General features: G+C 60.5%; 44 protein-coding genes, 2 tRNA genes and 1 pseudogene (1 of these 47 only partly in view). 34 read left to right on the forward strand and 13 right to left on the reverse strand.

The annotated features are described in order from the left end of the window. Positions 1-565: pseudogene (locus tag K5E37_RS24250) on the reverse strand (antitoxin); the annotation flags it as partial. 2 nt (positions 566-567) lie between these two features. Further along, entirely contained in the window at positions 568-1,665 is a 1,098-nt protein-coding gene (locus tag K5E37_RS24255; protein ID WP_085608481.1) for a type IV toxin-antitoxin system AbiEi family antitoxin, read from the reverse strand. Positions 1,666-1,885: 220 nt separating this feature from the next. Between K5E37_RS24255 and K5E37_RS24260 the strand changes: the two genes are divergently transcribed. The 6 genes from K5E37_RS24260 to K5E37_RS24285 all read left to right on the forward strand — a co-directional run bounded on the left by K5E37_RS24260 (position 1,886) and on the right by K5E37_RS24285 (position 9,114). Continuing rightward, positions 1,886-2,494: a YqiA/YcfP family alpha/beta fold hydrolase gene (locus K5E37_RS24260; RefSeq protein WP_085608482.1), complete on the forward strand. Its 609-nt coding sequence runs from the start codon at positions 1,886-1,888 to the stop codon at positions 2,492-2,494. 42 nt (positions 2,495-2,536) lie between these two features. Continuing rightward, positions 2,537-4,444: a DNA topoisomerase IV subunit B gene (gene parE, locus K5E37_RS24265; RefSeq protein WP_221535366.1), complete on the forward strand. Its 1,908-nt coding sequence runs from the start codon at positions 2,537-2,539 to the stop codon at positions 4,442-4,444. Continuing rightward, positions 4,444-5,433 carry an esterase-like activity of phytase family protein gene (locus K5E37_RS24270; protein WP_085608484.1) on the forward strand — a complete coding sequence of 330 codons (990 nt, stop codon included), beginning with the start codon at positions 4,444-4,446 and terminating at the stop codon, positions 5,431-5,433. Before parE ends, K5E37_RS24270 begins: the two co-directional genes overlap by 1 nt. After that, positions 5,430-5,954 (forward strand): TIGR02281 family clan AA aspartic protease, encoded by a 525-nt coding sequence (locus tag K5E37_RS24275; RefSeq protein WP_085608485.1) that lies wholly within the window; start codon positions 5,430-5,432, stop codon positions 5,952-5,954. Before K5E37_RS24270 ends, K5E37_RS24275 begins: the two co-directional genes overlap by 4 nt. A 7-nt stretch (positions 5,955-5,961) precedes the next feature. Beyond that, a complete protein-coding gene (gene parC, locus K5E37_RS24280) occupies positions 5,962-8,226 on the forward strand; it encodes a DNA topoisomerase IV subunit A (protein WP_085608486.1) in 2,265 nt (754 codons plus the stop codon). A gap of 177 nt (positions 8,227-8,403) precedes the next feature. Next, a complete protein-coding gene (locus K5E37_RS24285; protein ID WP_007952202.1) occupies positions 8,404-9,114 on the forward strand; it encodes a membrane integrity-associated transporter subunit PqiC in 711 nt (236 codons plus the stop codon). A gap of 380 nt (positions 9,115-9,494) precedes the next feature. Here the strand turns inward: K5E37_RS24285 and K5E37_RS24290 are convergent, their stop codons facing one another. Then, positions 9,495-11,003: an AhpA/YtjB family protein gene (locus tag K5E37_RS24290; protein ID WP_085608487.1), complete on the reverse strand. Its 1,509-nt coding sequence runs from the start codon at positions 11,001-11,003 to the stop codon at positions 9,495-9,497. A 134-nt stretch (positions 11,004-11,137) separates the two neighbouring features. Here K5E37_RS24290 and serB point away from each other — a divergent pair, with 134 nt between their 5' ends. Continuing rightward, the gene (serB, locus tag K5E37_RS24295; RefSeq protein WP_007952163.1) at positions 11,138-12,352 is read left to right on the forward strand and encodes a phosphoserine phosphatase SerB; all 1,215 of its coding nucleotides are present in this window, start codon (positions 11,138-11,140) and stop codon (positions 12,350-12,352) included. A gap of 118 nt (positions 12,353-12,470) precedes the next feature. Here the strand turns inward: serB and K5E37_RS24300 are convergent, their stop codons facing one another. After that, complete coding sequence (locus K5E37_RS24300) at positions 12,471-14,225, reverse strand: molecular chaperone (protein WP_221535367.1); 1,755 nt, start codon at positions 14,223-14,225, stop codon at positions 12,471-12,473. A 221-nt stretch (positions 14,226-14,446) separates the two neighbouring features. Here K5E37_RS24300 and K5E37_RS24305 point away from each other — a divergent pair, with 221 nt between their 5' ends. Continuing rightward, a complete protein-coding gene (locus K5E37_RS24305; RefSeq protein WP_011332171.1) occupies positions 14,447-14,848 on the forward strand; it encodes a hypothetical protein in 402 nt (133 codons plus the stop codon). Positions 14,849-14,908: 60 nt separating this feature from the next. Here K5E37_RS24305 and asd read toward each other — a convergent pair whose 3' ends face one another. The 3 genes from asd to K5E37_RS24320 are packed head-to-tail and all read right to left on the reverse strand — an operon-like array spanning position 14,909 to position 18,181. Then, positions 14,909-15,769, reverse strand: coding sequence for an archaetidylserine decarboxylase (gene asd / locus K5E37_RS24310; protein WP_221535368.1), 861 nt, complete (start codon positions 15,767-15,769; stop codon positions 14,909-14,911). Between the two features lie 18 nt (positions 15,770-15,787). Next, positions 15,788-16,603, reverse strand: a complete 816-nt coding sequence (locus tag K5E37_RS24315; protein ID WP_064379082.1) for a rhodanese-like domain-containing protein — start codon at positions 16,601-16,603, stop codon at positions 15,788-15,790. Positions 16,604-16,642: 39 nt separating this feature from the next. Continuing rightward, complete coding sequence (locus K5E37_RS24320) at positions 16,643-18,181, reverse strand: HDOD domain-containing protein (RefSeq protein ID WP_221535369.1); 1,539 nt, start codon at positions 18,179-18,181, stop codon at positions 16,643-16,645. Positions 18,182-18,347: 166 nt separating this feature from the next. On the opposite strand from K5E37_RS24320, the gene motA reads away from it, so the two are divergent. Together motA and motB are read left to right on the forward strand one after the other, a co-directional pair. Next, a complete protein-coding gene (gene motA, locus K5E37_RS24325) occupies positions 18,348-19,199 on the forward strand; it encodes a flagellar motor stator protein MotA (RefSeq protein ID WP_007952169.1) in 852 nt (283 codons plus the stop codon). Positions 19,200-19,202: 3 nt separating this feature from the next. After that, positions 19,203-20,270 carry a flagellar motor protein MotB gene (gene motB, locus K5E37_RS24330; RefSeq protein ID WP_085608491.1) on the forward strand — a complete coding sequence of 356 codons (1,068 nt, stop codon included), beginning with the start codon at positions 19,203-19,205 and terminating at the stop codon, positions 20,268-20,270. A gap of 56 nt (positions 20,271-20,326) precedes the next feature. Here the strand turns inward: motB and rsgA are convergent, their stop codons facing one another. Next, positions 20,327-21,358 (reverse strand): small ribosomal subunit biogenesis GTPase RsgA, encoded by a 1,032-nt coding sequence (gene rsgA, locus K5E37_RS24335; RefSeq protein ID WP_007950741.1) that lies wholly within the window; start codon positions 21,356-21,358, stop codon positions 20,327-20,329. Positions 21,359-21,465: 107 nt separating this feature from the next. Between rsgA and orn the strand changes: the two genes are divergently transcribed. The 5 genes from orn (at position 21,466) to K5E37_RS24360 (ending at position 30,846) form a co-directional block, all read left to right on the forward strand. Continuing rightward, complete coding sequence (orn, locus tag K5E37_RS24340; RefSeq protein ID WP_065258764.1) at positions 21,466-22,008, forward strand: oligoribonuclease; 543 nt, start codon at positions 21,466-21,468, stop codon at positions 22,006-22,008. 83 nt (positions 22,009-22,091) lie between these two features. Then, a complete protein-coding gene (locus tag K5E37_RS24345) occupies positions 22,092-22,703 on the forward strand; it encodes a trimeric intracellular cation channel family protein (protein ID WP_064593093.1) in 612 nt (203 codons plus the stop codon). A gap of 298 nt (positions 22,704-23,001) precedes the next feature. Further along, the gene (locus K5E37_RS24350; protein ID WP_221535370.1) at positions 23,002-24,012 is read left to right on the forward strand and encodes a hypothetical protein; all 1,011 of its coding nucleotides are present in this window, start codon (positions 23,002-23,004) and stop codon (positions 24,010-24,012) included. Between the two features lie 241 nt (positions 24,013-24,253). Beyond that, entirely contained in the window at positions 24,254-29,017 is a 4,764-nt protein-coding gene (locus K5E37_RS24355) for an RHS repeat-associated core domain-containing protein (protein ID WP_260404473.1), read from the forward strand. A 338-nt stretch (positions 29,018-29,355) separates the two neighbouring features. Then, positions 29,356-30,846: a leucine-rich repeat domain-containing protein gene (locus K5E37_RS24360; RefSeq protein WP_221535371.1), complete on the forward strand. Its 1,491-nt coding sequence runs from the start codon at positions 29,356-29,358 to the stop codon at positions 30,844-30,846. A gap of 9 nt (positions 30,847-30,855) precedes the next feature. Here the strand turns inward: K5E37_RS24360 and queG are convergent, their stop codons facing one another. Beyond that, positions 30,856-31,926 carry a tRNA epoxyqueuosine(34) reductase QueG gene (gene queG, locus K5E37_RS24365; protein ID WP_221535372.1) on the reverse strand — a complete coding sequence of 357 codons (1,071 nt, stop codon included), beginning with the start codon at positions 31,924-31,926 and terminating at the stop codon, positions 30,856-30,858. Between the two features lie 63 nt (positions 31,927-31,989). On the opposite strand from queG, the gene K5E37_RS24370 reads away from it, so the two are divergent. The 12 genes from K5E37_RS24370 (at position 31,990) to K5E37_RS24425 (ending at position 46,982) form a co-directional block, all read left to right on the forward strand. Then, entirely contained in the window at positions 31,990-33,489 is a 1,500-nt protein-coding gene (locus tag K5E37_RS24370; protein ID WP_221535373.1) for an NAD(P)H-hydrate dehydratase, read from the forward strand. Continuing rightward, entirely contained in the window at positions 33,477-33,947 is a 471-nt protein-coding gene (gene tsaE, locus K5E37_RS24375) for a tRNA (adenosine(37)-N6)-threonylcarbamoyltransferase complex ATPase subunit type 1 TsaE (protein ID WP_007950729.1), read from the forward strand. Before K5E37_RS24370 ends, tsaE begins: the two co-directional genes overlap by 13 nt. A gap of 51 nt (positions 33,948-33,998) precedes the next feature. Further along, positions 33,999-35,384 (forward strand): N-acetylmuramoyl-L-alanine amidase, encoded by a 1,386-nt coding sequence (locus K5E37_RS24380; RefSeq protein ID WP_371915873.1) that lies wholly within the window; start codon positions 33,999-34,001, stop codon positions 35,382-35,384. Continuing rightward, a complete protein-coding gene (gene mutL / locus K5E37_RS24385; protein ID WP_007950727.1) occupies positions 35,381-37,288 on the forward strand; it encodes a DNA mismatch repair endonuclease MutL in 1,908 nt (635 codons plus the stop codon). Before K5E37_RS24380 ends, mutL begins: the two co-directional genes overlap by 4 nt. Next, on the forward strand, positions 37,288-38,259 hold the full coding sequence (gene miaA, locus K5E37_RS24390) for a tRNA (adenosine(37)-N6)-dimethylallyltransferase MiaA (protein WP_007950726.1): 972 nt from the start codon (positions 37,288-37,290) through the stop codon (positions 38,257-38,259). The genes mutL and miaA overlap by 1 nt, the downstream gene beginning before the upstream one ends. Positions 38,260-38,352: 93 nt before the next feature. Continuing rightward, positions 38,353-38,613 carry an RNA chaperone Hfq gene (hfq, locus tag K5E37_RS24395; RefSeq protein ID WP_007902656.1) on the forward strand — a complete coding sequence of 87 codons (261 nt, stop codon included), beginning with the start codon at positions 38,353-38,355 and terminating at the stop codon, positions 38,611-38,613. 12 nt (positions 38,614-38,625) lie between these two features. Beyond that, complete coding sequence (hflX, locus tag K5E37_RS24400; protein WP_007950725.1) at positions 38,626-39,927, forward strand: ribosome rescue GTPase HflX; 1,302 nt, start codon at positions 38,626-38,628, stop codon at positions 39,925-39,927. Positions 39,928-40,023: 96 nt separating this feature from the next. After that, entirely contained in the window at positions 40,024-41,193 is a 1,170-nt protein-coding gene (hflK, locus tag K5E37_RS24405) for an FtsH protease activity modulator HflK (RefSeq protein WP_085608500.1), read from the forward strand. Then, positions 41,193-42,062 carry a protease modulator HflC gene (gene hflC, locus K5E37_RS24410; protein ID WP_007950723.1) on the forward strand — a complete coding sequence of 290 codons (870 nt, stop codon included), beginning with the start codon at positions 41,193-41,195 and terminating at the stop codon, positions 42,060-42,062. The genes hflK and hflC overlap by 1 nt, the downstream gene beginning before the upstream one ends. 313 nt (positions 42,063-42,375) lie before the next feature. Beyond that, entirely contained in the window at positions 42,376-43,563 is a 1,188-nt protein-coding gene (locus tag K5E37_RS24415; RefSeq protein WP_007950716.1) for an ATP phosphoribosyltransferase regulatory subunit, read from the forward strand. A gap of 54 nt (positions 43,564-43,617) precedes the next feature. Further along, positions 43,618-44,907: an adenylosuccinate synthase gene (locus K5E37_RS24420; protein WP_007950715.1), complete on the forward strand. Its 1,290-nt coding sequence runs from the start codon at positions 43,618-43,620 to the stop codon at positions 44,905-44,907. A gap of 140 nt (positions 44,908-45,047) precedes the next feature. Then, entirely contained in the window at positions 45,048-46,982 is a 1,935-nt protein-coding gene (locus K5E37_RS24425; protein ID WP_007950714.1) for a methyl-accepting chemotaxis protein, read from the forward strand. A gap of 41 nt (positions 46,983-47,023) precedes the next feature. Here K5E37_RS24425 and K5E37_RS24430 read toward each other — a convergent pair whose 3' ends face one another. From K5E37_RS24430 to K5E37_RS24445, 4 genes are all read right to left on the reverse strand, one after another. Then, the gene (locus K5E37_RS24430) at positions 47,024-48,589 is read right to left on the reverse strand and encodes an iron ABC transporter permease (protein WP_221535374.1); all 1,566 of its coding nucleotides are present in this window, start codon (positions 48,587-48,589) and stop codon (positions 47,024-47,026) included. After that, a complete protein-coding gene (locus K5E37_RS24435) occupies positions 48,589-49,599 on the reverse strand; it encodes an extracellular solute-binding protein (protein ID WP_085608502.1) in 1,011 nt (336 codons plus the stop codon). Before K5E37_RS24435 ends, K5E37_RS24430 begins: the two co-directional genes overlap by 1 nt. Positions 49,600-49,791: 192 nt before the next feature. Next, positions 49,792-49,878 (reverse strand) — tRNA-Leu (locus K5E37_RS24440). A gap of 182 nt (positions 49,879-50,060) precedes the next feature. Continuing rightward, positions 50,061-50,147: transfer RNA gene (locus K5E37_RS24445), tRNA-Leu, on the reverse strand. Positions 50,148-50,372: 225 nt separating this feature from the next. Here K5E37_RS24445 and rnr point away from each other — a divergent pair. The 7 genes from rnr to dnaB form a co-directional block, all read left to right on the forward strand. Next, positions 50,373-53,003, forward strand: a complete 2,631-nt coding sequence (gene rnr, locus K5E37_RS24450) for a ribonuclease R (RefSeq protein ID WP_221535375.1) — start codon at positions 50,373-50,375, stop codon at positions 53,001-53,003. Continuing rightward, a complete protein-coding gene (gene rlmB, locus K5E37_RS24455) occupies positions 53,000-53,767 on the forward strand; it encodes a 23S rRNA (guanosine(2251)-2'-O)-methyltransferase RlmB (protein ID WP_085608504.1) in 768 nt (255 codons plus the stop codon). The genes rnr and rlmB overlap by 4 nt, the downstream gene beginning before the upstream one ends. Positions 53,768-54,076: 309 nt before the next feature. Next, positions 54,077-54,505, forward strand: coding sequence for a 30S ribosomal protein S6 (gene rpsF, locus K5E37_RS24460; protein ID WP_007950702.1), 429 nt, complete (start codon positions 54,077-54,079; stop codon positions 54,503-54,505). Between the two features lie 28 nt (positions 54,506-54,533). Continuing rightward, positions 54,534-54,764 carry a 30S ribosomal protein S18 gene (gene rpsR, locus K5E37_RS24465; RefSeq protein ID WP_002551829.1) on the forward strand — a complete coding sequence of 77 codons (231 nt, stop codon included), beginning with the start codon at positions 54,534-54,536 and terminating at the stop codon, positions 54,762-54,764. Positions 54,765-54,800: 36 nt separating this feature from the next. Continuing rightward, positions 54,801-55,691, forward strand: a complete 891-nt coding sequence (locus K5E37_RS24470; RefSeq protein ID WP_221535376.1) for a hypothetical protein — start codon at positions 54,801-54,803, stop codon at positions 55,689-55,691. Positions 55,692-55,710: 19 nt separating this feature from the next. Next, complete coding sequence (gene rplI / locus K5E37_RS24475) at positions 55,711-56,157, forward strand: 50S ribosomal protein L9 (RefSeq protein ID WP_003186385.1); 447 nt, start codon at positions 55,711-55,713, stop codon at positions 56,155-56,157. A 120-nt stretch (positions 56,158-56,277) separates the two neighbouring features. Then, positions 56,278-57,671: the 5' portion of a replicative DNA helicase gene (gene dnaB, locus K5E37_RS24480; protein ID WP_221535377.1), read on the forward strand. Its footprint extends 4 nt past the window's final position; the window shows 1,394 of its 1,398 coding nt (coding positions 1-1,394); the start codon lies at positions 56,278-56,280; its stop codon lies off the right edge, out of view.

Here is a 57,671-nt window from a genome sequence, read left to right on the forward strand (position 1 = left end):
GGATGATGAACGCTACCAGATCCGCATACCGGACATCTTCAATCGCAATGCCTTTGCCATCCAGCAGCGTTGCGGTCACGCGTTTTTCTTCGAACCAGTCATGAGTGATTTCCGCATGCTCTATAGCGAGGGCGGAAACCTCTTCACCATCGATGGATATCGTCGAGAACGGTTTTTGCTCGATAGCGCCTCTGAGAAACTCGACGAGTACAACATGCCGGTCGGAAATACGCCGTTGCCAGCGCCAGGCGGATGCCCACCCATTGTCTTCCGTGAAGCGTTCAAAGCCCCGTTCGGCCAACTGCTGGGCCAATGATGCATAGCCTCCGCCCTCGGCGATCACTTGAAGGTTGAGGACCACGTCTACATCCGATGTGCCTGCATGTGGCGGAATGTTCGGAGGCGCTTCGGGCGTGAGGTAACGCGGGACGAGGCCGCCAACCAGTCGAATCGTTGCTTTAAGGGTTCCGAATGCGCCCAGCAGCGTGACGAGAACCTGCTCGCAAGCATTGGTATGGTCGCTGGAGTAGCCGTCAGCGGTTTTAGGCTTGGGGGCCACAGCCATCATCAGATCCTTAGAATGTCTGCACGAAACCGGGCGGCCAGTTCCTTGTTTCTTCCGCGACCATTCAGCAGGTCGATGTATTGAATAAAGGGGCTGGCAAACCATGTTCCCTCATGCTTTTGGCGGAACAGCATTTCTGCGCCGCTGCGCTCAATCAGTACGATGTTCGAGCCTTTCTCGGCGGGTTTCAGTGCCAAAGCTGCCACAAAATCGCTGACGGACTCCGAAGGGATTGCGATCTCGGCGACATCGACTCCGGTCAAAAGAGGTGATAGTGCGTTTGCAGCAGTCGCCCCCGTCACTGCCCAGTCGTCCGGGATGCCTGACTTCATCGCCGTCAGCGAGACTTGAGTGAGGAGATTTTCAGGGCTCGAGGAGAATAGATACCAGCGAGATTTCGTTTCTTTGGATTTCTGGCGGGCGGCAGCCCAGGCGTCGAGCAGCTTTCCCGGTTGGCTGAGTTTACGGCGCTGGTCCCGGCCGCGTCCGTCGGATGTAACCAGCCATTCGAGTTTTTCGAGCTCCTTGAGTACAACGGAGACCGAGTAGACGGATGTTTCAGATGCCTCAGCAAGCTGATAGCCGGTGAACCAGTCTCCCTTCAGGTGGAGAAGAGCGTGTATCACTTTCTCTCTGGAGCGGCTGAAGAGAGAGAAGGTGCCCACCTCTTTTTTGCCTGCGTAAGGGCGCTCGATGTGGATCAGCCACCGATCATGGCGTAGATGCATGGAGCCGCTTGAGTCGTAGTAACCGATGTTTCTTACTTTCAACTCTTCGCGGGCACCTTTGCTCAGGTGTTTCGCAATAACCATGGGTATCACGTTTTTTTCATGAGCATTTGCGCGAAGCCGGGCGCGATAACCCTCCAGTGTCCACGCCGCATCTCTAACATCGCGGGGATAGCCTTCGTTCAGAATCTCGATCGGGACATGCCACTGTTCTTCAGATGCAGTGGCTTCTACTACGGCATCCAGCACGCTTCCTTCGCTTTGAGCCTGCTCGCAGATGCGTATGACCGAAACACCGGTCGCTTCCTCAAGCGCCGAAACGAAACCGGCCAGCAGGCTCTTTTCGTGATGATCAGATACTTTGTTTTGCATGCTTGATCCCAATTTTTTCGGGGGTGATCAGCCAAGGTTATCGATGCAGAATAGGTTATCAGTACGGATAAACAACGAAAGTTCCTTATTTGTTATCAAATTTTGCTTTGTTATCTGATCAGCTAACAAGGCTATTTTTGATAACGAATGGACAGCTGGCCCAACCCACCAAGACTCCCTGTAAACTCCGCTATCTTCAGCCGACGCCCAGGGAGCTCAAATGTCCGGTTCGATTCTCTATATCCATGGTTTCAACAGTGCGCCGGCCTCGAAAAAGGCCTGTCAGCTGGTCGAGGTAATGGAGCGGCTGGGTTTGAGCGATCAACTGCGTGTGCCGGCGCTGCATCACCACCCGCGCCAAGCCATCGGTCAGCTGGAACAGGCAATCGCCGAACTCGGCCGGCCATTGCTGGTGGGAAGCTCGCTCGGCGGCTACTATGCGACTCACCTGGCCGAGCGCCATGGCCTGAAAGCCCTGCTGGTCAACCCGGCCGTCAGTCCGCACCGGATGTTCGACGGATACCTGGGCACCCAGAAAAACCTGTACACCGACGAAACCTGGGAGCTGACCCACGACCACGTGACGGCTCTGGCCGAGCTGGAAGTGCCGGCGCCGCAGGATCCGCAGCGTTATCAGGTATGGTTGCAGACCGGGGATGAAACGCTGGATTATCGCCTTGCCCAGCAGTATTACCGGGCCTGTGCCTTGCGCATCCAGGCCGGCGGCGATCACAGTTTCCAAGGATTTGTTACACAATTGCCGGCATTGCTCAGCTTTGCCGGGATTGGCGCCGATACCTATCAGGCAATCGATTTCACCGCACTGTGAAGTCTTGCCCCATTTTCATTGAATCACTGACGACGAGACCCTATGGCCACTCCCAGCGCTAGCTCCTATAACGCCGACGCCATCGAAGTCCTCTCGGGCCTCGACCCGGTGCGCAAACGCCCCGGCATGTACACCGACACCAGTCGGCCGAACCACCTTGCCCAGGAAGTCATCGACAACAGCGTCGACGAAGCCCTGGCCGGCCACGCCAAATCGATCCAGGTCATCCTCCACGCCGATCACTCGCTGGAAGTCTGCGACGACGGCCGTGGCATGCCGGTCGACATCCACCCGGAAGAGGGCGTTTCGGGCGTCGAACTGATCCTCACCAAGCTCCATGCGGGCGGCAAGTTTTCCAACAAGAACTACCAGTTCTCCGGCGGTCTGCACGGGGTGGGTATTTCGGTGGTCAACGCCTTGTCGACCCAGGTACGGGTGCGGGTCAAACGTGACGGCAACGAATACGAAATGACCTTCGCCGACGGCTTCAAGGCCACCGATCTGCAAGTGATCGGCACCGTCGGCAAGCGCAATACCGGGACCAGCGTGTATTTCGCGCCGGATCCGAAGTACTTCGATTCGCCGAAATTCTCCATCAGCCGCCTCAAGCACGTACTCAAGGCCAAAGCCGTTCTGTGCCCGGGGCTGTTGATCAGCTTCGAAGACAAAGGCACCGGCGAAAAGGTCGAGTGGCATTACGAAGATGGCCTGCGCTCCTACCTGGTAGACGCGGTGAGCGAATTCGAGCGCCTGCCGGACGCGCCGTTCTGCGGCAACCTGGCCGGCACCAAGGAAGCGGTCGAGTGGGCCCTGTTGTGGCTGCCGGAGGGCGGCACTTCGGTCACTGAAAGCTACGTCAACCTGATCCCGACGGAGCAGGGCGGCACCCACGTCAACGGTCTGCGTCAGGGCCTGCTCGATGCGATGCGCGAGTTCTGCGAATTCCGCAGTCTGCTGCCGCGTGGCGTGAAGCTGGCGCCGGAAGACGTTTGGGAGCGCATTGCTTTCGTCCTGTCGATGAAGATGCAGGAGCCGCAATTCTCCGGCCAGACCAAGGAGCGTCTGTCGTCTCGTGAAGCAGCGGCTTTCGTTTCCGGTGTGGTCAAGGACGCGTTCAGCCTGTGGCTCAACGCCAATCCTGAAACCGGTCTGGCGCTGGCCGAACTGGCAATCAGCAACGCCGGCCGTCGCCTGAAAGCGAGCAAAAAGGTCGAGCGCAAACGCATCACCCAGGGGCCGGCATTGCCGGGCAAGCTGGCCGATTGCGCCGGGCAGGATCCGATGCGTTCCGAGCTGTTCCTGGTGGAAGGTGATTCCGCCGGCGGTTCTGCCAAGCAGGCGCGGGACAAGGAATTCCAGGCGATCCTGCCGTTGCGCGGCAAGATCCTCAACACCTGGGAAGTCGACGGCAGCGAAGTGCTGGCCAGTCAGGAGGTGCACAACATTGCCGTGGCCATCGGTGTCGATCCGGGCGCCGAGGACATGAGCCAGCTGCGCTACGGCAAGATCTGCATCCTCGCCGACGCCGACTCCGACGGTCTGCACATCGCAACATTGTTGTGCGCCTTGTTCGTCCAGCATTTCCGCCCGCTGGTGGATGCCGGTCACGTCTACGTGGCGATGCCGCCGCTGTACCGCATCGACCTGGGCAAAGAGATTTTCTACGCCCTGGACGACGCCGAGCGCGACGGGATCCTTGACCGTCTGGTGGCCGAGAAGAAACGCGGCAGGCCGCAGGTCACCCGATTCAAAGGTCTGGGTGAAATGAACCCGCCGCAGCTGCGTGAAACCACCATGGACCCGAACACCCGCCGTCTGGTGCAGTTGACCCTCGGGGACGACTTCGCCGAGACCTCGGAAATGATGGACATGCTGCTGGCGAAGAAACGCGCCGGCGACCGCAAGACCTGGCTTGAATCCAAGGGCAACCTCGCCGAGGTTCTGGCCTGATGCGGTTTGGCTGGGCCTTGGCGGGTGCGTTGCTGCTGGGTTCGATGACGGTGTCGGCAGAGCCTGTGCAAGAGCTGCGCGTGCTCGCCGAACACCCGGTCGAAGGCATGCGCGGCGGCAACCTGTCGGGGCTGGCCTTGTGCGGCAATGACCTGTGGACGGTTTCGGACCGCGACGATGATCAGATCTACCGTCTCGATATCCGCGACCGGGTCTGGCAGGCCACGGCCGTGCGCATCGATCCGCCGAAAGTGCCGGACAGCGGCTTGCCGTGGGGCATCAGTTCGCGCACCTGGGCGGCGTCGTTCATTCGGGGCGGCGATCTGGATTTCGAAGGCATCAGCTGCGACAGCGCCGGCAACCGCTACATCGTCAGCGAAGCTCACGCGGCCGTGCTGCAAGTGCCGCCGCAGGGGCCGTCGTCGTGGCTGAAAATCTCGCCGATGATGGTTCGCGAGGCGCGGGCCAGCGGGATGCTGCTGCAATTCAACGCGATATTCGAAGGCCTGGCGATCAACCCGGCGGGCGATCAGATGTGGCTGGCTGCCGAGCGGCAAAGCCGTGGCTTGTTGCTGATCAAGCGCCAGCAGACAGTGTGGGATTGTGACGGTCGCTGCGTGCTGCTCAGCGAAGGCGGGATGGAAATGCAGCCGCCACAGTTCCCGAAAGCCCGTCCGGTCAATCGGGATTTTTCCGATATCTCCCTGTTCAACGGCAAGCTGTTTACCCTTGAGCGCAACGCGTACCAGATCTGTCGACGCGATGCGCAGACGGCCAAGGTCGAGCTCTGCTGGTCATATGCGGCCGAGCTGTTGCAGGCCAATCGTCGTTACGAGCAGAACTTCGGGCTGGAAGAGGCACTGGTGGTCGATGCTCAAGGTGCATGGATCGGCGTCGACAACAATTTTGGCCCGCGCGCCGATGGCGAGGTTCGCCCGATCATCTGGCGTTTCGCCGCGCCTGAGGGTGGCTGGAGCGCCAAGCCATGAGCCAGCAACCACCGGGCAAACGCACCGGTCGGGTGCTGATGATTCTGGCGTGGTGCGCGGCGCTGTTTCTGGCCACGCGGTTTTTCGGCCAGTGGGAAGAACGCCAGCGCAATCCCAATGTGGAAGTGGCTTCGCAGCAGGGCAATGGTTTTATCGAAGTGAAACTGATCGGCAACGCCCAGGGACATTTTGTCGCCAGCGGCCTGATCAACGGTCGGCCGGTGGAGTTCATGCTCGACACCGGCGCGACCGACGTGGCAATCCCGGCCGAGGTGGCGAAAAACCTCCGGCTGGAAGAAGGTTTCGGTGTGACCCTGAGCACGGCCAATGGCCTGAGCCAGGGCTATCGCACCCGTATCGACCGCCTGCAACTGGGCGACATCGTGCTGCGGGACGTCCGCGCACTGGTGGCGCCGGGGTTGCATGGCGATCAGGTGCTGCTCGGCATGAGCGCCCTGAACAAACTTGAATTTACTCAGCGCGGCGGCACCATGCTGCTGCGCCAGACAACGAACCGATGAGGCCCGCATGAGCGACAACCTTGCAGACAGCTTAGATGGCGTAGAACGCCGGTCGCTGGCTGACTTCACCGAAAATGCCTACCTCAACTACTCCATGTACGTGATCATGGACCGTGCCCTGCCGCATATCGGCGACGGTCTGAAACCGGTACAGCGGCGTATCGTCTACGCCATGAGCGAGCTGGGGCTGGATGCCGATTCCAAGCACAAGAAGTCGGCGCGTACCGTCGGCGACGTGCTCGGCAAGTTCCACCCGCACGGCGACTCGGCGTGCTACGAGGCGATGGTGCTGATGGCCCAGCCGTTCAGCTATCGCTACACGCTGGTGGACGGCCAGGGTAACTGGGGTGCGCCGGATGATCCCAAGTCCTTCGCCGCCATGCGTTACACCGAAGCGCGGCTGTCGCGTTATTCCGAAGTGCTGCTCAGCGAACTGGGCCAGGGCACCGCGGACTGGGGCCCGAACTTCGACGGCACCCTGCAGGAACCGCTGGTGTTGCCGGCACGTTTGCCGAACATCCTGCTTAACGGCACCACCGGTATTGCCGTGGGCATGGCCACCGACGTGCCGCCGCACAACCTGCGCGAAGTTGCCACTGCGTGCGTGCGCCTGCTCGACGAGCCGAAAGCCACGGTCGAACAGCTCTGCGAGCACATCCAGGGCCCGGACTACCCGACCGAAGCGGAAATCATCACCCCGCGCGCCGACCTGCTGAAAATGTACGAAACCGGCAAGGGCTCGGTGCGCATGCGCGCCGTGTACCACGTCGAGGACGGCGACATCATCGTTACCGCGCTTCCCCACCAGGTCTCCGGGGCCAAGGTGCTGGAGCAGATCGCCGCGCTGATGCAGGCCAAACCGTCGAAAGCGCCGCAGATCGCCGATCTTCGCGACGAATCCGACCACGAAAACCCGTGCCGCATCGTGATCATCCCGGTCAACAGCCGCGTCGATCACGAAGCGCTGATGCAGCACCTGTTCGCCAGCACCGAGCTGGAGTCGACCTACCGGGTCAACGTCAACATCATCGGTCTGGACGGCAAGCCGCAGCTGAAAAACCTCCGTGCGTTGCTGGTGGAGTGGCTGGAATTCCGCGTGCTGACCGTGCGTCGCCGCCTGCAATTCCGCCTCGACAAGGTCGAGCGTCGCCTGCACCTGTTGGACGGTTTGTTGATCGCTTACCTCAACCTGGATGAAGTGATCCACATCATCCGTACCGAGGAGCATCCGAAAGCCAGGCTGATCGAGCGTTTTGACCTCAGCGAAATCCAGGCTGACTACATCCTCGACACCCGTCTGCGTCAGTTGGCGCGACTGGAAGAGATGAAGCTGCGCGACGAGCAGGACGAACTGCTCAAGGAACAAGCCAAGCTGCAAGCCCTGTTGAGCAGCGAAGCCAAGCTGAAGAAGCTGGTTCGCAGCGAGCTGCTGAAAGATGCTGAAACCTACGGCGATGACCGTCGGTCGCCAATCGTCGAGCGCGCTGAAGCCAAGGCGCTGACCGAGCACGATCTGCTGCCGAACGAGAAAGTGACTGTTGTGCTGTCGGAAAAAGGCTGGATCCGTTCGGCCAAGGGCCACGAGATCGATGCGACCGGCCTGTCGTACAAGGCTGGCGACGGCTTCAAGACCTCGGCGGCGGGGCGTTCGAACCAGTCCGCTGTGGTCATCGACTCCACGGGTCGCAGTTATTCGCTGGCCACCCACACCCTGCCATCGGCACGGGGCCAGGGCGAGCCGTTGACCGGTCGCCTGACGCCGCCGCCGGGCGCCACGTTCGAATGCGTGCTGATGCCTGAAGAGGACTCGCTGTACGTGATCGCCTCCGATGCCGGCTACGGTTTTGTGGTGAAAGGCGAAGACCTGCAAGCCAAGAACAAGGCCGGCAAGGCCCTGTTGAGCCTGCCGAACAACGCCAAGGTGATCGCGCCGCGTCCGGTCGCCGACCGCGAGCACAACTGGCTGGCCTCGGTGACGACCGAGGGTCGCCTGCTGATCTTCAAGATCAGCGATCTGCCACAATTAGGGAAGGGCAAAGGCAACAAGATCATCGGTATTTCCGGTGAACGTGTGGCCAGTCGCGAAGAATATGTCACGGACATCGCCGTTCTTCCGGAAGGCGCCACCTTGGTGCTGCAGGCCGGAAAACGTACCTTGTCGCTGAAAGCCGACGACCTCGAACACTACAAAGGTGAACGTGGTCGCCGTGGTAACAAACTGCCACGTGGCTTCCAGAGGGTGGATGCGCTGCTCGTCGAAAACCTCAATTAGGCGTCCTAGAGCGCCGTATCTACGATTTAACCCGTAGATCGGCGCTTTGGCGCTGGAGTCGGAACGCATATTCACGGATGATATGGCCTTTCCAAGCGCCGGCGTGGCCGAGCGTTCTTCATATTTATTGAGTATTTTCACTGTGGTCAGCCTTGTGGCGGCCACCTGGACGGGATGATGACTTCTCTGCGCCCCCTTATTTTCCTGCTCGCCGGCGTTCTTGGCCTGGCGGGTTGCAGCGTTCACCAGCCGGTGTCGCTGTATCAGCTGGACAGCGGAAGTCCGGCTCAGCCTGCGCAAAGCTCAGGCATGGCAGTTTTGCTGGGCCCTGTGATCGTTGCCGATTACCTGCAACGTGAAACCCTGTTGCAGCGTCAACCGGACGGCAGCCTGCAAGCCTCGGTCGATGGCCGCTGGGCCGGCAGCCTGTCTTCGGACATCGATCAGTTGCTGTTGCGTCAGGTCGCCGGGCATCTGGACAGTCAGCGCGTCGTGCTGGCGCCGGCCACCGTGGGCTTCACCCCTGACGTGCAGGTGCTGTTGACCATTACGCGTCTGGACTCGGGTCAGTCGCAACCGGCGATCCTCGACGCGCAATGGCGTCTGATCGACCGCCGTGGTCAGGTGCGCGACAACCGCATCGTCCATCTGCAGGAACAGCATGCCGGCACTACCGCCGCGCAGGTGCAGGCGCAAGGCGTGTTGTTGCAGCGTCTGGCGGAGCAGCTGTCGGTAGCGCTCAAGCCGTTGGCCAATCAGCCACCGGTCGCCGAGGCGCCGCGCAAACCGGCACCGAAACCGGCAGCACCGGCGGCGGAAGCCGAAAAGCAGCCGAAGATACCGATGGCTTCGCCGATTCGTACGGATATGGAAGTGTTCCGCTTCTAGGACTGGATCGAGTCAGAACAGAGCCCGCCTTGTGCGGGCTTTGTTGTGTCTGGGATTCTGGGTAGAAGATCAAAAGCTCCCTCACCCCAGCCCTCTCCCGGAGGGAGAGGGAGCCGACCGAGGTGTCTGGCGTCATACATCGACCTGAAAGATCTTGGCGATAATGGATTTTGCGCAGTGCGGTATTACGATTATGGATTCGGCACAGCACGCTCAGGTCGGCGTAGATCCCGAGCATCCCCCGATCGGTCCCCTCTCCCTATGGGAGAGGGCTAGGGTGAGGGGGCTCTCAAGGCCAGGCGCGATCATGAAAACGCCACGCACAAAAAAGCCCGCAGGCAATCACTCGTCTGCGGGCTTCGTTGTAACTGGTCTAAGGCTTAAGCCCGACGCTCATGCATCCGCGCCAGCTGCCGCTCAAGCATCGACGGATAAGGCTCCATCAACCGCTCCACACAGCAAGCCCCCTCAGGGCTGGCAATCGGCCGGATTCGTGCACGCTGGCGGATCAGCGCGTCGTCACCGATCTTGCGTTCCACCAGCAGCAGGTTGCGGCTGTGTTGCGACAGGGCCAGGGCGTCCTGGGCGGAGTCGGTCAGCAACAAGTCGATCTGGCTCAGACCAAACAGCTCATCGCCGAGGGTCAGGCCCAGCTGCAATTGCAGGGTGATGCCGCTGTCGGCGACTTCGATCTGCAACTGGTGGCCCAGCGCCCGCAGCAGCTCGCCGCAGCAGATGGCGTTGGTCAGGTAATCGTCGCCGCTGTCTTCGGTGTGGAACAGCATCAGCGTACTGCCGTCGTTCAGGGTTTCGATTTCGCCCTGATACAGCGACGCGGCCTGTTCCAGGCAGTCGCGATAGCGATCCTGCAACTCTTCCAGACGTGCGCGCGGCAAACGGCGAAGTTGTTCCTGCGAACCCAGTTGCACCGCCAGCACCGCCGTATGTTGCGGCACGCTTGGGGTCGGTCGGCGCACTGCCGGTTGCGCTGCTTCGTCCAGCGACTCGTCACGCAGATCGGCGAACGGGTCTTCGTCATCGTCGTCTTCAACGGTGCTGACCACATGGCGTGGCGCAGGCTTCTGCGCGGCCATCGGGCGGCTCTCGTCGAAACTCGGATCACGCAGGTTGCGCACTTCGAATTCCGGCTCGTCGTCCTCGAACTCGGGTTCCGGCTCGGGCTCCGGTTCAGCCGGCTCCGGGGCATAGTTGGCGTGCAACTGGCGGGCAAGATCACCGATCTCGTCCTGACGCTCGATCCCCGGCGTGTATTCGTCGATCCGGCGCAGCCACACACGCAATTGCAGCAGCGGCGTGGAAATGTGCCGGCCCAGACGCAGGCTCAGGGCCAGGGACAGTGCCAGCAGGATCGCACTCAGGATGCCCATGCTTTGCAGGCTGATGGTCATCGGCTGCTGGAACTGATCCATGTCCAGGCTGATGCGCAGTTGCCCGGCGGTCACGTCCTGGAAGGTGATCTTGCTCTCGTACATGCCCTCGGCTTCGCCGAGCAGGCCGTGCTTGGGCCGCTGACCGGACTCGGCGAGGATGCGGTTGTCCACGCTGTAGATGGCGGCGTGGGCCACCAGCTTGTTCTTGGTCAGGTTGTTGAGCAGCACGTTGAGGCTGAGGATGTCGTTGGACACCAGCAGCTCGGTGGCGGAGGTGGCGGTCTGCGTGGTCAGGCTTTCGCCCAGCGCATCGGCCTGCTCGTGCATGGCCTGCTTGAACTGCAGGCCCATCACGCAGGCATAGATCACCAGGGCCAGGGCGACCAGGATCACGTTATGGCTGGCAATGCGCAATGCAATCGGTACACGGCGGTGGCGCAGTGCACGGAAGATCAGCAGGAAGAAGTTATCGGTTTTAACTGGCGTGGGCCGGTTCACTGAGCTCGGCTCTTTTGTCCGTGAAGTTGACGCGCAGTATAGCGACAGGCCCTAGACCGGCAAAGCGCTGGCGGTGCCCGATGGTCACTGAAAGTGGGTAGAATGCGGTTTTTTTCCAGTTGCGGGGGTGCGCGTTGCGCGAAATCGTCCTGATTAACATCACGGGAGTCGACCGTCCGGGTCTGACAGCGGCCATTACCGGTGTTCTGGCCCAGGGTGGTGTGAATATCCTCGACATCGGTCAGGCGGTGATCCACGACATGCTGTCGTTCGGCATCCTCGTGGAAATCCCCGACTCCGAGCAAGGCAAGTCGGTGCTCAAGGACATCCTGTTCAAGGGCTATGAGCTCGACCAGCAGGTGCGCTTCACCCCGGTGTCCGAAGAGGATTACCAGCAATGGGTGGGCAATCAGGGCAAGAAACGCCACATCGTTACCCTGCTGACCCGCAAGGTCACCGCCGGCCAGTTGCAGGCCGTGAGCTCGATCACCGCCAAATACGGCCTGAACATCGACCATATCGACCGTCTGTCGGGTCGCATGCCGCTGGACACCCCGGCTGACAAGGGTAAGGGCTGCATCGAGTTCTCCGTGCGTGGCGAAGCGGCCGACCCGCAGGCGCTGCGCGCCGAGTTCCTCAGCGTGGCTCAGGAACTGAACGTCGACATCGCCTTCCAGGAAGATTCGCTGTTCCGTCGCAACCGTCGTCTGGCGGTGTTCGACATGGACTCGACCCTGATCGAAGCCGAAGTCATCGACGAGCTGGCGAAAGCCGCCGGCGTCGGCGATCAGGTTTCGGAAATCACCGAGCGGGCAATGGCCGGCGAGCTGGATTTTCGCGCCAGCTTCAAAGAGCGTCTGGCGCTGCTCAAGGGGCTGGATGTCAGCGTGCTCGACTCGATCGGCGCCTCCCTGCGTCTGACCGAGGGTGCCGAAACCCTGTTCGCCGAACTCAAGCGTCTGGGCTACAAGACCGCGATCCTGTCGGGCGGCTTCACCTACTTCGCCAAACAGTTGCAGGCCAAACTCGGCATCGACTACGTGTTCGCCAACGAACTGGAAGTGGTCGACGGCAAGTGCACCGGCGTGGCGATCGAGCCGATCGTCGATGCCCAGCGCAAGGCCGATCTGCTGAAGCAGTTGGCTGAAAAAGAAGGTTTGCGTCTGGAGCAGACCATCGCCGTGGGCGACGGCGCCAATGACCTGCCGATGCTGGCGATTGCCGGTCTGGGCGTGGCGTTCCGCGCCAAGCCGCTGGTCAAGCAGTCGGCGAAGCAGGCGATCTCGACCCTCGGTCTGGATGGCGTGCTGTACCTGCTGGGCTTCCGGGATCGCGACGGGCAGCTCTGAAAGCTCTGCCGCCTGAGCTGCCCCCTTCGCGAGCAAGCCCGCTCCCACATTGGAATGCATTTCAAATGTGGGAGCGGGCTTGCTCGCGAAGGGGGCGCCCCGGATTATCAGACTCCACTCAAAGGGACTTCCACAACGAGTCGAAATCCTCCTCGCTCCCGCCATTCCTGGCCGCCTCCAGCGAGCGATAGGCAAACTGATTGAAACTGTGAGTGCTGGCCACCCGCCGATCCAGCCCGGCGCGGTGCTCTTCGCCCTGGGTGTTGATCAGCACTTTATTGCCTTCCTGAAACGGCAGCCGTGGCGCGAGTAATGTCGCCGGCAAATCGATCGCACTGATCTCCGGCAACAGCAAACCGCGCAGATACTGGCTGTGATCATCCCGCGAACGCACCAGTTGCAACCCGCACGGCCGGGCATGGGGCGCCACCAGTTCGATGCCCATTTGCGTGCCGGCGCCGCGCACCTGGCGGATCCAGCGCACCACGGCAATGCTCCAGCCCTGGTTGAGGCTGTCCTGAATCCCGACCATTTCCCCAGCCTGCAATTCGGCCGGTACGTCCTTTGGCCAAGCAAGGCAATAACCGCCGGGGCTGTGGTTGATCACCGGCAAGGCATAGGTCGGGTAATGCGGCGGACTGTCGGCGTCGCCTTCATCGTCGATCAGCGGTTCGTAGCGGATTTCCTCGTAGGGCAACAATTCATCGGACGTGCTCTGTGGTGCGGCATCGAACGCCTGGCTCCAGCTGTCCTTTTCGCCCTGAACCACCGCGCGGCTGAAATTCGCCGCACGGGCGCCGGGGTGCTTGAGCAGTTCGCTGAAGGTGCGTTCGCCGCCGAGGTAGAAGTGCAGGGCGCTCATGCCGACGCACACGGTCAGGTTGCCCTGGCCGACGGTGCGCTGGAAGCTGCGCTCGGCGGCTTCGCCCCAGGTCGCGTGCAGGTGTTGCAGGGTGTCGAGGGTCAGGCCGGCCGGCACGGGCAGCGGCGTCGTTGTGTCCTGATGCTGAAGGTGCGCCTCGATGGCATTCACCAGCGGTTGCGGATCAAAACCGAGCAACCCTGCCTGTTGCTCGCTGCGAAACTGCGAGCGGTAACGCGGGCCGGCGTCGATGTCTGCCGAGACAGCGAACAAGCCCGCGCCCGGATTGGCGGGCTGCAGTTTAAGCCACGCGCTCCACGGTTCCACTACTTGGGCCAGGCGCGCGATCTGATTCTGGCGCAACTGATTGCAGCGGGCGCTGCCCAGCAACAGGGCGGCGAGGTAGGTCTGCTCGACGCTCAGCTCTGCGGTCAGACTGGCGAGGTCGTCGCGCACCCGGCGATGTTGCAGTTGCAGCTCGCAGGCACAGCGAAACAATTGATGCAGTTCGAACCACAGCTGTTCCGGTGCGGCGCTGTACAGCTGCGTGGCGCGAACCAGTTGCCCTTTCAGCGCATGAGTCGCCCGTTGCAGCGCTTCGCTCACCAGCGCTGCGCGATCCCGGGAATACTTGGGCGCGATCCGCCCAATGATCTGTTTGTAACCGATGGCCAGCTGACTTTGCAGGGCCTGGCACAGGTTGCTGATCTTGCGTGAGCGCTCATCGAGCATGATTGCCTGATGCAGAAAGTGCCGTTCCAGATGCTGGCAGACGAAATAAACCTCAGGCCGCAGAAGCTCCAGCAGATGCAGGCGATTGTCGCTGGGGGTCAGCAGTTGATTGAGTTCGCCGAGGCCTTGATACAGCAGGCGCGCGGTTTCGCCGATGTTGGCCTTGGGCAGGCCGGCGATCCAGCGCTTGAGGTCGCGCGGGGTGGCTTCACAGAACGACAGGCGCAACTGCGTGGGTGTCGGGGCGCTCAGTTTTGGTTGGGATCGTGGCTCACTCATGCCGTGACCAGCTCCGGCGGCGAATAGGGCAATGCCAAAAACTCTAGCAGTTATGCTCTGTTTCGCAGGCGATTGTCAGGCTTTTTTACCGCTGGTCTGCTGGCCTGGTGCCATTTCGGCAGGCGCTACTAGGCTCTCAGGCGTGCGATCGGAAACGCACGGTTGCACGGCTTGCCGCAACGTCGGGCAGGTCTCTGAAAAACTTCAAGGAGATGAGGTTCATGTCTAAATACGCAGTGGCAAATCAATGGGGCGGTAGTTCGGCACCTTGGCATCCGGGTGGAACCTGGGTGTTGGGCGCGCGGGACAACCAGAACGTCGTCGCGATCGAGATCAAGTCCGGCGACGGTGGCAAAAGCTTCACCGGCACCATGACCTACGCCGGCGAAGGCCCTATTGGCTTCAAGGCTCAGCGCACTGGCCAGAACCAGTACAACGTTGAAAACCAGTGGGGTGGCAACGATGCCCCCTGGCATCCAGGTGGCAAGTGGGTGATCGGCGGGCGGGATAACCAGAACGTTATCGCGTTGAGCGTCACGTCCAGTGACGGAGGGAAAAACCTCAGCGGCACCAATACCTACGCCAACGAAGGGCCGATCGGCTTCCGTGGGCAGATAGAGTAACGGCGCCACTCAGGTCGTGTCCGCCCCTTCGCAGACGTGCGAAAGGGCGGATCAACAGGTTCAGGCGTTCGACTGTGCCAGGGCCTGACCCATCTGTACCGGCGAGCCGGCTTTCAATTCTTCAACCCATTTCACCTGATCCGGCCCGAACAGCACGATCGCGGTCGAACCCAGCTTGAAGCGACCCAGTTCCGCACCTTTTTCCAGATGAATCGGCGCACGGGCGGCTTCGTCGTAGCGGAAGGTTTTCAGTTCGCGCTTCGGTGGTGTGACCAGACCGGCCCACACGGTTTCGATCGATGCCACGATCATCGCGCCCACCAGCACCACGGCCATCGGCCCGCGCTCGGTGTCGAAGATGCACGCTACACGCTCGTTGCGGGCAAACAGCTCCGGAACGTTTTCCGCGGTGGTCTGGTTGACCGAGAAGATCCGGCCCGGGATGTAGACCATTTCGCGCAGGGTGCCGGCCAGCGGCATGTGCACGCGGTGGTAGTCCTTTGGCGACAGGTAAACAGTCGCGAATTCACCGCCCATGAACGGCGCCGCATTGGCCGCGTCGCCACCCAGCAGTTCCAGCACGCTGAAGCTGTGGCCCTTGGCCTGGAAGATGCGACCGTGTTCGATCGGGCCGAGCTGGCTGATCGCACCGTCGGCCGGGCTGAGGATCGCGCCCGGGGTCTGATCCAGCGGGCGTGCGCCGTCTTTCAGGGCGCGGGTGAAGAAGGCGTTGAAGTGCTCGTAAGCGGTGACGTCTTCAACCAGTGCCTGCGACATGTCCACCTGATAACGCTTGGCGAACCAGGTGGTGAAGGCATTCTTGAACCAGCGCACGCGGCACTCGGCGACGCAGCCGGCCAGGCGCGACAGCAGGTGATGAGGCAGCAGGTATTGGTTGATGATAAACAAACGCTCTTTCATGACTGTCCTTAAAAATCCTTAAAGCTCGACGGGGGTGTCGGGGTGGTTGCCCCATTCGCCCCAGGAACCGGCGTAGCCCTTGACCCGCGGATAACCGAGGGCCTTGGCCACCAGATAAGTGAAACCGGACCGGTGATGGGTCTGGCAGTGGGTAATGATTTCTTTGTCTTTGGTGATCCCGAGGTTTTCGAGGATCTGCGGCATGTCGGTACGGATGCGCAGCTGACGCGCCTGATCCATGCCCGCCGTCCATTCGAAATTGACCGCGCCGGGGATGTGCCCGCCCTTGGCCGCCAGGACTTTCTCGCCGGAATATTCCAGCGGTCCGCGAGCGTCCCAGATGGCCAGGTCAGCAGCGCCGAGACGGCTTTGCAGGTATTCGCGGGTGGCGGTCGGTTCCTCGTGCAGCGTCAGGGCAACCGGGCCGCCCGCCGCCGGAGGAATCTGGATCGACATCGGCGAGCCTTCCGCCAGCCACGCCGGCAGACCGCCGTCGAGGTAGTGGTATTTGTCATGGCCGATCACGTCGAGCAGCCAGATGAAGCGCCCGGCCCAGCCACCGCCTTCGTCGTCATAGACCACGTAGACCGCGTCTTTGCGATGGCCCAGCTCACCGAACAGTTCTTCGAGTTTTTCCTTGCTCGGCAACAGGCCCGGAGCCGGCGCCTGACCCAGCTGGGTGCGTTTCGGATCAACAAAACGTGCGCCGGGAATATGTCCCTCGGCGTAGCGGGCGGCACTGGTCAGATCCACCAGAATCAGATCGCGGGATTCGAGGCGCGGCAGCAGGTCGCTCGGCTCGATCACCAGGGCCAGGCCAGAGAAATCAGACATGTGAGGTCTCCAGAGCACAAAGGGGAAGGATTGTAGCTGTCATTGGCCGCGCTGGCTAAAACTGTGCAGGGCTTTCTCGATGCACTGCGCGGTTTTGCCGAAGGCCTGCACAGTGATGTCGGCGAACGGCCCGCCGCCCTGGTCGGCGACCACGATCATGATCACCCGGCCGTTGTTCACCAGCGAGCGCAGGAATAGATGTTCGCCACGAAACAGCGTGCGCAGCGAGGGTGGCAGCAGGGCGGAAAACTGGGCGTTGTTGTCCGGGGTGATCCGCACTTGCGCCTGCTGCGCGAGCAAGCGTTGCAGCACCGAACTCTGGCTGACGACGAAATTGAGCGCAGCGGCTTCCTTCGGCAATCCCGAGGTTTGATGGACGCGCAGATTGGCGTGGCTGCGGTCGGCCATCAGGATCATCACCCGGCGCATACCGCTGGCGACCAGCGCATCGCGGGCGGCGACGGTCAGGCTCATGGCATTGGTGAAGCGGCTTGGCACAGCCAGCAACTCGGCGCATTGCCGGCGCCACTGGGTCAGGTCTTCAGCGGAAGGCGCCGCAGCCGGGAGCATTCCGGCGGGCAGGCGACGGGTGCCCCACGGCCACAGCAGCGAAACCGCCGGGTGCCACAGGTCCGGCATGGAATGATGGCGAGCGCTGACGGCGGCCTGTTGGTGCAGCTGCTGTTGCACCTCGTCCATCGAGATTTGCAGGTAGAGGCTGGTCAGGAATTGCCAGCGCTCACTGTGCGGACTGTCCCAGGCCTGTTGCGCCGAGAGCGCCAGACCGTTGGCCAGCAGCACGGTGTTGGCCGGCTGGTTGAGCCAGCGGCGCAGGGTCGGGTCGTCGTCGAGGCGGTTTTGCTGGCGCAGCGGATGATCGACGTCGCGGGCAATGCGCAGGACTTTGACCAGTTCGCGCTGCTCGGTCAGCAGCAGGCGATAACCTTGCTGGACCCAGATCGGCAGACGCCAGGCTTCGACCAGCGCTTCGCCGATTTTCAGCAGGCGCACACCGAATAGCTGCTTTTCCACGACTCGCGCTGATTCGCCCTTGTGGATAACCCGCACTTCCCACTCTTCAAGCAATTTGGGAAAGGTCAGCGCCAGCGGCCACAGCGGCGACAGAAACAGCAGGCTGCCCCAATGAATGTCCTGCCACAGGCGCGCGAGACGGCTGGCGAAAAAACCGTTGGCCTGTTGCGTGGCGTGCTGGCTGATCATCTGCAACTGGCGCAGGGCCTGGGGGATCTGTGCGGCAGGTTCGGCGGGCAGGCGAGCGAGCAGTTCTTCGGTACGGCCAAGGCCGAGACGATTGATCGCCACTTCGAGGTTTTCCGCAGGCGCGGTCATGTTGCCGTGGGTGTGGCGGTTGGCTTCGCGGATGATGCTCAGGGCCAGCGCCGGACTGTCCTGCATCAGGTCGGCGATGTCGCGCAACGAGCTGCGGTCATCGCGAATCGCCCGGCAGACCCGGTCATGGGCGTCTTGCGGCACCGGCACGCGAACGCTGTCGAGCAGCTTCACCCAGCCATCGAGTGTGGTCGGTTTTACGTGTGGGACGTTCGTTTCATTAGCCATGTCTGGACGAGATCTTCACTGACTGTAGACGCGCCCGGCATGGGCTAAATTGGCTTTTCGCCTGAACTGGCTATAGTCTGGCGCAGTTTTGCCGATAAGTAGAAGAAGAGATTTTTTAACTTCCGAATATGACCTTGAACCCGACTTAAATAAGTACTTTCTACCTATGGCTAAAATTATCGGCATCATCGTCGTATTCGCGAGCGTGCTCGGCGGATACGTGCTCTCCCACGGCAAGATTGCCGCTCTGATCCAGCCCTTCGAGGTGATGATTATCGGCGGTGCTGCACTCGGTGCATTCCTGCAGGCCAACCCCGGCTACATGACGATGCACGTGCTCAAGAAATCCCTGAGCATGTTCAGTTCGCGTTTCAGCCACACGTTCTATCTGGAAGTGCTGGGCCTGATCTACGAGATCCTCAACAAGAGCCGCCGCGAAGGCATGATGGCCATCGAAGGCGACATCGAAGACGCCGCCGCGAGCCCGATCTTCGCCAAGTACCCGGCGGTACTGAAAGACGAACGCATGACCGCGTTCATCTGCGATTACCTGCGCATCATGTCCTCCGGCAACATGGCTCCCCACGAGCTGGAAGGTCTGTTCGACATGGAACTGTACAGCCTGAAGGAAGACCTCGAGCATCCGTCCCACGCGGTGAACGGCATTGCCGACGCCATGCCGGGTTTCGGTATCGTCGCGGCGGTACTGGGTATCGTGGTGACGATGGCCTCGCTGGGTGAGGGCGATCAGAAGTCCATCGGTCTGCACGTAGGTGCGGCACTGGTCGGTACCTTCTTCGGTATTCTCGCGGCGTACGGTTTCTTCGGCCCGCTGGCGCACTCCCTGGCGCACGATGCCAAGGAAGAGCTGAACGTCTACGAAGCCATCAAGGCCTCGCTGGTGGCTTCGGCTTCCGGCATGCCGCCATCGCTGGCTGTCGAGTTCGGTCGCAAGGTTCTGTACCCGGCTCACCGTCCAAGCTTTGCCGAGCTGGAACAAGCCGTTCGCGGTCGTTAAGTCATGGAAAATAACCAGCCGATAATCATCAAGCGCGTCAAGCGCATCGCCGGCGGGCATCACGGCGGAGCGTGGAAGATCGCCTTCGCCGACTTCGCGACGGCGATGATGGCGTTCTTCCTGGTGTTGTGGCTGCTGTCCACCGCGACCCCGGAACAGAAGATCGCCATCGCCGGTTACTTCAAGGACCCGGTCGGTTTCTCCGAGAGCGGCACGCCGTACATCATCGATCTGGGCGGTACGCCGACCCTCGCGCCGGAAAACACCCTCAACCCTGAAGTGAAGTCGCAGCCGCAGCCGGACAAGGTCACGGTCGACACCGAACAGGTTGAAGGCATGGCCGAGCAGGTCGAGAAGGAACGCCTGGAACTGCTGCTGCAAGAACTGCAGAACAAGGTCGACGAGAACCCGCAACTGCAGAAATTCAAGGACCAGATCCTGTTCGAGATCACGCCGAACGGCTTGCGCATCCAGATCATGGACGCCGAGAACCGGCCGATGTTCGACTCCGGTTCTGCACGCCTGAAACCGTACTTCGAAGACATCCTGCTGGCCATGGCCGACACCATCAAAGCGGTGCCGAACAAGATCAGCATCAGCGGTCACACCGATGCCAAGCCTTACGTGGGCAATGGCGACTTCGGCAACTGGGAGCTTTCGGCCAACCGTGCCAACGCCGCCCGGCGTGCACTGGTGGCAGGCAGTTATCCGGATGCTCAAGTGGCGCGGGTTGTTGGTTACGCCTCGTCGGCGCTGTTCGACAAGGAGAACCCGTTCAACCCGGTCAACCGCCGCATCGACATCGTGGTGCTGACCAAGAAGGCCCAGGCGGCCATCGAAGGTTCGCAAGGTGCCGACCCGTCGCAACCGGCAGATCAAGGCCAGAACGGCGCCGCGCCGGCCACCCCGGTCGACCCGAACGCCTTGCCGGCGGATCAGCAGCCGGTACCGGCCCACGAGTTGCGCGAACGGCTGAACCTGTTCGACGACCCGCTGCCGAAACCGACGGAACCGGGTGCAGCGGCACCAGCCCCGGCGCCTGCTGCACCGGCTCCCGCGCCGAAACAGTGACCCACAAAAAAGCCGCGAGATGATCGCGGCTTTTTTGTGTCTGGCTACTTAATGGTTCAGTAGCCGTTTTCCGGCAAACTGGCGATGATCGAGCGGTAGCTGTTCATTCGCTGCTGCTGCACGCGGCCGTCTTCCAGGGCCTTGAGCAGTGCGCATCCCGGTTCGCGGTCGTGTTTGCAGTCGCGGAAGCGGCAGGTGCCGAGCAAGTCGTTGAACTCGATGAAACCGGCTTCGACGTCGGCGCGGCTGACGTGGCCGAGGCCGAATTCACGGATGCCCGGGGAGTCGATCAGTTCGCCGCCGCCGGGGAAGTGGAACAGGCGTGCGGTGGTCGTGGTGTGCGTGCCCTGGCCGGACAGCTCGGACAGCGGGCCGACGCGGGTTTCGACTTCCGGCAGCAGGCTGTTGACCAGCGACGACTTGCCGACACCGGACTGGCCGACGAACACGCTGATGCGCCCGTCGAGCTGCTTCTGCAATTGCTCCATGCCGTTGCCGTGGTGCGCCGAGACTTCCAGCACCGGGTAACCCAGCGTGCGATAGACCGCCAGCAGGGCATTCAGCGCCGGGGCGTTCTGCTCGTCGATCAGGTCGAATTTGTTCAGCAGCAGCAACGGGCGGATGCCGGCGTGCTCTGCGGCGACCAGATAGCGGTCGATCAGGTTCGCATGGGGCTCGGGCAGCGGGGCGAAGACGATGACGATCATGTCGACGTTGGCGGCCACCGGTTTGAGCTGGCCACGGCTGTCCGGGCGGCAGAGTTCAGTAGTGCGCGGCAGTTGCGCGACGATCACGCCGATGCCCTGGTTGCCGGCGCGCCAGACCACTTGATCGCCGGTCACCAGCGCTGGCAGGTTGGCCCGCAAGTGGCAGCGGAAGACCTGGCCGGCCAGTTCGCCGTCAACGGCCTCGACCTCGACCTGCACGCCGAAGTGGGCGATCACCAGGCCGTGCTGTTCCGGGCCCAGATCGCCGCCTTCGAGCGCCTCGACAGCCGAGGACTCGCGTTTGGCGGCGCGGGCGGCGCGCTCGCCCTGAATCTTTTCGATGCGCCAGTTTTGACGACGATTGAGTTGGCGTTTGGCCATGGGTGTTCCGTCTGAAGAATGCAGCGATTAGGTAAAACGGCCGCGAGTTTAGCACGCCCGGCAGGCTGCCTAGGCTAAACTGCGCAGCATTGCTCAGGAGCCGAAATATGCAAAACCCGCAGAATCTGATCTGGATCGACCTCGAAATGACCGGTCTGGATCCGGAAAACGACGTGATCATCGAAATGGCCACCATCGTCACCGACAGTGACCTGAACACCCTGGCCGAAGGCCCGGTGATCGCCATTCACCACAGCGACGAAGTCCTCGCCCGCATGGACGAGTGGAACACCCGCACTCACGGCAACTCGGGCCTGACCCAGCGCGTGCGTGAAAGCCGCGTGAGCATGGCCGAGGCTGAAGCCGAAACCATCGCCTTCCTGGAGAAGTGGGTGCCGAAGGGCAAGTCGCCGATCTGTGGCAACAGCATCTGCCAGGATCGTCGCTTCCTTTATACCCACATGAAGTCGCTGGAAAGCTACTTCCACTACCGCAACCTCGACGTCTCCACACTCAAGGAACTGGCCGCGCGCTGGGCGCCGGACGTGCGTGACAGCTTCAAGAAGGGCAGCACTCACCTGGCGCTGGACGACATCCGCGAATCCATCGCCGAGCTGCAGCACTACCGCAAGCATTTCATCAAGTTCTGAGATCGGCACCCACGCCGAGGTGCCCTCTTTTGGTGCCTCGGCGAAGTGAGTAGACTGCGCGCCTTCCTGCCAGGATCGCCACCATGTTGCTGATGCTCTACCTCGTCGCCATTACTGCCGAAGCCATGACCGGCGCCCTGTCTGCGGGCCGTCGCGGCATGGACTGGTTCGGCGTGGTGCTGATCGCCTGCGTCACGGCTTTAGGCGGCGGTTCGGTGCGCGATGTGCTGCTCGGGCATTACCCGCTGACCTGGGTCAAACACCCGGAATACCTGGTGCTGACAACGGTCGCCGCGATGATCACCGTGTTCACCGCACGCTGGATGCGTCACCTGCGTTCGCTGTTTCTGGTGCTCGACGCGGTCGGTCTGGTGGCATTTACCCTGATCGGCTGCATGACTGCCCTTGAAATGGGCCACGGCATGCTGGTGGCCTCGGTCAGCGGCGTGATCACCGGGGTATTCGGCGGCATTCTGCGCGATATCTTCTGCAACGACATCCCGTTGATCTTCCGTCGCGAACTGTATGCCAGCGTCTCGTTCGCTGCGGCGTGGTGCTACATGCTCTGTCTGTTCCTGAACGTGCCGAGCGAGCAGGCGATTCTGATCACGCTGTTTGGTGGCTTCCTGTTGCGCCTGCTGGCGATTCGTTTTCATTGGGAAATGCCAAAGTTTGTCTATAACGACGAGCATTGAAACCTTGCGCAAATGAACCCATAGCTGGTCTGCCAGCAAATGACTTCTTTGCTATCTGGATTGTCCGGGGCGGCCGCGTTACGTTCTTCGAGAGCTTTTTTCTTTGGATTTACATTTTATGATGAATGTATCTCGAAGTTAATATGGCCGATTTTTTAGAATTGCCGATTCTGTATTGGTTTTAGCTACAGGTTCTTACACTTAACTTTTTGCCGGTTTGGGGTTGCATGTTATTCATGGCTTACTTCGTTTTTGCTTTGCGAGGTATGGAATGACATCAAGCACAAGGAGTAAAAGTATGAGTGAGCTTAACGAAGTATCAGGAAATCAGTTGGCCGGTCCTGGAAGACTGGACAGTATTGACTTGAAAGTGAAGTTGAATTCTTCCTCGTCCACGCGAAATAAAGTGCTGTACGGCAACGGCCGCATGCAAGTAAAGGTTCAGGTGCTGGTGTCAGGTTATGATGAAAACGGGGATCGCATTCTGGTTCCAGGAGACGTCATGAATACGGTTGAACTTATTCACTACAACACCGGGAGAGCCTTGCGCGACGGCTGGAGTGCCAGTATCGATCAAGGTCGATATACGCTGGAAGCGCCAGTGATTAAGGATGAGCCGGATAACGGTATCCATCCGCAAGTGCGCACATTCTGGGTATCGTCCTCGGGTAGCGGCTCGACGCAAATCGCGGCAAGCGTTTTTTTGAACGGAGTGACTATCCGAAGCAATGCAACCGGTCTTTCCGGTTTTCAGGACAGCAGTGTCACTCTGGACGCTCAGGTGCCGGTTACCTATTCGGTCGACCAGTTTCGCTGGACTTCGACCAGGCGCGGCAATGAGGAGCCGGGAAACCGGATCTGGAACTACTATCTCGGACTTGTTTATCAGGGACAGCAGATCAATCTGGTGGACTGGGTTGCTTCAAAAGGTACGGATGATGTCATGTTTGCCTATGGTAACTGGGTACATGCGTGGAAAACCAACTATCTGAAGGGAGTCATGGTAAGGCCGAACAAGACTGATATCACTGTGGCGCTACCTGTTAATGACAATACTTTTGTAAATTATACATTTCGAGATCACGCTCTGGATTCTTCGTCAAAGACCAAAGAGTATGTCGTGATAGTCAATGATCGTCACGGCGAGTTGACCGTCGTGCAGGCGCTTTCCGAGTTTGCGTACACTGCGGCAGATTCCAGCGCCGATGGCGTGTTTCCGTTTGTCGCAATCGATCAATATGGCACAGAGCACAAGTTGGCCATTCGGACCGACTCTGAAAAGCGTGAGTTCTTTCTGGAACGGGGATAAGTCCGCGGCGAGTGCAGTCACTGCTTGAGTTCTTTTCGTCGAGACCTTGCCGATTAAAAATACAACGGTGTCGACTCCTGTATTGGTTGATGGTGAGCGTGGCAGCGCGCACGTCTGATGTCGCCCGATTTGTTTTACGGTTAATGCAGCCGTTTTTTCGCAGTTTTAAATGATTGCGGAAAAGCGGTTCTTTATTGTGCGTAATTGATTCGATTTTGAAACAAATGACAGGATGTTATTTATGAGTAACCACTCTCCGGAATCCGTGCATTCGAATGCTTTCAATTTTGGTGATTTTGTAGCCGGCGGGGTCGATCCCAGAACCGGCGTTTATACCTGTTCGTTATCCCTTGGGTCTATTCAGTCCGTCGATCTCAACGGCCCTTCATTCAATCTTGCGCTGAATTTCAATCCCTTGAATTCACACAATGCCGGTTATGGCGCCGGCTGGTCCTTGTCGATCACCCGTTATGACTTGCGCAGCAGAGTCATGACGTTCTCTAGCGGCGAGAGCTACAAAGCTGTGGAGTCGCGGGGAGCCTTGCATTTCAAGGAAATGAAGCTGGAAAGTGCCAAGGTTCTGAAAACTGCTGATGGACGATACGAGATCCGATACAAGGATGGTCGACGTGAAGTGCTCAAGGTCCATGGGGCGACTAATATCGCGGTTCCCGAGACGATATTCGCAGCCAATGGCGTGAGTATTTCCCTGAAGTACAGGACGTTCAATGAGCAGCCGATGCTGATCGAGATCAGCGACTTCCAAAGAACGTTGCTCAAGATCGCCCGCAAAGACACAAGAGTGATTCTGACCCGGCATCCGGAGACGCCCTCCAGCGCTGAGTTTGCTCTGACGCTCAGAAACAATCAGGTCAACGCCATCGATTTGCCGGAAGGTGGGGGCTGGAAGCTGCAGTACGCAGACGGTTATCTGACCCGAGTTGAATCGCCCCTGGGTGCCGTGGAAAACATTCGCTACAAGGAAGTCGGCCATCGATTCCCGACCGTCGAGGGCGATCAAAGCCTGCCGTGCGTCATTGCCCACGATATCTACGCCAGACACGGGCAACCGAAGGTCAGCAAGATTTACACCTACTCGGACCATAATTACCTTGGGCACGGCGTTGCAGCGGATCCCCAGGACGATGGCGATCCTCTTTTCCGCGCCGTGGGGGGCTATCAGTATTCCAGCGAAGAGCGGCTGATTGTCGGGAACAAAGTCCACACCCGTATCAAGCGAACCTATAACAAGTTCCATTTGTTGATTTCCGAGGTGACCACTTGCGGTAATGCGCAAACGTCGGTTTCAACCCGATATTACTGTGACGTAAAGCTACCTTTCACTCAGCAGCCTGCGCAGTTCCGGATGCCTCAAGTCCAGACCCTGACTTACGAGGACCTGACGACAAAAGAGAAGCGTTCCGAGACCTCTGTCACTGAATACGATGCCATCGGCAACCTGCTCAAACAGGTTGGGGTGGACGGGGTGACAACGCGGTTTGAATACTATCCGGCGACCCAGACTCCCGATTGTCCGGCCGATCCGCTGGAGTTTGTCCGCTTCCTGAAGCAGAAAACCGTGGCCCCCGCGACGGGTGGCGGTGCGTCCACCGTCACACGTTACCGCTATGCCTTACTCCCCATGCTCGAGGGAGGGACGCTGGCCAGTGTGGTGCCTGTGGAGGAAAACTTCTTCGAGTGGGTCGCAGATCGCGAAGTCCATCGTTCGACCATTGCGCTGACTTATCTGGAAACGCCGGACAACCCGCTTACACACGGCCTCCTGAAGCAGCAGAAGGTCACCCGTAACGGCACGACGACTTGTATCAACTATGCCTACGCGACCGACGATTTCTCCCTGAGGCTGAAGACAACCTTGCAGGGTTTCGACGGTACCGCGAGTTCGACCGAGCAAACGCTTTCCACCCTGAGCGGTTTGGCGCTGTCAGAGCGCGATGCCGACGACAGTGTGGTTACATTCGAATACGACAAGCTCGGGCGTCGTGTCCGCAAGACGCTTGTCTCTGGCACGGCGCATGTCGCGTCGTACCAATGGCGTCACGAAACGGCCAAGGTAGACGTGCCGGCCACGGTGGTTCTGACCGATCCGTCGGGAGGTATGCAAAAAGTTACCTACGACGCGTTGGGGAGGGTCATCGGCGTTGAAGAAATGGATTGTGACAACCCGGATCCGGCAGGTGCATTTCCAATGCGAGTGTTCTATGCCGCGCTCCATGATCAGGTCGGACGATTGACTGAGCAGACCCGCACCGATTGGTGGGACGGTGTTGCGCGCCCTGTGAAGTCGCAGCTGTTTTACGATAACTGGGGTCAGGTCAAGGAGACTCGCCATGCCGACGGACGAGTCGAGTACAACGAGTTCGATCCGGTGAAGCGCCAGCGCAAGCATTGGCAGCAAGGCCTGGGTAAAACCGTCACTGTCTTCAATGCCTTCGGCAAGCCGGACAGCCTTGAAGTCTTCGACCTCAAGGCGCAAAGCCTGGGCAAAACCGTCTTTGAGTACGACGGATTGGGGCGCACCATCAGTCAAACCGATCCGGCGGGGAACAAGACCAGTTATGAGTACGATGCGTACGATCGTCTGTTTCGCAGTGTTTTGCCTGACGGGCATGCGGTACAGACCGAGTTTGCCGTCCATAGCTCCGAGGCATTGCCGGTCGCCATCAGGGTCGCCGGGAAACTGTTGGGGCAGCAGGTCTTCGATGGTTTGAACCGGCTGACAGAGCATTCGGTGGGCGGGCGCAAGTCGGTTGCGGTTTATTCGGCCGGCAAGACTCAGCCCGCATCGCACACGAGCGCCGCAGGGGAAACGACCGGGTTTGTCTATTCATCGGGACCGGGTGGGGCCTTGATTGAGCGCAAAGCGCTAACAGGCAGCGGAGTACTCACCCGTTTCACCTATGACGAACGAAACGGCAGAATGGAAAGTTGCGTCGAGCAAGGACGTGAGAATCTGTTCGAATACTTTCCTTCCGGGCGCCTGAAGTCGGAAACAACCCGCTTTGCCGAACGGCGCCAGACGACCTCCCAAACCTACTCGCTGGCGGGGCGCCCTCTGGAATACGTGGACGTGGTGGGCACGCGGCACAAAACCGAGTACGACATCTGGGGGCGCGAAACCTTGCACAGGCAAGGCCCGGTAGAAACTCGATACTTCTATGGCAAGGCTGGTTTGCTTGAGCGGATCGAAACCCGGGATACCCTGTCCCGGCATCAGCTCCTCACGCATCTGACTTACGATGATATCGGTCGTGAGCTGACCCGCCGTTTCGAAGTCAACGGATTGCCCTCGCAAACACTGACCTCCAGTTACACCGTGGCGGGCAAGCTGGCGCAGAAGGTTCTCAGACGCGGCTTCATGGTGTTGCGCGATGAGCGGTTCTCTTACGACGCACGCGGGCGAGTCATCCAGTACGACTGTGAAGGGCTCCAGCGACCGCGAGACCCTTATGGCAAGGAAATTATCCAGCAAACATTCACGTTCGATGCGCTGGATAACATTCTCGCCCTGCAAACCACGTTCCCTCTGGGCGTCAACGTGACGACGTTCAGTTTCAGCGAACAGGATCCGGCCCAGTTGGTCGGGGTTCAACATTCTCATGCCGACTATCCGGCACCGGTCACCCTGGAATACGACGCCAACGGCCGGATGTTCAAGGACGATAAGGGCCGTACTCTGGCCTACGACACGTTTGGCCGCCTGACTCAGGTTATCGATTCACGTGGGGAGGTCCTGCGTGGTTACCGATACGACGGCTTCGATCGGCTGGTCGAGCTGTCGCAATCCGGAAAGTCGGCGGTGCAGCGCTTCTATCACCACAACAAAATGAGCAACGAAGTCAGTGGTCCTGAATCACGCAGTGTCGTGCGACACGGCCGTCTGATATTGGGACAGCAGCAACTGGGAGCGGATGCGGGTATCCGGCTTTTCGGGGCTGACCAGCAGCAGAGCGTGCTGAGTCGCTCGCATGGCGAACAATCGCTCGACAGCGCCTACAGTCCCTACGGGCATCGGCCTGTCGAGGGAGGCCTGTTCAGTCAGGCGGGTTTCAATGGCGAGCAACTGGATGAGGTCACCGGTCTGTATCTGCTGGGCAATGGTTACCGGGCCTACAGCCCGACACTGATGCGCTTCATCAGCCCGGACAGCCTGAGCCCGCTCGATGCAGGCGGCTTGAATGCTTACGCGTATTGCCTTGGCGATCCGGTTAACCGAGTGGATCCCACGGGGCATGTTTCCTGGCAGTCGATTGCCGGGATTGCGCTGGGGTTTATCGGGAGTATTGCAAGTATCGCGACACTGGGGGCGGCCACGCCATTGGCATTACTGGCCGTGGGACTGGGAGTCGCCTCGGGCGTTACGGCCATTGCCAGCGAGTTGGCGCATGAACTGGATCCGCACTCTTCGGCTGGCGACATTCTGGGTTACATCAGCCTGGGGCTTGGGTTGGCATCTCTTGGCGCCGGGCTGGCGGGTCAGGCTATCAGAGGTGCCAGCAGGTTGGCGGGGGCTTTCAAGTCAGGATTGAGCAACAATCCGCGCGAGGCCGCCAGAGCCATGGCGAGTGGAATGGGGGGGCGAAGCACTTCAGGAACGAGTGCGGGGGCACGAAAATGGACATACAAGACCCAGGGCTTCAGGGGGACGGTGGATGGGCAAAAAACAGGAAGAGGCGCCATTCCCGGTTTTGAAGAGCTTGATGACATTTCAAGGGATAAATTCTTCCGTTTCAAGGATGCAATCAAGGACGCAGGAAAGTCTCCAAGCGAAGCTGCCAATGGGCTTGGGGGCAAGACTTATTACAATGAGATGGTCCCTTTCAAGTCTCCCAATCCGCGTCAACTCCGCGACCCAGGTTACTTCAATGACACGGGTTACACAGAAATCAGACTTAACCAGGCCACGCGCCTGTTTTTCTTTGCGAACCATGACACCCGTACGGTGACCATGCATGCGTTTGGTCATACCGTGAGAGGCGCTTGATGGGCGTGGCATGCCATGGCCGGGAGAGCAACGCTCACTCGTGCTTTTGCCGGACATATTCTGAGGAATGATCCGGTCGCGCCTTCAACGGTTCCAGCAGGAATCGCTGAAGGCGCCTTTTCATTTTCTGGTCAGGCAGTCAACGCGCCGCGGGGTGGCGGTCTGGGCATGCAGGCTCATGCGGTAGACATACATACGACAGCCCGCAGCAAGCGCAGCGGTATGATGGTTTTCTCGAGGGCCAGACAATTCAGGTTTGGCTGACTGACCTGCGCGTTCGATACGGTTCGCGTAGAACTCCGTTATCAGTGCAACCCAATCTCAAGGATGAGAGTTTCATGGCTGACAAATCACCCAGGATCAAACCTGGCTCCAGCAAAATAAATGACTCCGCTGCCGATGGTTCTCATCGGGTGCCCAGCGGGGATTCTCCCCCCTCAGCCCTGCCGCATCGCCCGGATCCGCTACCGTCTCTTTTCCTGCCGGATCCTGTCACGACGGCGCAGATAACCAATCCCAGGCCGAGCGTGGAGCTTTTCGCGATTAATGAAGTGGCGGGAGTTGCCTCGCCCACTTCTTTCGCGGACTACCGGGTGCCCGCCCGAAAAAATCTCGGCGAGGTCGATGCGCAGGGCGTTCGTGAGTTCAAACACCGCCAGTATGTGGCTGTTTCCGACGATCATTTCGTACAAGTGGTTCGGGATGCCGAAAGCGGTCTTTTTCGCGCCACGGTCGCCAGAGAACTCAAGGCTTCCGGTCCGCTGATGGAGCCGGACGCCGAGGGCAGGTACTGGCACCCTATAGCATCAGGGAGCCCGTTGGATCGAGGCGATGCCCCGTCGGGGCTGGCGCGCAGTGTAGATGAGCGTCTGGCAACGTTGTTTCCGACCATGGCCCAGGATGCTCGGACTTCCATGCACCGCGAGCGATTGACGGGTGATCCGCTGCTGGCAGTGGCCCGGCTGGAAGCGCAACACTTCACTCTGGTGAAGGATCTTGGCGCGTGGACCGGGCAGGTGCCGTCCCGGCACCCGGTCACGGGTTTGCCTCTGACAAATACCGAAATTGCTGCGCAGACAGCAAGCCGAGAGCGTTTTGCTCAGGAGCTTCAGGACAATTGGTCCCGGAAGGCAACCAGCGCCAATCCGTACACTCCATCGACGCTGGATTACGATCTCGATGTACTTGGCAGCCTGCCTCGTTTGTCGGCGGATTTCAGCCATGTTCGCGAGTTGAGTCTGACCAGCACTGCCCCGTTGGAAGCCAGCGCCTTTCTCGCGAGTTTTCCGGGTGTGCGGTATCTCACCCTGTCCGGCTTTGCGTTGAAATCGTTTCCCGCTGAGGTGTACCAGATGAGGGAACTGGTGACGCTGACCTTGGACAACTGTGACATACGGCTCAGCGAAGCCAGCGTTGAAGGCCTTGCCCACATTGAACAACTGACACTGTTGGACTTGAGCAACAACCCGCTCGGACTGTCGCCCGATCTCAGATTCATGAGGCGCCTGGACAGTCTTTATCTCTCGGATACAGGGCTGAACGAGGTGCCTGTCGGGCTATTTGAAAGCGAAAGTCTGGCATTTGCCGATCTGCGCAATAACGAAATTGCACACTTGCCAGACGAACTCTTCGAGGTGCCGGATGTTCGGCAAGTCAATTTCAACTTTCGAAACAATCCGCTGGATGAGGCTACGCTGCAGCGAGTCAGTGTCTATATGGAGGCCGCTGGCCTGGACAGGAAAGTCCTGATTCAAGTTGATGGAGAAGTCCAGATGCAGCCACAAATTGCAGCATTCGAGGGTGAGGACAGTGGTGTGGAGAGCTCGTGAAGGAAAGCTTTACGGCTTTTTATCCAGATGCTGGCGCAGTGCCCATTCGACATGTTCTCTAACCAACTCTGACGGATGATCCCGTCGCGCCTGCAATGCTTCCAGCACCGGAATCGTTGAGGGCGCATTTCCCAGCCCCACCGCCAGATTGCGCAGCCAGCGTTCATAACCGGCACGGCGCAGCGGCGAACCCTCGGTGCTGCTGAGGAATTTGTCTTCATCCCACAAGAACAGCTCGGCCAGTTCGGCGTTGTCCAGATTGTGCCGTGGCTTGAAATCGCTTTCGCCGGACGGGCGGGCGAAGCGGTTCCACGGGCAGCAGATCTGGCAGTCGTCGCAGCCGAACACCCGGTTACCGATCAGCGGTCGCAGGTCTTCGGGGATGGCGTTCTTCAGTTCGATGGTCAGGTAGGAAATACAACGTCGCGCGTCCAGCACATACGGGCCGACGAAGGCATTGGTCGGGCAGATGTCGAGGCACGCGGTGCAGCGTCCGCAATGCTCGGTGCTGTGGGGTTCATCCACCGGCAGGGGCAGGTCGACGAACAGTTCGCTGAGAAAGAAGTAACTGCCGGCCTTGCGGTTAAGCACCAGGGTGTTTTTGCCGATCCAGCCCAGCCCGGCCTGTTCGGCGATGGCCTTTTCCAGCACCGGGGCGCTGTCGACGAAGGCGCGGAAGCCGAACGGGCCGATCTCGGATTGAATCCTGTCCGCCAGTTGTTGAACGCGTTTACGGATCAACTTGTGATAATCGCGGCCCAAGGCATAACGGGAGATATAGGCCTTTTCCGGTTTCGCCAGCAATTGCGCCATTTGCGTGTCGCCCGGCAGGTAGTCCATGCGCAGCGACACCACGCGCAAGGTGCCCGGCACCAGCTCCTCGGGGTGCGAGCGTTTGCTGCCGTGAGCGCCCATATACTCCATTTCGCCGTGGTAGCCGGCCTCGAGCCAGCGTTGCAGGTGCTGGTCGTGCTCGGCCAGGTCCAGACCGCTGATACCGACTTGCTGGAAGCCCAGCTCGCGGCCCCAGTCCTTGATGGATTGGGCGAGGGCAGGCAGATCTGTGGTGATGGCGGACATGAGGCGAGAGAAACCGGAGCTGAGGTGCGTATAATTCTGCCAGACATCGGAGCCCGAAGACGCATGCCGCACACTAAAGATCAATTACCCGACGCGCTGTACCGTGCCGCGCAGGTGCGTGAACTCGATGCACGACTGATCGCCGCGGGCACGCCGGGCTTCGAATTGATGCAGCGTGCCGCCCATGCCACGTGGCGCGCACTGGTACGCCAATGGCCGGCCGCGAATGAAATGACGGTGCTGGCCGGGCACGGCAACAACGCCGGCGATGGTTATCTGGTGGCGGCGCTGGCCCACCGTGCGGGTTGGCAGGTTCAGGTGCTGGCTGTCGGCGAGCCGCAGCGTTTGAAGGGCGATGCCGCCGTGGCGCACGCCGAAGCCGTAGCCGACGGCGTCTCGATTGCCCAGTGGGATCTGTCCTGCGAGTTGCGCGGCATCGTCGTTGACGCGTTGCTCGGCACCGGCCTGAGCGGCGAGGTGCGTGAGCCTTACGCCGCTGCGATTGCGGCGATCAATGCCAGCGGACTGCCGGTGGTGGCGGTCGATATCCCTTCTGGATTGTGCGCCGATACCGGTCATGCGCTGGGTGAGGCGGTGCACGCCGACCTCACCGTGACTTTCATCGGCCTGAAACTCGGGCTGTTCACGGGCGCGGCGGCGGATCACGTCGGCGAACTGCTGTTTAACGATCTGCAGGCCTCGGCCGAAAACTTCAGTGACATTCCTGCCGCCGCTCAACGGCTCAACGCGGTTAACCTGCCGCGTCTGGCGGCCCGCGCGCCGGCCGCGCACAAGGGGCGTTTCGGCCATGTGCTGCTGATCGGCGGCGATCACGGCTTTGGCGGGGCAATTCTGTTGAGCACCGAAAGTGCTTTGCGCAGTGGCGCCGGTATGGTGTCGCTTGCGACCCGTCCGGAACATGTGCCGGCGGCGCTGAGCCGAGTACCGGAAGCCATGGCGCTGGGCACTTCTTCGGCCAATCAATTGATGGGGCTGCTGGAAAAGGTGTCCGTGTTGGTGGTCGGGCCGGGGCTGGGTCAGGCGAGTTGGGGAAGGGCGCTGCTGTCGGCTGCTGCCAATGCCTCGCTGCCGCAGGTGTGGGATGCCGACGCGTTGAACCTGTTGGCCTGCGGTTTCGTCAGTCTGCCCAAGGATTGTGTGATCACGCCGCATCCGGTTGAGGCGGCGCGCCTGCTGGGGATCAGCACCGCCGAGGTGCAGGCAGATCGTCCGGCGGCGGTGCTGGCATTGAGCAAAAAATATACAGCTGTGGTGGTGCTCAAGGGGGCGGGCAGTCTGATTGCTCATCCCGATGGTCGTCTGGCGCTGTGTCATCAAGGCCATCCGGCGATGGCCACCGCCGGGCTCGGCGATGTATTGGCCGGTCTGATCGGCGCGCTGCTGGCCCAGGACATGAAAGCGTTCGACGCGGCTTGTCTGGCGGTCTGGCTGCACGCCAACGCTGGGGCGCAACAAGGTAAATTCGGCCGTGGGCTGGCGGCCAGTGATCTGATTCCAGCCATTCGTCAGTTGTTGGAGGAGCATGCACCGTGTCTGAAGTAACCCTGTACCTGGCCGATGAACAGGCCATGAGCGACTTTGGCGCACGCATCGCCCGTATCACCCAGGGCCATGGTCTGATCTTTCTCGAAGGCAATCTCGGGATGGGCAAAACCACGCTGTCGCGGGGCATCATTCGCGGTCTGGGGCACGTGGGGGCGGTGAAAAGTCCGACCTTCACCCTGGTCGAGCCCTACGAGATCGGTGACGTCCGGGCGTTTCACTTCGACCTGTATCGTCTGGTCGATCCGGAGGAGCTGGAGTTTCTCGGGATCCGCGACTATTTCGAAGACGACGCCCTTTGCCTGATCGAATGGCCCGATAAAGGTGCAGGCTTTTTGCCAAAGCCTGACCTGACCATTACCATTAGCCCGCAAGACAGCGGACGCTCGCTGACCATTTTATCCCAGGGCTCGCGCGGCGAGGCCTGGTGTGCCGCTTTGGCATTGGAAACCAATTGAATGATGGGGTTAGGTATGCGCTTTCGCGCGTTGGTGGCTGCCGCTGGACTGATGTTGATGGCAGTAACCGTCAACGCTGTGGCCGAGACGAAGGTCAACAGCGTGCGCCTGTGGCGGGCGCCGGACAACACGCGACTGGTGTTCGACCTGACAGGCCCGGTGCAGCACAGCGTCTTCACGCTGACCGCGCCGGATCGTCTGGTGATCGACATCAACGGCGCCACCCTCGGCGCGCCGCTGAATGTGCAGACCGCCAACACGCCGATCACCGCCATGCGCTCGGCCCAACGTACGCCGACCGACCTGCGGGTGGTCATCGACCTGAAAAAAGCCGTCACCCCGAAAAGCTTCTCGCTGGCGCCGAATGCGCAGTACGGCAACCGTCTGGTCGTCGACCTGTTCGACAACCCGGCTGACGCCGCACCAGCGCCGACGCCTGCGCCGACCCCAACGGTTGCGACCGTGCCTGCGGTGCCGGTCACCCCGGCCGAGCCTGCAATCAAACTGCCGCCGGCCCCGGCCGGCAAGCGCGACATCATTGTGGTCATCGACGCCGGCCACGGTGGCGAAGACCCGGGTGCGTCCGGTTCTCGCGGTCAGCGCGAGAAAGACGTGGTACTGCAGATCGCCCGTGAATTGCAGCGTCAGGTCAACGGCATGAAAGGCTTCCGCGCCGAACTGACCCGTACTGGCGACTATTTCATCCCGCTGCGCGGCCGTACCGAGATTGCCCGCAAGAAAGGCGCCGACCTGTTTGTCTCGATCCACGCTGACGCCGCGCCGTCTGCGGCGGCGTTCGGTGCGTCGGTGTTCGCCCTGTCCGACCGTGGTGCCACCTCGGAAACCGCCCGTTGGCTGGCCGACAGCGAAAACCGTTCCGACCTGATCGGCGGTGCCGGCAACGTCAGCCTCGACGACAAGGACCGGATGCTGGCCGGCGTTCTGCTCGACCTGTCGATGACCGCCTCGCTGACCTCCAGCCTCAACGTCGGCCAGAAGGTCCTGACCAACATTGGCCGGGTCACTCCGCTGCACAAACAGCGCGTGGAGCAGGCCGGGTTCATGGTGCTGAAATCGCCGGACATCCCGTCGATCCTGGTGGAAACCGGCTTCATCTCCAACGCCAACGAAGCGAACAAGCTTTCGGCCGCGAGCCACCAGCAGGCGCTGGCGCGTTCGATCAGCAGCGGCGTGCGTCAGTTCTTCCAGCAGAATCCGCCACCGGGCACTTACATCGCCTGGCTGCGTGATTCGGGCAAGATCGCTCAGGGCCCGCGTGATCACCGGGTGGGCCCGGGTGAGACCGTGGCGATGATTGCCGTGCGGTATCAGATTTCGCCGGCCACGCTGCGCAGCGCCAACAATCTGAAAAGCGATGATCTGAAAGTCGGTCAGCACCTGACCATTCCCGGCACCGAACTGGCGTCCAAAGAATGAATCAGGTCCTGAACGCTGCCCGCATTGAACTGCTCAGCCCGCGGCTGGCGAACCAGATCGCCGCCGGTGAGGTGGTCGAACGCCCGGCCTCGGTGATCAAGGAGCTGCTGGAAAACAGCCTCGACTCCGGCGCCAAACGTATCGACGTCGATGTCGAGCAGGGCGGCGTCAAACTGCTGCGTGTGCGTGACGACGGCAGCGGCATTTCCGCCGATGACCTGCCGCTGGCGCTGGCGCGTCACGCCACCAGCAAGATCCGCAACCTGGAAGACCTTGAGCAAGTAATGAGCCTGGGCTTCCGGGGCGAGGCTTTGGCATCGATCAGCTCCGTGGCACGTCTGACCCTGACCTCGCGCACCCGCGATGCCGATCAGGCCTGGCAGGTCGAGACCGAAGGCCGCGACATGGCGCCCCGCGTGCAGCCGGCGGCCCATCCGGTCGGCACTTCGGTGGAAGTCCGTGACCTGTTCTTCAACACCCCGGCGCGACGCAAATTCCTCAAGACCGAAAAAACCGAATTCGATCACCTGCAAGAAGTGATCAAGCGTCTGGCGCTGGCGCGTTTCGACGTGGCGTTCCATCTGCGCCACAACGGCAAGACCATCCTCAGCCTGCACGAAGCCCACGATGACGCGGCCCGCGCCCGGCGTGTGGCGGCAATCTGTGGTTCGGGCTTCCTTGAGCAAGCGCTGCCGATCGAGATCGAACGCAATGGCCTGCATTTGTGGGGCTGGGTCGGTCTGCCGACCTTCAACCGCAGTCAGGCGGATTTGCAGTATTTCTTCGTCAACGGCCGAGCGGTGCGCGACAAACTGGTGGCCCACGCGGTGCGTCAGGCTTATCGCGATGTGCTGTTCAATGGCCGGCACCCGACGTTCGCGCTGTTTTTCGAGGTCGACCCGGCAGCAGTAGACGTCAACGTACACCCGACCAAACACGAAGTGCGTTTCCGTGACGGACGCATGGTGCATGACTTCCTGTATGGCACTTTGCACCGTGCCCTCGGCGATGTGCGACCGGAAGATCAGCTTGCCGGATCGGTCACTACCGCGATCGTCCGGCCAACCGGCCTTGAAGCTGGTGAATTCGGTCCGCAGGGCGAAATGCGTCTGGCGGCCAATGCGCTGCTGGAGCAGCCGCAGGCGCAACCGGTGTTCAATACCTCGTCGGGTGCCAGCGCCGGCGGCGCTTATCAGTATCAATACACGCCGCGTCCGCAATCGACCGTGCCGGTTGCCGAGGCGCAGGCTGCGTACCGCGAGTTTTTTGCGCCGCTGCCCGAAGCGAACGCCAATGCGCTGCCGGCCGGTCAGGAAGACATTCCGCCGCTTGGCTACGCGCTGGCGCAGCTCAAGGGCATCTACATTCTGTCCGAGAACGCCCAAGGCCTGGTTTTGGTGGACATGCACGCCGCTCACGAGCGCATCATGTACGAACGTCTGAAGATCGCCATGGCCAGCGAAGGCCTGAGCGGTCAGCCGCTGCTGGTGCCGGAGTCGCTGGCGGTCAGTCAGCGCGAGGCTGATTGCGCTGAAGAACATGCAGCTTGGTTCCAGCGCCTCGGTTTTGAATTGCAGCGCCTTGGCCCGGAAACCCTGGCCATCCGGCAGATCCCGGCCTTGCTCAAACAGGCCGAAGCCAACCGTCTGGTCGGCGATGTGCTGTCGGACTTGATGGAATACGGCACCAGCGACCGGATCCAGGCGCATCTGAACGAACTGCTCGGCACCATGGCCTGCCACGGCGCGATCCGCGCCAACCGGCGCCTGGCCCTGCCGGAAATGAACGGCCTGCTGCGTGACATGGAAAACACCGAGCGCAGCGGTCAATGCAACCATGGCCGGCCGACCTGGACCCAATTGGGCCTGGACGATCTGGACAAACTGTTTCTGCGCGGTCGTTGATGAGCCAGCTTCCTCCAGCGATTTTCCTGATGGGCCCGACCGCTGCGGGCAAGACCGACCTGGCCATCGAGCTGACCAAGGTGCTGCCGTGCGAGCTGATCAGCGTCGATTCGGCGCTGGTCTATCGCGGCATGGACATCGGCACCGCCAAACCGTCCAAAGAACTGCTGGCCGAGTTTCCGCACCGGTTGATCGACATTCTCGACCCGGCCGAAGCCTATTCGGCAGCGGATTTCCGCCGCGATGCACTGGAGGCCATGGCCGAGATCACCGCGCGTGGAAAAATTCCGCTGCTGGTGGGCGGCACGATGCTCTATTACAAGGCTTTGATCGACGGTCTGGCGGACATGCCAGCGGCTGATCCCGAAGTTCGCGCGCAGATCGAAGAAGAGGCTGCACGCCTTGGCTGGCAAGCCCTGCACGATCAGCTGGCGGCAATCGATCCGGAGTCGGCGGCACGCATCCATCCGAACGATCCACAACGACTGAGTCGTGCGCTGGAAGTTTACCGGGTCAGCGGTCAGAGCATGACTGAACTGCGGCTGAAACAATCTGTACAAAGTACCGAAGCGGCCGCATCGGGACTGCAACAATTGCCCTATACTGTCGCGAACCTGGCGATTGCTCCAACTAATCGGCAGGTACTGCACGAGCGCATTAAACAAAGATTCACAAATATGCTGGAACAGGGATTCATCGACGAGGTCGTAGCCCTGCGTAATAGAAGTGACCTGCATGCCGGGTTGCCGTCTATACGTGCGGTAGGCTACCGCCAGGTCTGGGACTTCCTGGATGGCAAGCTGACGTCGGCCGAGATGCAGGAACGGGGCATTATCGCCACGCGCCAATTGGCCAAACGCCAGTTCACCTGGCTGCGCAGCTGGAAAGATTTACACTGGCTCGACAGTCTGGATTGCGACAATCTGCCACGCGCCTTGAAATACCTTGGGACGATCTCCATATTGAGCTGAGTCCTTGCAATTGCCGTCTATCCTTGGGGGTGTGGCGGCAAAAGCCATCTGTTTACCTATTTTTTATATTGAATCCTTAAAGGAGTGCGGCACATGTCAAAAGGGCATTCGCTACAAGACCCTTACTTGAATACTTTACGTAAAGAGAAAGTGGGGGTTTCCATCTACCTGGTGAACGGGATCAAACTGCAAGGCACGATCGAGTCGTTCGACCAGTTCGTTATCCTGCTGAAGAACACCGTCAGCCAGATGGTTTACAAACACGCTATCTCTACAGTCGTGCCGGTTCGTCCAATTCGTCTGCCAAGCGCAACCGAATCCGAAGCAGGTGACGCTGAGCCAGGTAACGCCTGATAGGAGTCTCCTTTGTTCTTTGAGCGCCACGGTGGTGGTGAACGAGTCATCCTCGTTCACTTGGATGGACAGGACCCTGAGGCGCGCGAAGATCCGCAGGAGTTTCAGGAACTGGCAAATTCGGCTGGCGCCGAGACCGTTGCGTTTTTTAACGTGCCGCGTCATCGGCCAACCGCCAAATACCTGATTGGCAGCGGCAAGGTCGAGGAATTGCGCGACCTGGTCCACGCCGAAGAAGCCGATCTGGTGATCTTCAATCACGTCCTTACGCCCAGTCAGGAACGTAACCTCGAACGTGTTTTCGAGTGTCGCGTGATCGACCGTACCGGTCTGATTCTCGATATTTTCGCCCAACGCGCCCGTACCCATGAGGGCAAGCTCCAGGTAGAACTGGCCCAGCTTGACCACATGAGCACCCGGCTGGTTCGCGGCTGGACTCACCTAGAGCGTCAGGGTGGCGGTATCGGCATGCGCGGCCCGGGTGAAACCCAGCTCGAAACCGACCGGCGACTGCTGCGGGTTCGCCTGCGTCAGATCAAGGGCCGGCTGGAAAAAGTGCGCAGCCAGCGCGAACAGTCGCGTCGCGGCCGCTCCCGTGCGGATATCCCTACCGTGTCTCTGGTGGGATACACCAACGCCGGTAAATCCACGCTGTTCAATAACGTGACCAAGTCCGACGTGTACGCGGCTGACCAGCTGTTCGCCACGCTCGACCCGACCCTGCGCCGTCTGGATCTGGACGACCTGGGGCCGATTGTCCTGGCCGACACGGTGGGTTTCATCCGCCACTTGCCGCACAAACTGGTCGAGGCATTTCGGTCTACGCTCGAAGAGTCGAGCAACTCCGACCTGCTGTTGCACGTGATCGATGCGGCCGAACCGGATCGCATGTTGCAGATCGAGCAGGTGATGGTGGTGCTGGGCGAGATCGGTGCCCAGGACTTGCCGATCCTCGAGGTCTATAACAAACTCGATTTGCTTGAAGGCGTTGAGCCACAAATCCAGCGCGATGAAAACGGCAAACCCCAGCGGGTCTGGCTGTCGGCGCGTGATGGCACCGGTCTGGAATTGCTCGAGCAGGCGATTGCCGAGTTGTTGGGCAGTGACCTGTTCGTAGGAACCTTGCGCCTGCCTCAGCGGTTCGCGCGTCTGCGTGCGCAGTTCTTCGAACTGGGCGCGGTACAGAAAGAAGAACACGACGAAGAAGGGGTCAGCTTGCTGGCCGTTCGATTGCCACGCTCGGAGCTCAATCGACTGGTGAGTCGTGAAGGCGTTGTGCCGACGGAGTTCATCGAGCAACACACTTTGCAATAAAAGCCTGGCAAAGCGGTTGTGCCGCAACGGCAGGCATTCTGTAGCATTGGTCGGCGCGCCGTGGGTGCGTCTTTGCTTTATCAGATGGAGAGCGCTATGGCTTGGAATGAGCCGGGTGGCAACTCGAACAATCAGGATCCTTGGGGTGGCAAGCGTCGCAACAACGGCGACCGCAAGGGACCGCCGGATCTCGACGAGGCCTTCCGAAAGCTGCAGGAAAGCCTGAACGGGTTGTTCGGTGGTGGAAAAAAACGCGGTGATGACGGTGGTGGCTCGGGCAAGAGCGGCGGCTTCGGCGGCCTGCTCGGCATCGGCCTGGTCGTGCTGGCGGCCGTCTGGCTGTACAGCGCGGTGTACGTCGTGGACGAGCAGGAGCAGGCCGTGGTGCTGCGCTTCGGCAAGTACTACGAGACTGTCGGTCCCGGCCTGAACATCTACTTCCCGCCGATCGACAAGAAGTACATGGAGAACGTCACGCGTGAGCGTGCCTACACCAAGCAGGGCCAGATGCTGACCGAAGACGAGAACATCGTCGAAGTGCCGCTGACCGTGCAGTACAAGATCAGCAACCTGCAGGACTTCGTGCTGAACGTCGACCAGCCGGAAATCAGCCTGCAACACGCGACCGACAGTGCGCTGCGCCATGTGGTGGGTTCCACCGCGATGGACCAGGTGCTGACCGAAGGTCGTGAGCTGATGGCCAGCGAGATCAAGGAGCGTCTGCAACGTTTCCTCGATACCTATCGCACCGGTATCACCGTCACCCAGGTCAACGTACAGAGCGCAGCGGCACCGCGTGAAGTGCAGGAAGCCTTCGATGACGTGATCCGCGCCCGTGAAGACGAGCAGCGTTCGCGCAACCAGGCTGAAACCTACGCCAACGGCGTGGTGCCGGAAGCCCGTGGTCAGGCACAGCGCATCCTCGAAGATGCCAACGGTTACCGTGACGAAACGGTCTCGCGCGCCAAGGGTGAGGCAGATCGCTTCACCAAACTGGTCGCCGAGTATCGCAAGGCGCCCGAGGTCACTCGCCAGCGTCTGTACCTGGACACCATGCAGGAAGTCTTCAGCAGCACCAGCAAGGTACTCGTGACCGGCAACAAGAACGGCCAGAGCAACCTGCTTTACCTGCCGCTGGACAAGATGATTCAGAACAGTTCGGGCAGCAATGCACCGGTCACCGGTTCGGCTGCCGTCAGCAACAACACGGATGCTGCGCCGCATGTCACTGACCTGCCGCAGTCGCGTACAAGGGAGACCCGCTGATGAGCAATAAATCGCTGATCGCCCTGATCGTTGGCGTTGTTGTGGTACTGGTTGGCTGGAACTGCTTCTACATCGTTGCTCAGACCGAGCGCGCGGTGTTGCTGCAATTCGGTCGCGTGGTTCAGGCTGACGTTCAGCCGGGTCTGCACGTGAAGGTTCCTTACGTTAACCAGGTGCGTAAATTCGACGCACGTCTGATGACGCTGGACGCACCGACACAACGCTTCCTGACGCTGGAAAAGAAAGCCGTGATGGTCGATGCCTACGCCAAGTGGCGCGTGAAAGATGCCGAGCGCTTCTACACCGCAACGTCCGGCCTCAAGCAGATCGCCGACGAGCGTCTGTCCCGTCGTCTGGAATCGGGCCTGCGTGACCAGTTCGGTAAGCGCACCCTGCACGAAGTGGTGTCCGGTGAGCGCGATGCGCTGATGGCTGACATCACCGCGTCGCTGAACAAGATGGCGGAAAAAGAGCTGGGTATCGAAGTGGTCGATGTCCGGGTCAAGGCCATCGATCTGCCGAAAGAAGTGAACCGCAGCGTGTTCGAGCGTATGAGCACCGAGCGTGAGCGTGAAGCTCGCGAGCACCGCGCCAAGGGTAACGAGCTGGCCGAAGGCATCCGTGCCGACGCCGATCGTCAACGCCGCGTGCTGCTGGCTGAAGCCTATCGTGAATCCGAAGAGATTCGCGGTGACGGCGACGCCCAGGCCGCTGCGATCTACTCCAAGGCCTACGGTCAGGATCAGGAGTTCTACGGTTTCTACCGTAGCCTGCGTGCCTACCGTGAAAGCTTCGCGAACAAATCCGACGTCCTGGTCCTCGACCCAAGCAGCGACTTCTTCCGTTACCTGGAAAAGTCCAAGCCTTGATACGACGTTGACCTGAATCATTCCGCCCGGCGGCTAAAACCTCGGGCGGGGTGATCCTTTGGGAAAACGTGTGTATGATGCGGCAGCCGGGAAATTCCCGGCTTTTTTGCGTCTGCACGTTTGATTGCTGTTTTTGTTGCAGAAGATCGGGTTGAATGGCCCGACAGTTTTTCGAGGAAAGTGATGGGCGAAGCCGGTAACAGGCCTTTCGCCGCGTCGTTCATGCGCGTGCGTTTTGAACGGGCCGGTCATTTTCTGCTTCACTCAAGGCTCGCCCTCGGGCTGGCCGCCCGGATCTAAGGGGAATGGCGTAATGGCAACGGTAGACCGCTGGCTGCTGCCAGATGGCATCGAAGAAGTACTGCCACCGGAAGCGGCGCGCATTGAAGTCGCGCGTCGTCAGGTGTTGGATCTGTTCCAGAGCTGGGGTTACGAGTTTGTCGTGACTCCCCATATCGAGTACCTGGAATCCCTGCTGACCGGCGCGGGCCAGGACCTGGATCTGCGTACCTTCAAGGTCATCGACCCGCAATCGGGCCGGCAGATGGGTTTCCGTGCCGACATCACGCCGCAAGTGGCGCGCATCGATGCGCACACCCTGCGTCGCGAAGGCCCGAGCCGTCTGTGCTACGCCGGCAGTGTGCTGCATGCCCAGCCGCGTGCCTTGTCGTCCTCGCGCAGCCCGATCCAGTTGGGCGCCGAGTTGTACGGCGATGCCAGCCCGAGCAGCGACGTCGAAGTCATCAGCCTGATGCTGGCCATGCTGCAACTGGCCGACGTGCCGGACGTGCACATGGACCTCGGACATGTCGGCATCTACCGCGGTCTGGCCCAGGCGGCCGGCCTGTCGGGTGAAGTCGAGCAGCAGTTGTTCGATGCGTTGCAACGCAAGGCCATCGACGAGGTCATTACCTTGACCGAAGGCCTGCCGGCCGATCTGTCCGGCATGCTGCGTGCGCTGGTCGACCTGTGCGGCGGTCGTGAAGTACTGACCGCTGCCCGCGAGCGTCTGGCCAATGCGCCGGCCCCGGTACTGGCGGCACTGGAAGACTTGCTGGCGATTGCCGAGCGTCTGTCGGTGCGTTTCCCGGAGCTGCCGCTGTACTTCGACCTCGGCGAGCTGCGCGGTTATCACTACCACACCGGTGTGGTGTTCGCGGTGTTCGTGCCGGGTGTTGGCCAGTCCATCGCCCAGGGCGGTCGCTACGACGACATCGGCGCCGACTTCGGTCGCGCCCGTCCGGCCACCGGCTTCTCCACCGATTTGAAAACCCTGGTGACCCTGGGGCGTGCTGAGATCGAGCTACCGTCTGGCGGTATCTGGATGCCTGACAGTACGGATGCGGCACTCTGGCAGCAGGTTTGCCAGTTGCGCAGTGAGGGTCAGCGTGTCGTTCAGGCGTTGCCTGGACAACCTTTGGCCGCCGCCCGTGATGCGGACTGCGACCGGCAATTGATCCAGCAGAACGGGCTTTGGCAAGTATCGCCACTGGCTTCTTGAGTTTTCCTGCCGGCTGACGCCGGCACCAAGTTTGCGCGAATGAGGACAAGTGTTATGGGTAAGAATGTCGTAGTCCTGGGCACCCAATGGGGTGATGAGGGCAAAGGCAAGATCGTTGATCTGCTGACCGAACATGCTGCCGCCGTAGTGCGCTACCAGGGTGGCCACAACGCCGGTCACACTCTGGTGATCGACGGTGAAAAAACCGTCTTGCACCTGATCCCGTCGGGCGTGCTGCGCGAAGGCGTGCAGTGCCTGATCGGCAACGGCGTGGTGGTTGCACCTGACGCCCTGCTGCGCGAGATCACCAAGCTGGAAGAGAAAGGCGTACCGGTGCGCGAGCGCCTGCGCATCAGCCCTTCCTGCCCGCTGATCCTGTCCTTCCACGTGGCGCTGGACCAGGCCCGTGAAAAGGCCCGCGGCGAGCTGAAGATCGGTACGACCGGTCGCGGCATCGGCCCGGCTTACGAAGACAAGGTTGCACGTCGTGGCCTGCGTGTTGGCGACCTGCTCAACATGCCGCGCTTTGAAGACAAGCTGCGTGAACTGGTGGACTACCACAACTTCATGCTGGTCGGTTACTACAAAGAGCCTGCCATCGAGTACGAAAAGACTCTGGCCGAGTGCAAGGAATACGCCGAGCTGCTCAAGCCGCTGATGCTGGACGTGACTGCCGAGCTGCACGACCTGCGTCGCGCCGGCAAAGACATCATGTTCGAAGGCGCCCAGGGTTCGTTGCTCGACATCGACCACGGTACCTATCCGTACGTGACCAGCTCCAACACCACCGCGGGTGGCGTTGCGACCGGTTCGGGCGTTGGCCCGATGTTCCTGGATTACATCCTGGGCATCACCAAGGCTTACACCACTCGCGTAGGTTCGGGTCCATTCCCGACCGAGCTGTTCGACGAAGTCGGTGCGCACCTGGCCAAGCAAGGTCACGAGTTCGGTGCTACCACCGGCCGTGCCCGTCGTTGCGGCTGGTTCGACGCCGTTATCCTGCGTCGCGCTATCGATGTGAACAGCATCTCGGGCATCTGCCTGACCAAGCTGGACGTACTCGACGGTCTGGAAACCATAAACATCTGCACCGGCTACAAGGATGCACAAGGCAACGCTGTTGCCCCGACTGACGCTGACAGCTACGTAGGTCTGCAGCCTGTGTACGAAGAAGTGCCAGGCTGGACCGAATCGACCGTGGGTGCCAAAACCCTGGAAGAGCTGCCGGCTAACGCTCGTGCCTACATCAAACGCGTTGAAGAGTTGATCGGCGCGCCGATCGACATTATTTCGACGGGTCCGGACCGCAACGAAACCATCGTTCTGCGCCATCCGTTCGCTTGATAAGTCGTTGATGTAAAAACACAAAGGCCCCTTCATCGGGGCCTTTGTCGTTTATGCCTGTTGGACGGCATGACCTTTGCTGTGATTCTGTCTACAAGAGTGCCATCAAATTAATGGCGTCAGAAGTAGAGGGATTCAAAGTGTCAGCCGTTCTCTCACTGTTACAAAGCCGTCTGTTGCGGCCCGTGTTCGTTACCCTTGGTATCGCCCTTTTGGTGCAAGTGCTGGTGGCCGTCGCCCTGACGCGGAGCACCGTCACCGCGCTGGAAGCCGATCTCGGCACTCGCCTGGGCGCCGACAGCCAGAAGTTGTCCGGTGAGCTTGAGCAGGCCGGGCGCGAAGTCACGTCGAGCCTCGACAACCTCTCCTCAAGTACTCGTCAGCGTCTTACCGCCGGTCTTTCCTCGCGTCTGAAGGAAGAGCAGGCGCAGCTGCGTGCGACTCTGGAAAAAGACCTGAAGGATTCGGCCAATGACATGGCCCAGTTGCTGGCCTCGGTGGCGCCTCGCGCCATGTGGGACAGCGACGTGCCGACCCTGTCCGAGTTCGCCCGCCGGGCCCAGCGCAATCCCAACGTGCTGTTCGTGGTGTATGACGACGCCACCGGCCAACATCTGACCCGCTACCTCAACCGCGAAAACCCGATCAACAAGGCCCTTTTGGAAAAAGGCCAGGGTGAGCGGGCGCTGGATAAAGTGCTGGATGCGGCGAAGAACGATCCGTCGGTCTACTACCTCGAAGCCTCGATCAATCCCAATGGCGTGGAAATCGGCAAGGTGCTGATGGGCGTCTCGACCGCCTCGGTTGAAACCGATCTGGCGGCGCTCGATCAGCGCTTCACGGCGTTGATTGCCAGCAGCGATCAACTGGTCGGCGACAGCCTCAAGGGCGCCGCTGCCGACAGTGCCACCGCCATGCGTGCGCGCCTGCAATCGGCGCAATCCACGGCTGCCGAAATGAAGGCCAACACCACCAGTACCGTGCAGGACGCAGCAGCAACCCTGCGTTGGCGTATCGGCATGGGCCTGGCGCTGGTCGGTGCCGGCGTGCTGTTGCTGCTGGCGGTGGTGCTCGGTCATCGAGTGGTCAATCGCCTGAAAATGCTTAACGCCGCCATGGATGATCTGGCAGCAGGCGAGGGCGATCTGACCAAGCGCGTGCAGATCAACAGCAAGGACGAAATCGGCGACATGGCGTCGGCGGTCAACCGCTTTGTGGACAAGTTGCAGCCGATCGTGCGCGAGGCCGGGGATGTGGCTCAGCGTACCGGTCTGGAAATCGGCGCCATGACCCTGCGCAACGCCGGTGCCGATGCTGCGGCCGGGATGCAGCGTGATGAAGTGGCCGAAAGCCTGCGGGCGCTTTCGCAAATGGCCGACGAAGCGCAATCGGAAAGTCATGCGATGCAGGCGGCGCTGAAGCAGGTGGTGGATATTCGCCAGGCCACTGACGAGAACACTCGCACCTCGGCCAAGGTCGGCAGTCTGATCGAGGCGCTGGCGGGGCAGGTCGATACCGGGGCGAAAGTTATCGAACGGCTGGCGCAGCAGAGCGAGCAGATCGAAGTGGTCCTGACCGTGATTCACGGAATCGCCGAGCAGACCAACCTGCTGGCGCTCAACGCGGCCATCGAAGCGGCCCGAGCCGGCGAGACCGGTCGCGGGTTTGCGGTAGTGGCGGATGAAGTCCGTGCGTTGGCGAGCAAGACCCAAAGCTCCACCGGCGACATTCAGGCGCACATCGTGGCCTTGCAGCAGGGTGCCCGTGAGGCGGTGGAGGCGATCGGCCAGGCCGGGCGTCAGGCCAGCGAAGGCTTGCTGGTACTGCGTGACAGTGCGCGGTTGCAGCAGTCGGTGCAGGCGTCGGTCGAGCAGGTGCATGCGGCGATTGGCCTGGCGACTCAGGCAGCGGCGCATCAGGCGCAAGGCGCGCAGGCTGTACGTGGGCGGGTCGAGACGATTCATGCCCAGGCCGAGAAAGCCGCCCAGGCGGTGGTCGAGACCACGGCCAGCGGCAAGGTGCTGGATGGTCTGGCGGCGCAGCTCAAGGCGAGTCTGGGGCAGTTCCGGGCCTGATAGTCCGGGCAAAAAAAATCGCAGCCTCGGCTGCGATTTTTTTATCGGCTCAAATACATTCGGGTCGTCAGCAGATACACCGGCAGCCCGGACACCACAATCAACAACGCCGCATAAGGCGCCGCCGCTGCGAACTCGACATTCGCGGTGTGCGCCCAGACTTCGGTCGCCAATGTGTTGAGCCCGGTCGGGCTCAGAAGCAGCGTCGCCGTCAGTTCTTTCATGGCATCCAGAAACACCAGCGCAAACGCCGCGCCAAGTGCCGGAAAGATAATCGGCAGGGTCACTCGGCAGAACGCCGTGAACGAAGAGGCGCCCAGCGTGCGGGCGGCTTCTTCGAGTTGCGGTGCGGCCTTGTTCAAAGCCGTGCGGATCGGCGCCTGAGCCAGCGGCAGAAACAGCAGCGCATAAGCGATCAGCAATAGCGCGGAGGTCTGGTACAGCGCCGGCACGTAATGCAGGGCGAAATACACCAGCGTCAGGGCGATCACTAATCCCGGCAGGGCGTGCAGCAGATAGGGCAAGCGCTCGGCCCAGATCGCCAATTGGCCTTTGTAGCGCACCACCAGCAACCCGACCGGCACCGCCAGTACCAGACACAATCCCGCGCCACCCAGCGATAGCGCCAGCGACGACAGCAAAGCTTCGGTGATCGCCGCAACCGGGAATGCCGCTGACGATCCCACGGCAAGCCAGTAAGCCAGCATGCCCAGCGGAATCCCGCTGCCGACAATCGCCAGCATCAGGCAATACAGCTGACCGGCAATCGTCCAAGGCCCGAGTCGCACTTGTTCAGCCCGACGCGCCGCTCCCTGGCCAGTGCGCACATGACGGCCCTTGCCGCGCACGCGCAACTCCAGCCACAACAGCATCAGGCACAGCGCCAGCAACACTGCCGACAGCATTGCCGCGTTGGCATTGCTGAATTCCAGTTCGAATTGCTGATAGATCGCGGTGGTGAAGGTTTGCAGACCAATGATCGACAGTGCGCCGAATTCCACCAGCATGTGCAATGCGATCAGCAAGGAACCGGCCAGCAGCGAAGGCCAGAGCAGGGGCAGGGTGACCCGGAAAAACACGCCCCAGCGATTCTGGCCCAGCGTCCGTGCCGATTCCTCAAGAGAGGGATCGAGATTGCGCAGGGTTGCCGCGACCGGCAGAAAGATCAGCGGGTACTTCGACAGGCTCATCACCAGGATCGCCCCGCCGAGTCCTTCGAACTGCGCACTGAGCGAAACCCAGGTGAAGCTGCTGACAAATGCCGGCACCGCGAACGGCAGGCAAAGAATCACGCCCCACAGCCGTCGGCCCGGCAGATTGCTGCGCTCCAGCAACCACGCCAGCGACAGGCCGATCAGGCCACAGGTCACGGTTACGCCAACCATCAGCGCTAGCGTATTGCGCAGCAGGCCGAACACATACGGGCGCCACAGCAAGTGCAGCGCCTCGGACCAGCCCGCCTGCCAGGCTTTGAGCCCGACGTAGGCCAGCGGCAACAGGCTCATGACCACCAGCAACAACACCGGCAGCATCAGCCAGATCGACGGCCGCTTGCGCCGTGGCACGTAACCCCCGCGTGTAGCGGGGGCGGATAACGATGCGGTCATCAGTTCAGGCCAACTTCGCGTTCCAGCTCCAGCGCTTCCTCGGCATTACCCAGATCGGCCGGCGTGACGTCCGGCGCTTCCAGTTCACTGAAAGGCTTGAGGCCGCGATCCGATTCCATGCCTTTGTGCAGCGGGTATTCGGCGGTGGTCTGGGTGATCACGCGCTGGCCTTCTTCGCTGGCCATGTAGGCGAGGAATTGCTGGGCTTCTTTTGGATGTTTGCTGGATTTCAGCACGGCTGCGCTGGACACGGTGATCAGGCCGCCAACGTCACCGCCGGTGAAGTAATGCAGTTTCGAATCAAGCTGGCCTTTTTCCCGTTGCAGGGCGAACCAGTAATAGTTGTTCACCAACACGGTGGCGACTTCGCCGTTTTCCACAGCCTTGAGGGCGACCATGTTGTTGCTATAGGTCTTGCCGAAGGCACGCAGACCGGTCAGCCATTCTTCGGCGGCTTCGCGGCCGTGTTTTTTGATGATGGCGACAGCCTGTTCCTGGAACGCGCCGCTGGTCGGTACGAAACCGACCTTGCCTTGCCACTGCGGGTCGGCGAAATCCAGCACCGATTTCGGCAGGTCCTTTTCGTCGATCAGTTTCGGGTTGAAAGCCACCACGCGAACCCGGGCGGTAACGCCGATCCACGTGCCGTTGCCGGCGACGTATTCTTTCGGCAGAACAGCCAGGGTCGCGTCGTCGGCCTTGGCCAGCAGGCCTTGCTCGCCGAGGTTGTTCAGCGGCGGGGATTCTTCGGTGTAGATGACGTCGGCGGGGGAGCGGTCGCCTTCTTCGATGATCTGGCTGGCCAGCTGATTGCTGCTGCCCTTGCGTACATTGACGTGAATGCCGGTCTTGGCTTCGAAGGCTTTGGCGATCGCGTCGCCGACTTCCTTGTGTTGACCGTTATAGAGAGTCAGGGAAACTGCGTCGGCAGCCTGGGTGAGGGGAGTGGCGAGTGCCAGGCCGAGCAGGGTGAAGGTCAAGCCGCGGCGCAGGGTATTTCGAAACATCATTCGCAGGGTTCCTCACTGTCGCATTGCAAAAACTTGCAACAATGATAAACGATATTGTTTCTCAAGTGCGCCTTGCGGGGAGGAGGTGGGTCTGGTAGGCGTTGGGGCTCAGACTTTTCCAAACCCCGGAAACGCAAAAACCCGCTTTCGCGGGTTTTTGTGAAATTCAAGATCGTGACCTTGAATTTGAATTGGTGCCCAGAAGAAGACTCGAACTTCCACGACCGTAAGGTCACCAGCACCTGAAGCTGGCGTGTCTACCAATTTCACCATCTGGGCTTCATCTTCAGCGTTGCCGCTGTTGATGTGGCGCACTATACGGAGCGCCTTTTGATCTGTAAACCCCTGATTTGATTTTAATAAATCATTTTCAGAAAAAAGGCGGGGCGCAGAATGCAAAAAACCCGCTTTCGCGGGTTTTTGTGTGAGTCTTGAAACTGATCTAGTCTCAAACTCGAAATTGGTGCCCAGGAGAAGACTCGAACTTCCACGACCGTAAGGTCACCAGCACCTGAAGCTGGCGTGTCTACCAATTTCACCACCTGGGCATCTCGTCAACGTGTGTACGTCGTCGATGGCGCGCACTATACGGAGCGCCTTTTTAACTGTAAACCCCTGCCAGCAAAAAAAATGATTTTTTTTACCAGCGGTGTTCAAAACGCCCTCCAGGCGTCGATACAAGGCTCCAGACGCGCCTTATATAGTCGGAAATTTCCCGTTTGATGGCGCCTATGCCAAACTAACCCGCATATAGACAAGGTGAAAACTCTCTAATGGCCGATTGGCAGTCCCTCGATCCCGAGGCCGCTCGTGAAGCGGAAAAATATGAAAACCCTATTCCCAGCCGCGAACTGATCCTTCAGCACCTTGCTGATCGGGGTTCGCCTGCTGCCCGCGAGCAACTGGTCGAAGAGTTTGGTCTGACCACAGAAGACCAGATCGAAGCCCTGCGCCGCCGCCTGCGCGCCATGGAGCGCGACGCTCAACTGATCTACACCCGCCGTGGCACGTATGCGCCGGTGGACAAGCTCGACCTGATCCTCGGTCGCATCAGTGGTCACCGCGACGGCTTCGGCTTCCTGGTGCCGGATGACGGCTCCGACGACCTGTTCATGAGTCCGGCGCAAATGCGTCTGGTGTTCGATGGCGACCGTGCCCTGGCCCGTGTGTCCGGCCTGGATCGTCGTGGTCGTCGCGAAGGCGTGATCGTCGAAGTGGTGTCCCGTGCCCACGAAAGCATCGTCGGCCGTTACTTCGAAGAAGGCGGTATCGGCTTCGTCGTTGCGGACAACCCGAAGATCCAGCAGGAAGTGCTGGTCACCCCGGGCCGCAACGCCAACGCCCAGATCGGTCAGTTCGTCGAGGTGAAAATCACCCACTGGCCGACTCCGCGTTTCCAGCCGCAAGGCGATGTGATCGAAGTCGTCGGCAACTACATGGCGCCGGGCATGGAAATCGATGTTGCCCTGCGCACCTACGACATTCCGCACGTCTGGCCTGAAGCCGTTCTGAAGGAAGCCGGCAAGCTCAAGCCGGAAGTCGAAGAGAAAGACAAAGAGAAGCGCGTCGACCTGCGCCATCTGCCGTTCGTCACCATCGACGGCGAAGATGCCCGCGACTTCGACGACGCGGTCTACTGCGAAGCCAAGCCAGGCAAGCTGCGCCTGTTCTCCGGCGGCTGGAAGTTGTACGTGGCGATTGCCGACGTTTCCAGCTACGTGAAGATCGGTTCGGCCCTGGACAACGAAGCCCAGGTGCGCGGCAACTCGGTGTACTTCCCCGAGCGCGTGGTGCCGATGCTGCCGGAGCAGCTCTCCAACGGCCTGTGCTCGCTGAACCCGCACGTCGATCGTCTGGCCATGGTTTGCGAGATGACCATCTCCAAGTCCGGCGAAATGACCGACTACTGCTTCTATGAAGCAGTGATCCATTCCCACGCCCGTCTGACCTATAACAAGGTCAGTGCGATGCTGGAAACGCCGAAGGCTACCGAAGGTCGCAAGCTGCGCGGTGAATACACCGACGTCTTGCCGCACCTCAAGCAGCTCTACGCGCTGTACAAGGTGTTGCTGGCTGCCCGTCACGTGCGCGGCGCGATCGATTTCGAAACGCAGGAAACCCGGATCATCTTCGGTTCCGAGCGCAAGATTGCCGAAATCCGTCCGACCACCCGTAACGATGCACACAAGCTGATCGAGGAATGCATGCTGGCGGCCAACGTGGCCACCGCTGAATTCCTGAAGAAGCACGAAATCCCTGCGCTGTACCGCGTCCACGACGGCCCGCCACCGGAGCGTCTGGAAAAACTGCGTGCGTTCCTCGGTGAGCTCGGCCTGTCCCTGCACAAAGGCAAGGATGGTCCGTCGCCGAAGGACTATCAGGCCCTGTTGGCCAGCATCAAGGACCGTCCGGATTTCCACCTGATCCAGACCGTGATGCTGCGCTCCCTGAGCCAGGCGGTGTACAGCGCCCAGAACGAAGGCCACTTCGGCCTGAATTACGAAGCCTATACCCACTTCACCTCGCCGATCCGGCGTTACCCGGACTTGCTCACGCACCGGGCGATCCGCAGCGTGATCCATTCGAAACAGGACACCCCGCACGTTCGTCGTGCCGGTGCGATGACCATTCCGAAGGCGCGCATCTATCCGTACGACGAAGCAGCGCTGGAGCAACTCGGCGAGCAGTGCTCGATGAGCGAGCGCCGTGCCGACGAAGCGACCCGCGACGTAGTGAACTGGCTCAAGTGCGAGTTCATGAAGGACCGCGTGGGCGAATCGTTCCCGGGCGTGATCACTGCCGTGACCGGTTTTGGTCTGTTCGTCGAACTGACCGATATCTACGTCGAAGGTCTGGTGCACGTCACCGCACTGCCGGGCGACTACTACCACTTCGACCCTGTGCACCACCGCCTGGCGGGCGAGCGCACCGGTCGCAGCTTCCGTCTTGGCGATACCGTTGAAGTGCGCGTCATGCGCGTCGATCTCGACGAGCGCAAGATCGACTTCGAGATGGCTGAAAAAACCATCAGCGCGCCGATCGGCCGCAAGAAGCGTGGCGCCGAGACGACCGCTCCTGCAGCGAAGGTTGTGGAAGAAAAGGCTCCGGCAAAAACCGCCAGTCGTCGTCCTGCCAAAGAAAAGGTTGCCGAGGCTTATCGTCCAAGCGATGCCGTGGCGAAAAACGCCGAACTGCGCAAAAGCCGTGAAATGAAGAAGGCCTTGCTGGCCGACGCCAAAAACGGTGGTAAAGCGGCGTCCGGGGGAAAGACCGGACGGTCGGCGCCTGAAAAGGCCTCCGGCGGCAAGCCAGCCAAACCGAGCAAACACCGTAAAGGCCCGCCGAAAGCGGGTTCCGCTCCAGCCAAAAGTGGCGGGGCGCGTAAACCGAAGGCGAAGTCATGAGTCAGTTGGAAAAAATCTACGGCGTTCACGCGGTAGAAGCGTTGCTGCGTCACCACCCTAAACGCGTCAAGCAGATCTGGCTGGCCGAAAGCCGCAACGATCCGCGCGTGCAGACCCTGATCGAACTGGCCAACGAAAACCGGGTTCAGATCGGTCAGGCCGAGCGCCGTGAAATGGATGCCTGGGTCGAAGGCGTGCACCAGGGCGTGGTGGCGGACGTCAGTCCGAGCCAGGTCTGGGGTGAGGCGATGCTCGACGAGCTGCTCGATCGCACCGAAGGCGCGCCGCTGTTGCTGGTGCTCGACGGCGTGACCGACCCGCACAACCTGGGCGCCTGCCTGCGTTCGGCGGATGCTGCCGGTGCGCTGGCGGTCATTGTGCCAAAAGACAAGTCGGCCACCCTGACACCTGTGGTGCGTAAAGTGGCTTGCGGCGCGGCGGAAGTGATTCCGCTGGTGGCCGTCACCAACCTTGCGCGCACCCTGGAAAAGCTCCAGCAGCGTGGTCTGTGGATCGTCGGCACGGCGGGTGAGGCCGAGGTCAGCATCTATGACCAGGATCTGACCGGCCCGACCATCCTGATCATGGGCGCCGAAGGCAAAGGCATGCGTCGCCTGACCCGTGAGCATTGCGATTACCTGGTGCACCTGCCGATGGCCGGTAGCGTCAGCAGTCTCAACGTTTCTGTTGCGACCGGCGTGTGCCTGTTCGAAGCCCAGCGCCAGCGCGGCGCCAAGGCCAAGGCGACTGTCAAAAAGGCTTAAGCCTTACGCCGATTCAAATGTGGGAGCGGGCTTGCTCGCGAAAGCGGAGTGTCAGTCGACAAAAATGTTGCCTGATGTATCCCCTTCGCGAGCAAGCTCGCTCCCACAGCGTTTTATGGCGGGGCAAAATTTTGGTGACTGTTCAAATAATCACCAATTGCCTTGCACCTCTTCAGTCCCTTCTCTACAATTGCGCCCCTTGCTGTGGCGGCAGGCATGCATGTGCCCCGCGCCAGCAAGTCCATAAGTGTCATTCACTCCTTGTCTGACCGTTTTTGAGCGGCAGGCTACAACCCGTAAGGAGCATTCATGCGTCATTACGAAATCATCTTTCTGGTCCACCCTGACCAGAGCGAGCAAGTCGGCGGCATGGTTGAGCGTTACACCAAGCTGATCGAAGAAGACGGCGGCAAAATCCACCGTCTGGAAGACTGGGGCCGTCGTCAACTGGCCTACGCAATCAACAATGTTCACAAGGCTCACTACGTGATGCTGAACGTTGAGTGCACCGGCAAGGCCCTGGCCGAGCTGGAAGACAACTTCCGCTACAACGATGCAGTGATCCGTAACCTGGTCATCCGTCGCGACGAAGCCGTTACCGGCCAGTCCGAGATGCTCAAGGCTGAAGAAAACCGCAGTGAGCGCCGTGAGCGTCGCGAACGTCCTGAGCACGATGGCAGCGCCGATGGCGATGACAGCGATAGCGACAGCGACAACAGCGATAACGCTGACGAGTAATCCACGGACCTTTTAAGGAGCCTATCAAATGGCACGTTTCTTCCGTCGTCGTAAATTCTGCCGCTTCACCGCTGAAGACGTGAAGGAGATCGATTACAAAGATCTCAACACTCTGAAAGCCTACGTATCCGAGACCGGCAAAATCGTTCCAAGCCGCATCACCGGTACCAAAGCTCGTTATCAGCGTCAGCTGGCCACCGCTATCAAGCGCGCCCGCTTCCTGGCCCTGCTGGCCTACACCGACAGCCACGGCCGCTGAGACCGGGCAGTCGACAAGTAGCAAAGGATTGAATGCATGCGTGCCTTAGCTGAGTTCATCATGCGCGGCCGTATGCAGGCCACTCTCGTAGTGGCCGGGTTTGCAACATTGCCGTTGTTGTATTGGTTGGGTGCTGCCGCCGGGAGCCTGGTGCTTCTGCGGCGCGGATTGACCGACGCCCTGGGCGTCGTGTCGCTGGGACTGCTGCCGGCATTGATCTGGTGGTTGTATGCCGATGACCCACGGGCACTTCTCGTGCTGCTGGGTTCTTCGGGGCTTGCGCTGGTGTTGCGCGCAAGCGAGTCCTGGGTCCGTACGCTGCTGGTCAGCGTAGCCATGGGGCTGGTGTTTTCAGTGGTGCTCGGGGCGGCGTTTGCGCCCCAGATCGAGATGCTGGCGCAGGCCTTGGTAAAGGTCATGCCCGCGCTTCTCGGTGATGCCTACCAACAATTGTCGGTAGACGAGCAGGCGCATTTCGCGTCGCTGATCGCACCGGTCCTGACCGGCCTGATTGCGGCTTTGTTGCAGATCGTCAGCGTGCTGAGCCTGATTGTCGGGCGTTACTGGCAGGCGTTGTTGTACAACCCGGGTGGTTTTGGTCGCGAGTTTCGCGCCATCCGGATCCCGCTGGGGCCGGCGATGTTACTGCTGGCGTTGATGCTTCTGGGCCCGAATCTCGGTGCACAGATGGCCATGTTGACGCCGTTGTGCAGTGTACCGCTGGTGTTCGCCGGGCTGGCCCTGATTCACGGGCTGGTGGCGCAAAGGCGACTGGCCGGTTTCTGGCTGGTGGGGTTGTACGTGACGCTGTTGCTGTTCATGCAGCTGATCTATCCGTTGCTCGTGGTTCTGGCCATTGTCGACAGCCTGATTGATTTTCGCGGTCGGGTGTCGAAAGACACCGATAACGCGAACGGTGAAGGTTAAAAGTTAAGAGGATTTCCACATGCAACTGATCCTTCTGGAAAAAATCGCCAACCTGGGCAACCTGGGCGACAAAGTAAACGTTAAGGCCGGTTACGGCCGTAACTACCTGCTGCCTTTCGGCAAAGCCACCGCTGCGACCGCTGCCAACCTGGCTGCGTTCGAAGAGCGTCGCGCTGAGCTGGAAAAAGCCGCCGCAGACCGTAAAGCATCGGCTGAAAGCCGTGCTGCCCAACTGGCCGAGCTGGAAGTGACCATCACTGCCACCGCTGGCGACGAAGGCAAGCTGTTCGGTTCGATCGGTACTCACGACATCGCTGACGCACTGACCGCCTCCGGCGTTGAAGTTGCGAAAAGCGAAGTTCGTCTGCCGAACGGCACCATCCGCAACGTGGGTGAATTCGACGTGGCTGTGCACCTGCACGCCGAAGTTGAAGCCACCGTACGCGTTGTCGTGGTAGCAGCTTAAGCAACACCCTGATCGACTGGTGGCTTGTCCGTCAGACGGTTAACATCGGGCACGATCCTGTTTACAGGTCGTGCCCTTTGTCTTTCTGCACTCCCTGCTTTTCCTGATTAAAAAGTGGCCATGAACGAAATCTCCGCTCCCGAGCAATACGATCTGCAAACCGCCGCGCTGAAGGTGCCGCCGCATTCCATGGAGGCCGAACAGGCCGTGCTCGGTGGTCTGATGCTGGACAACAACGCCTGGGAACGCGTGCTCGATCAAGTCTCCGACGGCGATTTCTACCGACATGACCACCGTCTGATTTTCCGTGCGATCGCCAAACTGGCCGATCAGAACATGCCGATCGACGTCGTGACCCTTGCCGAGCAACTGGACAAGGAAGGTCAGACCTCGCAGGTCGGCGGCCTCGGTTACCTTGGCGAGCTGGCGAAGAACACGCCGTCTGTCGCCAACATCAAAGCCTATGCGCAGATCGTCCGCCAGCGTGCGACGTTGCGTCAGTTGATCGGTATCAGCACTGAAATTGCCGACAGCGCCTTCAACCCCGAAGGTCGCACCGCCGAGGAAATCCTCGACGAAGCCGAGCGGCAGATCTTCGCGATTGCCGAGGCCCGGCCAAAAACCGGCGGCCCGGTGGGCGTGAATGACCTGTTGACCAAGGCCATCGACCGCATCGACACCCTGTTCAACACCGCCGACTCGATCACCGGCCTGTCCACCGGCTACACCGACCTCGACGAGAAGACCAGCGGCCTGCAACCGGCCGACCTGATCATCGTCGCCGGCCGTCCGTCGATGGGTAAGACCACCTTTGCGATGAACCTGGTGGAAAACGCCGTGTTGCGCAGCGACAAGGTGGTGCTGGTGTACTCCCTCGAGATGCCAGGTGAATCGCTGATCATGCGTATGCTGTCGTCCCTCGGTCGTATCGACCAGACCAAGGTGCGTTCCGGCCAGCTGGAAGACGACGACTGGCCGCGCCTGACCTCGGCGGTCAACTTGCTCAACGACCGCAAGCTGTTCATTGATGACACCGCCGGCATCAGCCCGTCGGAAATGCGCGCCCGGACCCGGCGTCTGGTGCGCGAGCACGGCGACATCGGCCTGATCATGATCGACTACCTGCAGCTGATGCAGATCCCGGGTTCCAGCGGTGACAACCGGACCAACGAGATTTCCGAGATCTCCCGATCCCTGAAAGCCCTGGCCAAGGAATTCAACTGCCCGGTAGTCGCCCTGTCGCAGCTCAACCGCTCCCTGGAACAACGTCCCAACAAGCGTCCGGTGAACTCCGACTTGCGGGAATCCGGAGCGATCGAGCAGGACGCCGACGTGATCATGTTCGTGTACCGGGACGAGGTGTATCACCCGGAAACCGAACACAAGGGCATCGCCGAGATCATCATCGGCAAGCAGCGGAACGGCCCGATCGGCTTCATCCGCCTGGCCTTCATCGGCAAGTACACCCGCTTCGAAAACCTCGCGCCGGGCAGCTATAACTTCGACGACGACGA

Source organism: Pseudomonas sp. RIT778 (assembly GCF_019718735.1).
Lineage (GTDB): Bacteria > Pseudomonadota > Gammaproteobacteria > Pseudomonadales > Pseudomonadaceae > Aquipseudomonas > Aquipseudomonas aphyarum.

Bases quoted from the DNA above. Each gene is read 5' to 3' on its own strand.
- K5E37_RS24255 (WP_085608481.1), bottom strand. From the start codon at position 1,665: ATGCAAAACAAAGTATCTGATCATCACGAAAAGAGCCTGCTGGCCGGT.
- K5E37_RS24260 (WP_085608482.1), top strand. From the start codon at position 1,886: ATGTCCGGTTCGATTCTCTATATCCATGGTTTCAACAGTGCGCCGGCC.
- parE (WP_221535366.1), top strand. From the start codon at position 2,537: ATGGCCACTCCCAGCGCTAGCTCCTATAACGCCGACGCCATCGAAGTC.
- K5E37_RS24270 (WP_085608484.1), top strand. From the start codon at position 4,444: ATGCGGTTTGGCTGGGCCTTGGCGGGTGCGTTGCTGCTGGGTTCGATG.
- K5E37_RS24275 (WP_085608485.1), top strand. From the start codon at position 5,430: ATGAGCCAGCAACCACCGGGCAAACGCACCGGTCGGGTGCTGATGATT.
- parC (WP_085608486.1), top strand. From the start codon at position 5,962: ATGAGCGACAACCTTGCAGACAGCTTAGATGGCGTAGAACGCCGGTCG.
- K5E37_RS24285 (WP_007952202.1), top strand. From the start codon at position 8,404: ATGACTTCTCTGCGCCCCCTTATTTTCCTGCTCGCCGGCGTTCTTGGC.
- K5E37_RS24300 (WP_221535367.1), bottom strand. From the start codon at position 14,225: ATGAGTGAGCCACGATCCCAACCAAAACTGAGCGCCCCGACACCCACG.
- K5E37_RS24305 (WP_011332171.1), top strand. From the start codon at position 14,447: ATGTCTAAATACGCAGTGGCAAATCAATGGGGCGGTAGTTCGGCACCT.
- asd (WP_221535368.1), bottom strand. From the start codon at position 15,769: ATGAAAGAGCGTTTGTTTATCATCAACCAATACCTGCTGCCTCATCAC.
- K5E37_RS24315 (WP_064379082.1), bottom strand. From the start codon at position 16,603: ATGTCTGATTTCTCTGGCCTGGCCCTGGTGATCGAGCCGAGCGACCTG.
- K5E37_RS24320 (WP_221535369.1), bottom strand. From the start codon at position 18,181: ATGGCTAATGAAACGAACGTCCCACACGTAAAACCGACCACACTCGAT.
- motA (WP_007952169.1), top strand. From the start codon at position 18,348: ATGGCTAAAATTATCGGCATCATCGTCGTATTCGCGAGCGTGCTCGGC.
- motB (WP_085608491.1), top strand. From the start codon at position 19,203: ATGGAAAATAACCAGCCGATAATCATCAAGCGCGTCAAGCGCATCGCC.
- rsgA (WP_007950741.1), bottom strand. From the start codon at position 21,358: ATGGCCAAACGCCAACTCAATCGTCGTCAAAACTGGCGCATCGAAAAG.
- orn (WP_065258764.1), top strand. From the start codon at position 21,466: ATGCAAAACCCGCAGAATCTGATCTGGATCGACCTCGAAATGACCGGT.
- K5E37_RS24345 (WP_064593093.1), top strand. From the start codon at position 22,092: ATGTTGCTGATGCTCTACCTCGTCGCCATTACTGCCGAAGCCATGACC.
- K5E37_RS24350 (WP_221535370.1), top strand. From the start codon at position 23,002: ATGAGTGAGCTTAACGAAGTATCAGGAAATCAGTTGGCCGGTCCTGGA.
- K5E37_RS24355 (WP_260404473.1), top strand. From the start codon at position 24,254: ATGAGTAACCACTCTCCGGAATCCGTGCATTCGAATGCTTTCAATTTT.
- K5E37_RS24360 (WP_221535371.1), top strand. From the start codon at position 29,356: ATGGCTGACAAATCACCCAGGATCAAACCTGGCTCCAGCAAAATAAAT.
- queG (WP_221535372.1), bottom strand. From the start codon at position 31,926: ATGTCCGCCATCACCACAGATCTGCCTGCCCTCGCCCAATCCATCAAG.
- K5E37_RS24370 (WP_221535373.1), top strand. From the start codon at position 31,990: ATGCCGCACACTAAAGATCAATTACCCGACGCGCTGTACCGTGCCGCG.
- K5E37_RS24380 (WP_371915873.1), top strand. From the start codon at position 33,999: ATGTTGATGGCAGTAACCGTCAACGCTGTGGCCGAGACGAAGGTCAAC.
- mutL (WP_007950727.1), top strand. From the start codon at position 35,381: ATGAATCAGGTCCTGAACGCTGCCCGCATTGAACTGCTCAGCCCGCGG.
- miaA (WP_007950726.1), top strand. From the start codon at position 37,288: ATGAGCCAGCTTCCTCCAGCGATTTTCCTGATGGGCCCGACCGCTGCG.
- hfq (WP_007902656.1), top strand. From the start codon at position 38,353: ATGTCAAAAGGGCATTCGCTACAAGACCCTTACTTGAATACTTTACGT.
- hflK (WP_085608500.1), top strand. From the start codon at position 40,024: ATGGCTTGGAATGAGCCGGGTGGCAACTCGAACAATCAGGATCCTTGG.
- hflC (WP_007950723.1), top strand. From the start codon at position 41,193: ATGAGCAATAAATCGCTGATCGCCCTGATCGTTGGCGTTGTTGTGGTA.
- K5E37_RS24415 (WP_007950716.1), top strand. From the start codon at position 42,376: ATGGCAACGGTAGACCGCTGGCTGCTGCCAGATGGCATCGAAGAAGTA.
- K5E37_RS24420 (WP_007950715.1), top strand. From the start codon at position 43,618: ATGGGTAAGAATGTCGTAGTCCTGGGCACCCAATGGGGTGATGAGGGC.
- K5E37_RS24430 (WP_221535374.1), bottom strand. From the start codon at position 48,589: ATGACCGCATCGTTATCCGCCCCCGCTACACGCGGGGGTTACGTGCCA.
- K5E37_RS24435 (WP_085608502.1), bottom strand. From the start codon at position 49,599: ATGATGTTTCGAAATACCCTGCGCCGCGGCTTGACCTTCACCCTGCTC.
- rnr (WP_221535375.1), top strand. From the start codon at position 50,373: ATGGCCGATTGGCAGTCCCTCGATCCCGAGGCCGCTCGTGAAGCGGAA.
- rlmB (WP_085608504.1), top strand. From the start codon at position 53,000: ATGAGTCAGTTGGAAAAAATCTACGGCGTTCACGCGGTAGAAGCGTTG.
- rpsF (WP_007950702.1), top strand. From the start codon at position 54,077: ATGCGTCATTACGAAATCATCTTTCTGGTCCACCCTGACCAGAGCGAG.
- rpsR (WP_002551829.1), top strand. From the start codon at position 54,534: ATGGCACGTTTCTTCCGTCGTCGTAAATTCTGCCGCTTCACCGCTGAA.
- K5E37_RS24470 (WP_221535376.1), top strand. From the start codon at position 54,801: ATGCGTGCCTTAGCTGAGTTCATCATGCGCGGCCGTATGCAGGCCACT.
- rplI (WP_003186385.1), top strand. From the start codon at position 55,711: ATGCAACTGATCCTTCTGGAAAAAATCGCCAACCTGGGCAACCTGGGC.